Origin of the sequence: Flavobacterium sp. SOK18b (assembly GCF_014156605.1) — a bacterium.
In the GTDB taxonomy this organism is placed as follows: domain Bacteria; phylum Bacteroidota; class Bacteroidia; order Flavobacteriales; family Flavobacteriaceae; genus Flavobacterium; species Flavobacterium tiangeerense.
In genome coordinates this window covers 1-57,671 of the sequence record NZ_QKNZ01000028.1, presented here as the reverse complement: position 1 = coordinate 57,671, position 57,671 = coordinate 1, and the positions used below count along the sequence as shown (strand labels likewise).

The following is a 57,671-nucleotide window of genomic DNA, read 5'->3' as shown; positions in this document are numbered from 1 at the left end:
TGATGGGTGCAAAACTAGGCTTTACATTATGGCAACCGTTGTTCTAGAATATTAATTTTTTTTAACCCTACTATCCCTGGTAGGTTTTCCCTTTTTTTAGGGTCAGGGTCAGTTTATGATTATATACAATGTCACTACAAATATACATGAAAGCGTACACGATCAATGGATGATCTGGATGCAACACAAACACATTCCTGAAATCTTGGCAACTGGATTGTTTTCATCAGCCCGATTGGTTCGCGTATTGGTTGAAGAAGAAATGGGAGGAGTAACCTACTCTGTACAATATGAAACAGAAAGTAAGGAGACCTTGCAGCGTTATTATCAAGAGCATGCACCGGGTTTCCGTGAAGAGGGCGCTCGATTATTTGGAGATAAAATGCTAGCTTTTAGAACTGAACTTGAGTTAATTGGGGATTATAAATAAATAGCGTAATCTTGTAAACACCTAGTATCCAGATTAAAAAACGGATCACAGATACAATATAAACTTTATGCCTTAGTGGCAAAATAAATACATACTGAAATAAGTTCAGCAAAAAAATGGAAAAAGTAACCGCCAAAAAACACTTAGGACAACACTTTCTCAAAGATGAAAGTATAGCTAAGGATATTGCTGACACGCTAAACCTAGAAGGGTATGAGGATGTCTTAGAAATAGGTCCGGGAATGGGAGTTTTGACAAAATATTTATTGGATAAACCTGTAAACACTTACGTTATTGAAATTGATACCGAGTCAGTAACCTATTTGGATGCAAATTATCCAAAATTGAAAGATAAAATTATCTCTAAAGATTTCTTGAAATACAACATCAATGAAATTTTTGAAGGGAAACAGTTTGCTATAATTGGGAACTTCCCGTATAATATTTCAACACAAATTGTTTTTAGAACATTAGAATACAAAGAACAAATACCAGAGTTTGCAGGTATGTTTCAAAAAGAAGTAGCACAACGTATTTGTGAAAAGAAAGGAACAAAGGCCTATGGAATTCTTTCGGTATTAGTACAAGCTTTTTATGATGCAGAGTATTTGTTTACCGTAGACGAAAATGTTTTTAATCCGCCACCCAAAGTAAAATCAGGTGTTTTAAGGTTACGCCGTAAAAAAGATTATAGTTTGCCTTGCGGCGAAAAATTATTTTTCACAGTAGTTAAAACCGCTTTTCAGCAAAGACGTAAAACGTTACGAAACAGCTTAAAGACCTTAAATTTGTCAGATACCTTACGTGAGGATGAAATTTTCAACCTTCGTCCAGAACAATTAGATGTAGAACAATTTATTTCACTCACACAAAAAATAGAAGCCGATGGAGTTTAAAATCAGCAAAGTACTAATTCAGGAATTAGAGCAACTCATTCAAAACAAGAACGACCAGCAACTGGAAGTGTTATTGAATGACATGCACCATGCTGATATTGCCGAAATTCTAGATGAGCTGGACTTTAACGAAGCTACTTACATCTTTAAAGTTTTAGACAGTGAGAAAACCGCCGAAATTCTTCTAGAACTAGAAGATGATTTGCGTGAAAACATATTAAGCAGGCTTTCGCCAAAGGAAATTGCAGAAGAATTAGATGAACTTGAAACCAATGATGCTGCGGATATTATTGCAGAACTTTCGCAAGACTTAAAAGCCGAAGTAATATCAGAGCTTCAGGATGTGGAGCATGCCAAAGATATTGTTGATTTATTGCGCTATGATGAGGACACCGCTGGTGGAATCATGCACAAGGAGTTGGTTAAAGTCAATGAAAACTGGAATGTACTTACGTGCGTGAAAGAAATGCGCATTCAGGCCGAAAATATATCCAGAGTACATTCTATTTACGTGGTAGATGATGAAGACCGTTTAAAAGGGCGTTTGTCACTTAAGGATTTGTTGACTACTTCGTCTAGAACACCTATTAATGATGTTTATATTCGAAAATTAAACTCGGTAAAAGTAGATACAGAGGATGTTGAGGTGGCTCGTATTATGCAGAAGTACGATTTAGAAGCCATTCCAGTTGTGGACGAATTAGGAAGGTTAGTAGGTAGAATTACCATTGATGACATTGTAGATGTAATTAAGGACGAAGCCGATGAAGATTACCAGTTAGCAGCGGGTATATCACAAGACGTAGAAGCTGATGATAGCATATTTGAGCATACAAAAGCGAGGTTACCATGGTTGGTTTTAGCGCTTTTAGGTGGTTTTATTTCGGTAAAAGTGTTGGGACTTTTTGAAGGTGCCATGCTACAACACGGAAACTTATTCTTTTTTACACCACTTATTGCGGCTATGGCGGGGAATGTAGGTGTACAATCTTCGGCTATTATTGTGCAAGGTTTGGCTAATAATACCTTGAGTGGTTCCTTGTTTAATAGGTTGATAAAAGAAGTTTCATTGAGCTTATTAAACGGTGTAATATTGGCTTCTATATTGTTTATAGGAAGTCATTTTTTATTAAATGTTGAGATTATTATTGGGGTTATTGTAACCACTGCACTCATATCAGTAATAATTATTGCATCATTAATTGGAACTTCTATTCCGTTATTGCTAGATAAATTTGGGATTGATCCAGCTTTAGCAACAGGGCCTTTTATTACCACTAGCAACGATATTTGCGGAATTTTAATTTATTTTTCGATAGCAAAAATAATTTTAGGATTCTAAAAAAATATAGTCATTTAACTAACTAACCAACACTTTTCCATGATAATTCCCTTTCTTTTAGAGAGGGTTTGGGAGAGGAAAACCACAACTAGCATGAAAGTACATATTATTGGAGGGGGAAACCTAGGTGTAGCAATTGCACTGGGATTGTCTCAGTTTTCACCAGAAAACAAGATTACCATAACTAGAAGAAATGTATCTTCAATTACGTATCTCGAAAAATTAGGTGCCACTGTTACCAGTAATAATGTACATCAAATAGAAGAGGCGGATGTCATTATTTTGACTATAAAACCTTATCAAGTAGATATGGTATTGACTGAAATTCTGCCTTATGTGTCTCAAAAAATTGTAGCATCAGCTGTAAGTGGATTATCTATAGAGAAATTGCAAGAAAAAATAGGGAATACAAATAGTGCTATTCGGATAATGCCCAATATAGCGGCACAGTTCGGAGCTTCAGCAACCTGTATTGCTTTTCATGAAAAAGATACAATGCAAGCGCAGCAAGTTGTATCGCTATTCCACACATTAGGCACAGCTCCAATTATTGACGAAAAATTGATGGATGCAGCAACGGTTCTTGCAGCCAGCGGAACTGCATTTGCGTTGCGTTATATTCGTGCTTCTATGCAAGCGGGTATCGAAATAGGTTTTGATTGGCAAACCGCCCTCGCTATTTCGGCGCAAACTGTAAAAGGTGCAGCACAAATGCTTTTGGAAGAAAAAATACATCCGGAACAATTAATAGATAGAGTTACTACGCCGCAAGGTTGCACTATTGCGGGGTTGAATGAAATGGAGATGCATGGTTTTAGTTCGTCCTTAATTAAAGGAATAAAAACTTCTTTGAAGCAGATTAAGGGATAAAAGCATCAACTATAACTAAAAAAAACTTGATTATGAATCCAGGGACACTATTAATTAGAACGTCAAAAAGTACTGATATTTACAACAAGTCTTATCATTACAATGTAAAAATTGCAAATGCATTAGATTGTGAAATGAACTATAAAAATAACCGTAAAGAAATAACGCTTGCTCCCGGAAAATATAGTCTGCTAATAGATGACGGCAAAACACAGCAAACGCAAGAAATCAACTTGAAAGCAGGCGAAATACAAACCTTTACTATCAATGCAAGTGTTACTTATCAATTAGGATTGGGTCTTTTGATAGGAATTCAAGTTGCTTTTGGAGCTTTTTTATGCTATCAATTTTTTGTTTTGGATAGATTTTTTTTACCTCAAATTATCATTTTTGTAGCAACAATGTTTTTGTTTACACGAGATAATTTTGGCAATAGTTTTGCCTTGTCTTTTTCTAAAAAACGTTTTTAATACACTAAAAAAACCCTCATTTTTAGTTCAAAAAATGAGGTTTTTTGGTTTTGAAGTATATAGATAATATTATATGGATTTTTTAATTTTTAGGGGTTTCAAATTAAATTTTAGCCATAAAAACCCAATGGTTCCTGCAATAAAAGAGGCTATTAAAATGGCAATTTTTGAATAGGTAATTACTTCTTCACCATCGTTTTTAAAAGCCAGTAAGGTTATAAAAATAGACATGGTAAATCCTATACCTCCTAGCATTCCTGCGCCCAGAATACTACTCCATTTTAAATCCTTTGGCAGTGTACAAATACCCAAACTTACCGCTAGAAATGAGAACAACCATATTCCCAAAGGTTTTCCCACTACAAGTCCTAAAATGATCCCTATCGTGTTGGCATGATTTAAACCTTCTTGCCAGTTAGCACTAATTGCAATTCCTGTATTTGCAACGGCAAACAGGGGAAGTATAAAAAAGGCAACAGGATAATGCAAGAAGTGTTGCAAACGGTAAGAAGATGTCTTTTTACTTCCATCTCCAAACGGGATCACAAAGGCCAATAATACTCCTGTTATGGTAGCATGGACTCCTGAATTTAGCATGAAGTACCACATGGCTGCTCCTCCTATCAAATATGGGTAGAGTTGGTGCACGTTGCGTCTGTTAAAAATGAACAAAATCCCCATAATGGCAAATGCAATTCCTAGATTGATGTAGTCAATACTTTCCGTGTAAAATACAGCAATGACTATTATGGCTCCTAAATCATCAATGACTGCCAATGCGGTTAAGAAAATTTTTAATGAAGTAGGAACTCTTTTGCCTAAAAGCGATAAAATTCCTATTGCAAACGCAATGTCTGTAGCCATAGGAATTCCGGCTCCGTTTTGTGTAAATGTACCAAAGTTTAGTAGTAAAAAAATTCCTGCTGGCACTAGCATTCCTCCCAAAGCCCCAAAAATGGGTAAAGCCGCATCTTTAATACTCGATAATTCTCCTTGATATATTTCTCGTTCTAATTCTAAACCTATCAATAAAAAGAAAATAGTCATTAAACCATCATTAATCCAGTGGGTAATAGAATGGTGTGCAATTTCGGTTTCCCAAAATGCAATATAATTGTCTTGTACGGCTGAGTTAGCCAATGCAATGGATAGTAAAGTCACAAAAAGTAATAAGATACCTCCTGCTTTTTCGCTTTCAAAAAAGGCTTTAAATGTTTTAGTTACTTTCATTATTTATTTTGAGTTTGCTTTGTAGGAGTGTGAAAAATACAAATTACAAATTTACAATTTTAAAGGCTAATGGCATCAGTTTACACCATAAACCGTATTTTTTTTGTTTATTTGAGTAATCAAATTAAAAACAATATGGCTATCAACATCCTTCATATAGACAGTAATCATCCCGTACTTTGGGATCAACTTCAAGCTGCTGGTTTTCATAATCACAGTGATTATATTTCTTCAAAGGAGGAAATTGAATCTAAAATTCAGGATTATCACGGAATCGTGATTAGAAGTCGTTTTAAAATTGACAAAATATTTTTAGACAAGGCAATAAATTTACAGTTTATAGCTCGTGTTGGGGCTGGATTAGAAAGTATTGATTGTGAATATGCTACGCAAAAAGGCATTACGCTTATAGCCGCACCCGAAGGCAATAAGAATGCAGTAGCAGAGCATTCGTTAGGAATGATTCTATCATTGTTCAATAACTTGAATCAAGCCGATCAAGAAATTAGAGCAGGGCAGTGGAACCGTGAAAGTAATAGAGGTCATGAGCTAGATGGTAAAACGGTAGGAATTATTGGCTACGGAAATATGGGGAAATCTTTTGCCAAAAAACTTCGAGGTTTTGATGTAAAAGTACTTTGCTACGACATTCTAGAAAACGTAGGCGATGCCAATGCGAAACAAGTAACACTCGATACTTTTCAGCAAGAAGTTGATGTACTAAGCTTACACGTTCCTTGGACTCCAGAAACAGATAAAATGATCAACGCATCCTTTATCAATCACTTTGCAAAGCCATTTTGGATTATCAACACCTCACGCGGTAACAATTTAGTAACTCAAGATTTGGCAGCAGCTTTACAATCAGGAAGAATTCTAGGCGCAGGTCTTGATGTTTTAGAGTACGAAAAACTATCTTTTGAAACTCTTTTTAGTGACAAAAATACTCCCGAAGCGTTTCAATATTTACTGCAAGCTAAAAATGTCATTTTAACGCCTCATATTGCGGGTTGGACTGTGGAAAGTAAGGAACGATTAGCACAAGTTATTGTAGATAAAATCAAAGCAAAATATTTTGGTCAAGCCAAAGATATCGAGCCAGAAGAGCGTGTAACAGGAATTGGAGGTTTCTTTTTTAAGTCCAATGACCCTAAAGGTTTAGCGGCTTGGTACGAAAAGTATTTGGGTTTAAAAACAGATGAGTACGGAGCTACTTTTTGGTGGAAAGATAAGAACGGCGCGGATTGTTCTACGCAATGGTCGCCATTTGCAGCAGATACTACTTACTTTGAACCAAGCAAAAAAGAGTTCATGCAAAACTTTAGAGTACATGACTTAGAGTTATTATTGAAAAAATTAATACAAGAGGGTGTAACAATTGTGGGTGATATGCAGACTTATGAGTACGGGAAATTTGCTTGGATATTGGATTGCGAAGGAAATAAAATTGAACTCTGGGAACCTATTGACGCTGCTTTTTTATAAATGAGAATACATAAACTACTTAATTAACCAATATTGACTAACAATGGAAAATCAAAAACACGAAACTTGGAATCAACCACAACCTTACCGACAAGACAATAAGAAACTTCCAGCAGGGTTGCTTGCTATACTTTTAGGACCTTTAGCAATTCATAAGTTTTTTTTGGGTTACACCACCGAAGGGATTATATGGTTGTTGATTAGTTTGTTTACTTGTGGAACCGTAACGACTTTGTTAGGACTTATTGAAGGGATTATTTATTTGACAAAATCAGATGAAGAGTTTTATCAAACGTATCAAGTAGGTAAAAAGGCATGGTTTTAAAACATAAAAAATCCCGTCTTATCTTTTTAGGACTAGACGGGATTTATATAATGCTACTGATATTAATCTTCTTTTTCGGCTAATTTTCGTTCTAGTTCGGCCTGAAATTCTTCCATTACAGGTTTCATAGTGCTTTCGGGAATATCAGCTATTCTTATGTACATGAGGCCATCTACCGCATTATTAAATAGTGGATCTACATTAAAGGCTACAACTTTGGCGTTTTGTTTGATGTATTTTTTAATCAAAACAGGTAAGCGCAAACTGCCAGGTTCCAATTCGTCAATTATTTTGTCAAATTTATTCAAATCAGCTTCAGTCTCGTTGAAAATGAAATCTTTATCGGCATCTTTAAGTTTGACTTTATACGCTTTTTTTGGATGAATATATTGAGCAATATACGGATCGTAATAATTTGATTTCATGAACTCAATCATTAAAGATTTCGAAAAATCAGAAAATTGATTGCTAATACTTACCCCGCCCAATAAAAATTTATGCTCTGGATAACGCAATGTAGTATGCATAATTCCTTTCCATAGCAAGAAAAGCGGCATTGGTTTTTGTTGGTATTCTTTGATGATAAACGCGCGACCCATCTCTATGGATTTATGCATCATATCATACAATTCAGGTTCAAATCTAAATAAATCGTTGAGGTAAAAACCATTTATACCGTATTTAGGGTAAATTTCGGCTCCTAATCCCATGCGGTATGCACCTGCAATTTTGTTAGCTTCATTATCCCACAAAAATAAATGATGATAATATTGATCGTGTTTGTCAAGATCTATAGATTCATTGGTACCTTCACCAACTTCTCTAAAAGTAATTTCGCGAAGACGGCCTATTTCATGAAGAATATTTGGAATTTTTGAAGCTCTTGCAAAAAACACTTCGTAGTTTTTGCTTTGCAATAAGCGACAATCCGTTGTACGTAATCCTTCTACTTCCTTGATCATTTTGTCTTGGCTTGCAGCCGTAACAATCGTTTTTGGACTTTTAGGAATTTTTAAGGTAGGAGTAGGTAAAAATGGGCTTTCCTTTTCAAAAGGATTAGCCAGCATATATGTCTTTTTTCTTAAAAACTCAGAGTATTCCTCAAGAGTAGTGTGCTCGTTTTGCTCATTTACAGAGATTGGTTTGCCTATACGAACTTTGATTACTCTACGTTTTTGACTAAAAACTTCAGATGGCAATTTTGCTGTTCTAAAAGTCCCACTAATCTTAGAAAGCAAATAAAACAACCTACTGTTTTTTGCATGAAAATAGATAGGGACAACGGGAACTTGTGCTTTTCTAATGACTTTAATAGCGCCCTCTTCCCAAGGTTTGTCTACCATTAACTTTCCATCTTTATAAGTAGAAACCTCACCTGCAGGAAACATACCTAAAGGTTTGCCATCACTTAAATGACGCAGTGTTTCTTTAATTCCTACCACGCTTGATTTCACATCCTTATGATTTTCAAAAGGATTTACAGGCATGATGTATTTTTTTAACGGAGTTATGCGGTGCAATAAAAAATTAGCGATAATTTTAAAATTTGGCTCGCGTTCTAGCATTAATTTTAATAACAAAACCCCATCAATTCCGCCAAGTGGGTGGTTTGAGATGGTAATATAGGCGCCTTCTTTTGGTAATCTTTTTAAGTCTTCTTCTGGGATTTCGAATTTTATTTTTAAATCATCAAGAACTCCATTCAAAAAAGCGACATCTTCTAGGTGTTTGTTTCTATTGTATACTTTATTCAAGGTAGAGATTTTTAGAACCTTCATTAATATCCAGCCAGAAAACGTACCCAAAACGCCGTACTTGTCTGCATTAATAGCTTTTGCAACTTCTTTTGCGGTAACTAGACCCATGTATTTTTTTTCTTTATTTTAGTGCAAGAAACAAAGATAGCAAAAAACTCCATTTTCTCTATTTTTCTACATCAAACTTCTACTTTTTTGTTACATTTGAAACGTATATTTTTAAACAAGATTTTAAAACTGATACATAAAATTGGGTATTATGGTTCTAAATTAAGCCTGATGATTTTAAATGTTAATTTCAATTTTTTTCCCTGATGAGAATTATTTCATACAATGTAAATGGTATAAGAGCAGCCATTACAAAAGGTTTTCTAGAATGGTTACAGCATGCAAATCCTGATGTTATATGCCTACAAGAAATTAAGGCTACTGAAGATCAAATTCCAGTTGATGCCATTACACAAGCAGGTTATCCCTATCAATATTACTATCCAGCTACAAAAAAGGGGTATAGTGGTGTGGCAATTTTGTCTAAAACAAAACCTAATTCTGTTTTTTATGGTACGGGAATTGAGCATATGGATTTTGAGGGGCGTAATCTTCGAGCTGATTTTGATTCGGTGTCTGTTATGAGTTTATACTTGCCTTCTGGAACAAATATGGATAGATTGGATCATAAATTTATGTTTATGGATGATTTTCAAAACTACATCAACGAACTCAAAAAAGAAATTCCCAATCTAGTAATTTGCGGCGATTATAATATTTGTCATGAAGCAATAGATATTCATGATCCAGTGCGAAATAAAAATGTTTCTGGATTTTTGCCTCAAGAGAGAGCTTGGCTTGATCAGTTTATGAAATCAGGATTTGTAGATAGTTTTAGACATTTTAACAAGGAGCCTCATCAATATTCATGGTGGAGTTACCGTGCTGGAGCAAGAGGAAATAATAAAGGATGGAGGATTGATTACAATCTTGTAAGTGAAAATTTAAAACATAAATTAAAACGAGCTGTAATTTTAGCCGATGCTGTGCACTCAGACCATTGCCCTATTCTGGTTGAAATAGAGTAGAAGGATCAGGAGCTCGTTCCCTTTATTCGCTACAAATATAATTCACTGGACTCCGATGTAAATAAAGGTTGACTGAAGTAATCTTATTGTTTTTAAAAACAACAACAAGGATTTTCACTGCTATTGGGGCTTGAGGAATGCTTCTAGCTTAATGATTTCGGTCTGTTAAACAATTGAATCAACATAAATACTAAAACAAATGATAAAAAAAATTTCAATCGGATTGTTGGTACTCGCATTATCAACATCTTGTGTTTCCAAGAAAATATACAACGATCTAGAAAGTAAATTTACTGATCTAAAAAAAGAAAATAGAACTTTAGCTGATGAAAACGCTACGCTATCGCAAGCTAAAAACCAACTCGAAATAGACCGAGACGCCTTAAAAGCTGATCTTGACAAATCTACAGTTGCTCTTGCCAGAGCAGCAGCAGATTTAGAAGCAAATAAAAACAAGTATAAAATGCTTCAAGATTCCTATTCTGCACTAGAGAAAAACAGTGGTGATGCGTTACAAAGCAACATGAAGAAAAATAGGGATTTGCTGGACCAACTAGATGAAAAAGGGAGAGCACTAACACTAGAGCAAGAGCGTTTGAGTAAAAGTGCACAAAGACTGAAAGAACTTGAAGATTTGATTGCTGCCAAAGAAGCAAGCATGAAAAAACTAAAAGAAACTTTGTCTAAAGCCTTGAATAGTTTTGAAGGAAAAGGCTTGACCGTTGAGCAAAAAAACGGGAAAGTATACGTGTCTATGGAGAATAAACTCCTTTTTAACTCTGGAAGTTGGGCAGTAGGATCTGAAGGTAAAAAAGCGGTTGTAGAACTAGGGAAAGTATTGGGAGATAATCCAGATATTTCCGTGCTGATTGAAGGTCATACAGATGATGATGCCTTTACAGCATCCGGTCCTATTGCAGATAACTGGGACTTGTCTACAAAAAGAGCTACCTCAATTGTTGGTATTTTGAGCGAAAACAAAAAAATAAACAAACAAAATTTAACTGCTGCAGGAAGAGGGGAATTTTCACCATTAGGAAGTAATGCAACTGCTGAGGGTAAAGCCAAAAATCGCAGGATTGAAATTATCTTAACGCCAAGATTAGATGCAATCGCAGAGATGTTGAATGATATAAATTAATTTTTCCATAGTCAAAAGTCATAAAGTCATCAAGTAAAACAATTGACTTTATGACTTTTGACTTTATAACGTTACGACTTTATGAAATACACTACTTTACCCAATACTGATATAAAAGTTAGTAAAATTTGTTTGGGTACAATGACTTTTGGTCAACAAAACACTGAGGCTGAGGGTCACGCCCAAATGGACTATGCACTAGAAAACGGAGTTAATTTTTTTGATACTGCGGAGATGTATTCTATTCCAGCGAATAAAGATACCTATGGAAGTACTGAGAGAATTATAGGGACTTGGCTTAAAAAATCAGGCAAAAGAGAATCGATTGTTTTGGCATCCAAAATCGCGGGTCCTAATCCTAATTTTGGGTATATGAGAGAAAAGTTAGATTTCTCGCCAGCGAGCATCAAGTTTGCTTTAGACGAAAGTCTAAAACGACTGCAAACCGATTATCTTGATGTGTATCAATTGCATTGGCCAGAGCGCAAAACGAATTATTTTGGGCAACGCGGCTACACTGTACAAGAGGATGCTTGGGAAGATAATATTCACACTGTTTTGGAAACTCTGGACAGTTTTGTAAAAGCTGGAAAAATCAAGCATATTGGGTTGTCAAATGAAAATCCATGGGGAATCATGCGTTTTTTGGAAGAAAGCAAATACAACAATCTGCCAAGAGTAAAAACGATTCAAAATCCCTATTCATTGTTGAACCGTCTTTTTGAAAATGGTTCCGCTGAAGTTTGCCTGAGAGAAAATGTAGGTTTATTGGCGTATTCCCCGATGGCATTTGGTATTTTATCTGGAAAATTCCTAACCGGTGAATCACATCCAAAAGCACGCCTTACTTTATTCCCGCAATACTCTAGATACAACAGCGAGCAAAGTACTCAAGCCACTCGTTTGTATCATGAAATTGCAATTAAAAACGGATTGACCTTGACAGAACTGTCTTTGGCATTTATAGAACAACAGCCTTTTGTAACTAGCACGATCATTGGGGCTACAACATTAGAACAGTTAAAAGAAAACATTGATACGATTCAAGTGACACTTTCGGAGGAGGTTTTAAAAGCCATTGATACAGTACAAGCTGCAATTCCGGATCCGGCACCTTAATTTAAAAATAGTATTTTTTTAAGAACTACCCTTTGTATTGATCTTTCCTTAACAAAAACTCCAGCAGAAAATGAATCTTTTCTGCTGGAGTTTTTTAGTTTCTAGGATAGATTTAGAAATCAAATTCAGTCCCTTCGGCAAGTGAATCTACTTTTATTAAGGTTGAATCTAGTACTTTGAACTTTATAAAAGAACGTGCAGGTCCTGAGATAAAAATAGGTATTGAAGTATACAAGGTGTCTTCTGGAGTCAAGAGTCCTCTTCGTAACATTATTTTTGTCAAAAAAACTTCCTGTTTTGTTGCAAAATCTTTCAACAATCCTTGATCGTTAAACTGATACATGAATTTCTTTGGACTCGGAATAATTCGAGCCAAGTATAGGCATTCGTTTAAAGACAACTCTACAGGTGTTTTCTGGAAATAAAACTGACTCGCTTCGCCAATTCCATATACATTTGGACCCCATTCGATAATGTTAAAATACACTTCCAGCATGCGTTCTTTACTCACAATCCTGTTGTTTTCCAAGATGTAAACTAATAAAATTTCTTCAAGCTTTCGCGAAAGCGTTTTTTCTCTGCTCAAAAAAGCATTTTTTACGAGTTGCATACTTATAGTACTAGCACCACGAGCAAACTTTTTGGTTCTAATGTTCTTTACGATGGATTGCTTAAAAGCCTCACTGATAAATCCTCGATGTGAGAAAAACGAAGGGTCTTCAGTAGTTAAAACTGATTTTTGTAAGTAAGGCGAAATTTGATTTAGTGGGGTGTAATTAGGGTTTGCGGTACCCACAAGAACTGGTCTTTGCAAGACGTTATTTATTAAGGCGCGGTATACAAACTCTCCATTGAGCTTAGTCAAGTTGGCGTCGCCATATTTTGTAATTTTTAAGTTTTCTTTCTTTAAAGTACTGTCAAAAACCAAACGGTTGGGTTTGTTTTGATTGAAAGCAAAATCCAATTTATAGGAGAAAGTTCCGCTTGCTTCCATGCCTTTGAAATGCGTAAACAAGCCTTCAGGCAAAGAGGTTATGAAATCCTGAGCCTTCATTTTTGGAATGTTTACCTTGAGTTTGTAGAGCGTGTCAAGAGCAGTGTCATAGGCTAGGTAAGGATGGAATTTTATCTTATTGAGTTGGACAGTTGAGGTACTGTCAATAGAAATAAAATCAGATCCTAATAAAAAACGGTAGTCAAACTTAGCATTTTGCAACACTACATCTTTATTGGCTATTTTAGGATGATTGATTTTCAAATTGGCAATAGCCATAAAACCATCAATGTGAAGCTCATCGCCATCTTTGTCAATGTTTTCAAGATTTAATCGTATGGTGTTGAAACTAGTTTTCAGGTTGAAGCGTTCATCAAAATAGGGGAGTTTAATAGCACCAGTATCAATGTTTACAAACTGAATGTCTGCCTTTTTATTTCTTGGATCTGCAAAACCTTTAAGTTTCCACTGTTGTGAGATGGTGTTGGTTTGTACTTTTATGGATGTCTCCAATTGTTTATTGGCTAAACGTAGTTTTTGGAAATTGATGTTTGTTTTATTGCCATTATCATCTATTTTAAAAGCAAGATTGTCTAGCACCATATCTGTAGGAACTAAATTCAATATTTTGGTGATAAGGGCATAAGCAAATTCGGCGTAATCCCTTTTTTCATTGGTTTGTTCCGCTGAGGGATCTTTTTTCAAGAACGCATCAAAGTTTCTTTTTTTTCCTTTTTTTACTAGTTGGATGTAACCGTTTTGTATGTCTAATGTTCCCAGTTGCACCTCGCCCGAAATTAGTTTCAAGAGGTTCACCGTTGTTTTTATTTTTTCAATTTTAAAAAGAGTATCAGCATCTTTAGGTACGAGCGTAATTCCAGTCATGCTAAGGCCAGATAAACCATCAAATGAGGCTTTTTTAACGGTGAAACTACTGTTGTATTCTACCGTCATTTCATTTGAAATTTTATCTAGAGTTTGTTGTAAAACGGCATCTCTAAACACAAAAAAACCTCCTACAATAAGGCATATTACCACGAGGAGTATCTTAAAAAAAAGACCAATTTTTTGTTTTGTGGTTTTCATGTTTACTGTATTGATTTGGGGTGGCTAAAATAGCAACTTTTCCCTTGTATTGTATACGGTTAACCTAAAGTTTAATAAACCATTAGCATATAGATTGTTTAGGGCTATTTTACTTTTGAAAGCAGTTGTGGCTACAAACTACTTTTTTTGTAATTCCTCTGCTATTTCTAGCAGCAGTAAATCTACATTTTGTTTTTGTGTTCCGTATTTTATTTGGAGTGGAGAGCCTTCGCCCATTCGGTTGTAATATTCCAGTGCTTTATTGGCAAAAAAGCGTTTGTGAAAATGAGAAAGCTCAGGAACTTGCGGATATTGTTCATGAAAAAGCATTTCATAATAAGCCTGCCATTCTCTCTCATTTTTATCATGAATAGTGTTTTCAGGCATTTTTTGTGCCACGTGAATCATCTCATGTAGGAGTAAGTTGAGCATTAAATGAAGCGGATATTCAAAAGTGTTCTCTGGTATCCGAATAATTTGTGGTTCACCCAAAGCACCTTCGGTAGTCATTAGGATGAATTCAGGCTTGGCTTTTTCTCTGAGTTCAAAACCTTTAAAGTTAGGGTGTGTAAGGCCGTATTCTTCCATCAAGAACTGTGCTGCAGCAATAGTTTTTCCCATTTCATGAAAGGAGTTAACAATTTGTAGTTGGTCTTGATAGGTTTTCATTGTAGGGTGGTAGTAAAGTTGTTTTAGTTATGAAATTTAATTGTAAATATATACTTTAAATTGTTTTTACTAAATAGGATGTATCCAAAACGCAGTTTATTTTTATTCCTAGTCTAGTTATTATGACTACAAATAAAACAGCCTAACAAAGCAAACGATTGTTAGGCTGTAATAGTATTTGATTTTGTAGGTTACAGGATCGCTTTGGCTCCAAAGTCAGCTACAAGGTGATCGTCTTCTACGGTGCTTCCGCTTACTCCAATAGCTCCTATTACTTCACCAGCATTGTTTTTGATAACAACACCTCCTGGAAATGTAATCAATCCGCCATTACTGTGCTCAATGTTGTATAGCGGAGCTTCAGGTTTTACTAACGGCGTTAAAGTTGCAGTGTCCATTGTGAACCATGCAGATGTTTTTGCTTTTTTGAATGAAATGTCAATAGATCCAATCCATGCGCCATCCATTCTTGCGAATGCAACTAAATTTGCACCTGCATCTACTACGCAAATGTCCATTTTAGTTCCAATTTCTTCTGATTTGATTTTTGCTGCAGCGATTACTGCTTCTGCTTGTTGTAAGGTAATGTTCATTTTTTATACTTATTTGGTTGTAAATTGGGTAATTAATTCCGTTGGAGTTGCACTTAAAGCTTTGCTGATTGGGCATCCAAGTTTTACCGCTTCGGCTAATTCGTTAAATTGTGTTTCGCTCATACCGCTAACTTCACCCGTTAAATGTAGTTTGATTACTGAGATTTCTAATCCATCACTAACAGCGTCGAGTGCTACTTTGGCCTCAATTTTATTATCTTTTATAGTGTGCTACAATTGTTGCTTTTGCTAGGGTGTTGGCCCATAAGTTGTAACCAACTAACTCTGGGTTTGCAGTAGCGTCTAGTCCTAGTTTGTCTGTTTTTAGTGCGTAAACGGTGAAAATATAGGTGTGTATGCCATGACCTACCGGTGGACATGGACCACCAAAACCAGTTGCCCCAAAGCTTGTAGTACTTTGTACAGTTCCTGCTGGCATTAAATTTAAGGCTGGATTTCCTGCTTTTGAAACAATTTCATTCACATTGGTAGGAATGTTAAAGGCTACCCAATGCCACCATCCTGCTCCTGTAGGTGCATCTGGATCGTAACAAGTAATGGCAAAACTCTTAGTTCCCTCAGGAGTATTTTCCCAACTTAATTGTGGCGATGCATTGTTTCCGTTACAGCCAAATCCATTAAATTCATTTTGAATAGTAAAGGATCCGCCCATATCTTTACTGCTTAGTGTAAATGTTTTTTGAGCAAAAAGCGTACTTGTAAATAGAAGTACTGCTGATAAAAATAAAATTGATTTTTGCATGGTGAATGGTTTTAAATTACAATGCAAAAGTCATTAATATAGAGGTAAACTCTAAAACTAAAAAGTTCAAAAAATGTTGCTAAAAGTTCAAATATTGATTTGTGATTGTTTGGGAGTAGTTCCAAATTTGTTTTTGTAAGCTTGAACAAAACTAGACAAATTTTCAAAGCCTATTTCTTCGTACACATCAGAGGCGCGCATTTTTTTGGTTTGTAGTAAGTAGGCTGCGTGTTCTAATCTTTTTTCTTGGAACCACCGGATTGGGCTCGTTTGAAATTCTTTATCAAAGTTGCGTTTAAAAGTGGAAACACTCATGTTACATAAAAACGAAAGTTCTTGGATGCTTAAATTGTTCAAAGCATTTTTGTGCATCGTATCTACAAATGATTTTGCCGATGGATTTTGGTGATGTACAAAATTCAATAAAAAATCGATTCCCTTCATTTGAACGAGATACAATAATATTTCCTCAAATTTCAACGGCAGCATTTTGTTAATAAAGTCAATAGGTTGCGACTGAAGGTGTACTAAACTTTTAACAATATTTTGAATGACACGATCATATTCAGCTATGATAAATGGATCGTTATTTTGAGTTGTATTGTTTTTATAATCGTATTTTTTTAGAAAGTCTTCAACAGCTTTGTCTGAAAAAAATAGCAACATGCTGCGGTAATTTTGGCTCATAGAAATGCTTTCGCTCATTAAGCAATTACCAGATTTGATAATGACAAATTTATCGTTTTCAATACGTGTTGTATGGTTTTGGGTAATGAGTTCTTTGGTACCATTGAGCAGAAAACTAAAAACATTTTTTGAAAGTTGTACCTTGTTTTTATTGATGCTTTTCGAAATAAAATACTCATACAGTTGTAGTTCACTATCGCTGTTGGTTTCTATTTGCTCAGGTAAATATTGAATTTCCATTTTTAATTTAAATTTTTCTACAATAAATATAGTTATCCAAACAACTCACTTGCTACATCTTCTATTTTAGCGACCATCCTAATTTGTATACCCGTGTTTTTCAAAGTGATTTTATTGTATTTGGATACAAAAATGGTCGAAAATCCTAGTTTTTCAGCTTCCTGAATGCGCTGATCCACTCGGTTTACCGGACGTATTTCGCCCGAAAGTCCCACTTCACCAGCAAAACAAAAATCTTTGTTGACGGGAATGTCTTCATTTGAGGATAATATGGCTGCTACTACGGCTAAGTCAATTGCAGGATCATCTACTGAAATGCCTCCTGTAATATTCAAAAATACATCTTTGGCGCCAAGCCTAAAACCAGCTCTTTTTTCTAATACTGCCAAAATCATGTTGAGCCTTTTTGCATTGTATCCTGTTGTACTTCGTTGCGGCGTTCCGTATACTGCGGTGCTCACGAGTGCTTGAATTTCTATCATTAATGGCCGCATTCCCTCAAGAGTTGAGGCAATTGCGGTTCCTGATAATTGCTCATTTTTGTGTGAAATTAATATCTCTGATGGGTTGGCTACTTCTCGCAAGCCACTTCCAAGCATTTCATAAATTCCTATTTCGGCCGTAGAGCCAAAACGGTTTTTGAGAGAGCGTAAAATTCGATAAACGTGATTGCGGTCTCCTTCAAACTGCAACACCGTGTCTACCATGTGTTCTAGAATTTTAGGACCTGCTATGTTTCCGTCTTTTGTAATATGACCAATTAAAATGACAGGAATGTTGGTTTCTTTGGCAAATTTGATCAATTCGGCGGTAGTTTCCCTAATTTGAGAAATACTCCCTGGAGTCGATTCAATATAATCCGTATGCAAGGTTTGAATGGAATCGATAATTACAATCTCTGGCTGTATAGCTTCAATTTGTTTGAAGATGTTTTGTGTCTTGGTTTCGGTCAAGATGTAGCAATTGTCTCCGCTAGGCGTAATCCTTTCGGCACGCATTTTTATTTGTTTCTGACTTTCTTCGCCGGATACGTATAGTGTTTTGTAGGGTAATTTTAAGGAAATTTGTAGCAAAAGGGTACTTTTTCCAATGCCTGGTTCACCGCCTAATAAAATCAACGAACCCGGAACAATACCACCACCTAAAACGCGATTCAATTCGCCATCAGTAGTATCCATGCGAATCTCTTGCGCCGAGTCAATTTCATTAATGCGCAGGGGTCTTGGTGCTTTGCTAGTAGGAGTGGGCTCACTCTTCCAAGCCACTTTTTCTTGTTTCTGAATTATTTCTTCGGCAATAGTGTTCCATTCTTTGCAGGAGTTGCATTGTCCTTGCCATTTAGCATATTGCGCGCCGCAGTTTTGGCAAAAAAAAGTAGTTTTTACTTTTGACATTATTTTTTTGGTATTTGAGTAGTCATATCCTCGTATTTTTCAAGCATCATCGTTTTAGTCAAATCGCCGATTTCTTCTTGTTGAGATGCTGTTTGATAGTATTTTGCTGCTCTTTTGGGGTCACCTAATTTTTCATACATCAAACCCAGTTCATAATCCGAAAGCATGGATTTTGGATAGTTAACGGTTGCAATTTCGGCGAGTTGTCCCAGTTCAGAATAGGCTTTGTTTTTTAGTATAGCTGCTTCTATGGCTTTAAAATCATTGAGTCTCACTAGTGTTCTTAAACCTAAATTTTCATAAAGAGTGTCATAGCGCGCCACTAAATAATCTACATAACCAGAGGGTAAACTGGCTATTTTTTCACTGAATTCTAATGAAGAAATTGGTTTGTAATATTCAAAGAAATGGTAAAGCGCATTAGGAATTGCTTGAAGTACGACAGCATAGTGAGATGTATTTTTAAAATTATCAAATTTATAGTGTACCAATGGGTTTTTAACCTCCTGCAAGCCAGTATCTAGGTTCTTTATACTATTTTGAATTTTGCGGATGTCACCATCTCCATTTGCTTGGTAATAAAAAATAGATTTTTTGGTTTTTGAAAGTTCATCAGGCAATCTTTCCTGCATACCTTTTGTAAGTTCAGGTGCAAGTGAAATATAGGCTTGAAACAGCGGATTTTCTTTGTACAAAAAATAGTTTAAAAACCCTGCGGTAGTGTCATGTCCAGCAATGATTCTAAACGGTGCTGTGGGATATTTTTTTTCAAGATATGGGATCAATTCTCCTCCTATAAAATTAAAAAATTGGGCACCTTTACCACTGAGTTCATCCTCTATGTCATCATGCATACAGTCATCTATGCGTTCGTTTTTTTGATTTTGATGAATACCTACAATGATAGTTTCAGGAAGATCATCCCAGTAGGCACCATATTGTAACGCTCCATAAAAAGGATCAAATAGATAATCTCCATCTAGAAGTATCAAGATTGGGTATTTTTTATTTGGATTTTTTTCTATTGATTGCGGCAGGCTTATAGTCAGTTCTCTCTTCTCTCCGAGTATTTGAGAATCGAATGTAAAGGATGTTTTTTGAGAAAAAACGGTTACGCTAAACAACAATAATAATAGTGTTTTTTTCATTATAAGGTTAGATTTGGTAGGGTCTTACGTTGTATACAATTTACAAAGCAAGATACTATAATATTTGTTTTTATAGCAGGTGTTCTCTTTTTTTATGTTGTAAGTCTTTATGTGGCTGTGATTTTAGGTTTTTAGTTGGTTAACGTTTCAATTAGGTTTCTATAATATTTTTCACAAAAAAACCACAAACACTGCCTATAACTAAGTTGGGTGTTTGTGGTAGTGTCATTATAACCTACTTGTGCTAGCGGGTTTATGTTAGTGAATTGTCGTTTTCGTTAGGGAAAATAACCCATGGTTTAAATGTTTTTGCTTCCTCAAAGTCCATGCCTGCATACGAAATAATAATAATGATATCATCTTTTTGTACCTTTCTGGCAGCGGGACCGTTTAGTGTAATGATTCCGGAGTTTTTTTCTCCTTTGATGGCGTAGGTTTCAAAACGTTCTCCGTTATTGATGTTTACGATTGAAACTTTCTCACCTTCAATAATATTAGATGCTTCTAACAGGGATTCGTCAATAGTAATAGAGCCGATATAATTTAAATCTGCTCCGGTTACTTTAACGCGGTGAATTTTTGATTTTAAGACTTGGATTTGCATGCTACAAAGGTAAATTAATTTAATGAAATGGTATCAATCAATCTAATATTGTTGACTATTACCGCTATAAAAGCTCTGTATTTTTTAGTTTTATTTTTTCTTGTGCAGGTTAAAAGTGTTGCTTCGTCTGCAATGGTAAAATATTCAAGAGTGAATTGCGTGTTATTTTCAAATGCTTTTTCAACCCATTTAGAAATTGTGAGCGTGCTGTCTTTTGAGAATTTATCTTTTGCAGTTCTCAAAATTTTGTAAATCAGTGAGGCTTGCTCTCGTTCTTGAGGTGTTAAACGTTCATTTCTAGAACTCATAGCTAGATTATTGGCTTCTCTGTGTATGGGACAACCTACAACATTTACTTGAAGTTTATTTTTAGAAACCATTTTTTTTATAATTTGTAATTGTTGGAAATCTTTTTCTCCAAAATAGGCGTTGTTGGGAGTAACAATCTCAAACAAACGTTTTACAATGGTACCTACGCCATTAAAATGACCAGGTCTAAACTTGCCTTCCATTTGGTTTTCTAGTCCATCAAAATCAAATGATTGGGAAGTTGGTTTTCCGTCATAAATATCCTCAACAGTTGGCGCATACAAAATAATGCTGTCGTCAAGAGTTGTAAGTTTATTAACATCTTCGTCCAGCGTTCGGGGATATTTTTCTAGGTCCTCTGGATTGTTAAACTGTGTAGGGTTAACAAAAATACTAACCACTGTAGCGTCATTTTCTTTTAATGATTTTTTCATTAAAGCTAAGTGACCTTCATGCAAAGCGCCCATTGTAGGAACAAATCCAATAGTCTTTTGACTATCTTTAATAGATTTTAAATAGTCCATCAAAGGTGCTTTTCCATAGAAAATTGGCATGGCAGTATTATTAAAATTAAATGCAAACTTACTATTTTAGTTAATAACTGCATAAATTTTTGTAATTTTGCGTGGTTTTTATTGCCAATAAATAAAGTAAATTACAATATGAAAGATAAGAGGATATTATATGTATCATCTGAAGTGGTGCCGTATCTCGCTGAAAACGAGGTCTCTTTAATGTCTTATGACGTTCCAAAAATGATTAATGATCAAGGTGGACAGATAAGAATTTTTATGCCAAGGTATGGAAATATTAACGAGAGAAGACATCAATTGCACGAGGTAATTAGACTTTCGGGGATGAATTTGGTAGTAAATGATTTGGATATGCCCTTAATTATTAAGGTTGCATCGATACCAAAAGAGCGTATACAAGTTTATTTTATTGATAACGATGACTACTTTAAACGAAAAGCAACTTTTGCTGACGAAGAAGGTGTTATGTATCCTGATAATGATGAGCGCGCTATTTTCTTTGCAAAAGGTGTAGTAGAAACAGTAAAAAAACTCAACTGGGTTCCAGACATCATTCACGTTCATGGATGGTTAGCAGCGATGTTGCCTGTTTATATGAAGCATTTTTACAAAAACGAAGCTTTATTTTCAGAAACAAAGATTGTAACATCTGTGTACAGTCAGTCTTTTGATGGTACTCTTGATGTTGAAATGATCAATAAAGTAAAATTTGATGGTGTTCCAGAAGATGCAATAGCTGATCTTGAAATTCCTAACTACGAGAATATTATTAAAACCACCATAAAGCATTCGGATGCAGTGATTATCGCTTCTGATTCACTGACGCCAAGTTTAACAAAATTTATAGAATCTTCAGGAAAACCTTTTTTACCTTTCGCACCGAAAGATGCATTCGCCGAGGCGTATACAAATTTCTACATAAACGAAATGCTTTAAATTAACCCTTTTTAATACATATGATTAATAATTCTTTATTCAAGAAAGTTTTCCTTGGTTTAACTGTGATTTTTATGGCTTCATGCGATAAAGATTTCAATGAAATAGGTGGTGATTTATTAGGAGATAACAATTTTGAACTCAATAAACAATCGTTCGGCGTATCTGGCTACAATCAAAAAACGGGAGTTGTACAGTCTAATAATTTAGATATAAATCCGCTTGGAATATATAACAGTACCAATTTTGGTGAAACTACTGCCAATTTTAATACGCAACTTACATTAGCTGCTGTGGTAACCTCAGTTAGTACAAATCCTTATGTAGAAAGCGTGGTGTTAACGGTTCCTTATTTTGTTGATAATAACCAGACTAAAAATAATACCGATGGTTCTCGCACGTATGTTTTAGATTCTATTTATGGGCCGGAAAAAGCTAAAATGAAGCTAAGTGTTTATGAATCAGGGTTTTTTATGCGTGATGCCGATCCTAGCGGAGGTTTTCAGCAACAACAACGATATTTTTCAGATCAAAATGCAGACTTCGATAACTTTAAAAAACCAAATCGTTTAAACGATAGTTCAGAGAAAGCGCAAAACGATGAGTTTTTCTTTGATGCTACTGCAAAAAAGACCATAACTAAAGACACAGTTACAAAGGTTGAAACAACTACTTATGGTCCGCCTGAAATGCAGTTGAATTTGAATAAAAGTTATTTTAAAACCCGAATTATTGATGCTATAAACTCAGGAAAATTAGCTAATAATGATGTTTTCAAAAATTATTTTAGAGGTTTGTATTTTAAAATTGAAAAAGCAGGAACAAGTCCAGGAAATCTAGCTATGCTTAATTTTAAAAGTGGTAAGATTACCATTAAATACAATGAGGATTTAGTCACTACGACAGGCGGAGTAACCACAACTACTCGTGTTAAAAAGACAATCGAACTTAATATGACGGGTAATACCGTTAGTTTATTGAGTAATGATTTTTCTACTAGTGGTTCTGCTTACAATAATTTGCCTTTTACTGGAAACACTGCTACTGGTGATGATAAACTTTTCTTAAGAGGAGGAGAAGGTTCTCTTGCTGTAGTAGAACTTTTTGATAAAACCGATGTCAAAGGCTACACTGCTGCGGGTGCTCTTACGGGTGCAAACGGAATATCTGATCAGTTAGATGATTTAAGATTTCCTGCTGATGGGAAAAAACTTTTGGTCAATGAAGCTAATTTAGTATTTCACATAGATGCTGCTACAATGGCTAGTGGTGTGGAACCTCAAAGAGTATATTTGTATGATTTTACAAACAACCGAGTGATGTTTGATTATGCTGTAGATGATTCTGGTAATACTTTGGATGCCAAGAAAGGAAAGATTATTTATGGCGGTCAATTAGTTAAAGATGCTACTACAAAAAGAGGTGCTACTTACAAGATTAGAATTACAAACCATATTCGGAATTTAATCAACAACAAAGACTCTACTAATGTGAAACTTGGACTTGTTGTTACTGAGGATATTAATAAATCTACCTCATACAAAGTAAAATCAGCCAATTCATTTGTACGCGAAGTACCAATGGGATCAGTTATGAATCCATTAGGGACTGTTTTGTATGGAGGTAAAAGTTCAGTGCCGGCGGATAAGAGATTGAAATTTGAAATTTATTTTACAAAACCTAATTAAGAAAAAAATATGTGTGGAATCGTTGGATATATTGGATATAGAGAGGCTTACCCTATAGTAATTAAAGGACTAAAAAGACTAGAATATAGAGGTTATGATAGTGCTGGTGTTATGCTTTTTGATGGAGAAAATTTAAAAGTTTCAAAAACAAAAGGTAAAGTAGCAGATCTAGAACAAAAAGCATCTCAAGAAATAACCACCAACGGAAGTATAGGTATAGGGCACACTCGTTGGGCTACACATGGTGTTCCAAATGATGTAAATTCACATCCTCATCTTTCAAATTCAGGAGAATTAGCTATCGTCCACAATGGAATTATTGAAAATTATGCTCCGTTAAAAGCAGAGCTTTCAAAAAGAGGATACGTTTTTCATTCTGATACAGATACAGAAGTTTTAGTAAATTTGATTGAGGAAGTACAGAAAAAAGATAACTTAAAATTAGGAAAAGCAGTTCAAGTTGCTTTAAACCAAGTGGTAGGTGCTTATGCAATTGCTGTATTCGATAAGAAAAACCCAAATGAAATTGTTGCTGCCCGTTTAGGTAGTCCACTTGCTATTGGTGTGGGTGAAGGTGAATTTTTTGTTGCTTCAGATGCATCGCCATTTATAGAATTTACATCGAATGCTATTTATTTAGAAGACGGTGAAATGGCTAATATCAGGTTGCACAAGCCCATGAAAGTTCGTAAAATAAAAGATGATTCACTCGTAAATCCGACTATTCAAGAGCTCCAAATGAATTTAGAGCAAATTGAAAAAGGAGGTTACAATCATTTTATGATGAAAGAAATTTACGAACAGCCAAATGTAATAAAAGATACTTACCGTGGTCGCTTGCATGCTAATGAAGGTTTGATTCAAATGGCAGGTATAGAGGATAACTTAGAAAAATTCTTAAACGCAGATCGTATTATCATCGTTGCATGTGGTACATCTTGGCATGCAGGATTAGTAGCTGAATATATTTTTGAAGAATTTGCAAGAATACCTGTAGAGGTGGAATATGCGTCAGAATTTAGATACAGAAACCCAATTATAAACAAAAAAGATATCGTTATTGCAATTTCACAGTCTGGTGAAACTGCTGATACAATGGCTGCAATAAAATTGGCCAAAGAAAATGGTGCTTTTGTCTTTGGAGTTTGTAATGTAGTGGGTTCTTCTATTTCAAGAGAAACTCACGCAGGTGCTTACACACATGCTGGTCCAGAAATTGGGGTTGCTTCTACCAAAGCGTTTACTACTCAAATTACTGTTTTAACTATGATTGCTTTGAGATTAGCAAAAGCTAAAGGAACATTGTCAAACTCAGCGTTTCACGCATACTTAGAAGAGCTTGAAATTATACCTGAAAAAGTAAAAGAGGCTCTTGAAACGAATGCTAAAGCTCAAGAAATTGCAGCAGTGTTTAAAGATGCACCTAATTGTTTATACCTTGGTCGTGGCTATAATTTTCCAGTTGCACTAGAAGGCGCTTTAAAGTTAAAAGAGATTTCATACATTCATGCTGAAGGGTATCCTGCCGCTGAAATGAAACATGGACCTATCGCATTGATAGATGAATCAATGCCAGTTATTGTTATTGCTCCAAAACAAGGTCACTATGACAAAATTGTAAGTAATATACAGGAAATTAAATCCCGTAGTGGAAGGATTATAGCTGTAGTTACAAAAGGGGATACGCAAGTTAGAGAATTAGCTGATTATGTGATTGAGATACCTGAAACATCAGACGCTTTATCGCCATTAATCACAACTATACCTTTACAATTGCTATCCTATCATATTGCAGTAATGCGAGGTTGTAATGTGGATCAACCAAGAAATTTAGCAAAATCTGTTACTGTTGAATAAATAGTTTTTAATTCAATATAAGTTTAACCCCGAAATTAATTTTTCGGGGTTTTTTTATGGGCAATATTTTTTGTTCTCTGATATGATATAAATTCTTTTAGCACTTGATTTTTCTGGTTTTTTACACTTTTACGAAATAGCTAAAAATTAAGATAATAATTGTGAAATATTCATTTTTTGTATGCATGCATAATGAAAACCTATTTTTAGACTATAAAAATTAACAGAATAATAACAATAACAAAATGTGAATTAATCTTAATTCCATTAAAATATATGCTAAATATGAAATTTATTTGTTACTTTTTTAATAATATCAAAAATATTTGTACTTTGGCTATATAAACCAACAAATTATAGACCAATGAGAGTGTATTTACTTTTTTTGACATTGTTTTTTTGCAGCCTATCTTTTGCGCAAAGCACAATTTCAGGTGTTGTTACAGACAGTAACAGCCAGCCAATTCCTGGAGCCAACATCAAGGTTGTTGGAGAGTCTGCAGGAACCACAAGTGATGTAACAGGTGCATTTACCTTAAAAACAACAAAAAGAGCGCCCTTTGTTATAGAGGTCTCTACTGTTGGTTTCACTTCACAAAGAGTATCTATTACTTCAAGTAGCCAAAAGGTTGCTGTGAAATTACTAGATGAGGAGAACAAGCTTGATGAAATCGTAGTTTCTGCGTCTAGAACTCCGGAGCGCGTTCTTGAATCACCAGTTACTATTGAGAGAATGGGAATCGCTGAAATCAAGAAAACGGCTTCTCCTTCCTTTTACGATGGTTTAGAGAACATGAAAGAAGTTCAAATGAACACTTCAAGTATGTCTTTTAAGTCTATTAACACTAGAGGTTTTGCTACAGTAGCAAATACAAGATTTATGCAGTTAGTAGACGGTATGGATAACTCTTCACCATTATTAAACTTTGTTTTAGGAAACTTAATTGGTGTTTCTGAAATTGATGTGCAATCAGTGGAGTTGTTACCAGGAGCATCTTCTGCATTATATGGTGCCAATGCATTTAATGGTATATTATTCATGACTAGTAAAAGTCCATTTACTAGTGAAGGAATTCGAGCGTATGCTAAATTTGGTCAAACCAGCCAAAAAGCAGCTGGAACAAATGACTATGTAGACTATGGAGTTCGTATGGCTAAAGCTTTTAATAAGTATTTTGCAGCAAAAGCCAACTTTGCTTACATGCGAGGAACAGAATGGCATGCTGTAAATTATGATGATAAAACGCGTAAGGGTGTTGACAGAGGTGCAATTAATTACGATGGTATAAATGTTTATGGTGATGAAGTTGCAACTAATATAAAAAGTGTAGGTCAATCACTTGCTGCTCAGAATTTAATCCCTGCGTCTGCAGTGAATTTATTGCCTAACACAAATGTAAGTAGAACAGGTTATAATGAAACGGATTTAACAGATAATAAGGTTTCTAATACCAAGATAGATTTTTCTTTACACCTACGTCCCCTTGGAGACGAAAGATTAGAGGTTGTTTGGCAAAGTAAATTTGGTTATGGAAATACAGTTTACCAAGGGGCTAACCGTTATTATTTGAATAACTTTTTCATGCAACAGCATAAATTAGAGTTCAAAGGGAAAAATTTCTTTTTGAGAGGATATACAACTACAGAGGATGGAGGTCAATCCTATGATATGCTGTTTACGGGTATTAATGTAAACAGAAAATGGAAAGACGACAGAACATGGTTTGGACAATATGCTGGTGCTTTTGTGTCATCTACTTTGGGAGGATTTACTCCGGAGCAATCACATGCTAGAGCTAGAGCAACTGCAGATACGGGTAGATTTTTGCCAGGAACTCCAGAATTTAAAAATGCTTTTGGGCAAGTTACAAACGAAGCAAGTGTTTTATCAGGATCAAAACTTGTTGATAATTCAAAAATTTACCACTCTGATGTCAATTACAATTTTAAAGATTTAATCAAATTTGCTGAAATTCAGGTTGGTGGTTCATACAGAGAATATCAGTTGAATTCATTTGGTCGTATTTATACGGATGCTAATGGTCCCATAAAATATAATGAATACGGAGCGTACACGCAAGTGATGAAAAAAATGATGGAGGATCGTTTGAAACTAACGGCTTCACTTCGTTATGATAAAGCTCAAAATTTTGATGGGAATTATTCTCCTAGACTTTCTGTTGTCTATTCTGCAGGACAAAACAAAAACCATAATTTTAGAGGGTCTTTTCAAACTGGTTTTAGAAACCCTTCTACTCAAGATCAATATATAGGATTTAATGTTGGTAGTGCAATCTTGTTAGGTTCAGCGCCTGATAACTTAATTCGTTTTACAGAGACATTGCCTATTACAGGAGCAGCAGTTTCAACAGTTGGTGCATCAAGAAATATAAACGGAACAATTGCTTATGATAATTCATATACTGCTACATCTGTAACGGCTTTTAGTGCTGCTGGTAACGCTGCATTATTACAAAAAACAAATGCAGGTTTGGTTAAACCTGAAGAAGTTAAGGCAATTGAATTAGGATACCGTTCTTTTATAAATAGAACTTCAATTGATATAAACGGATACTATAACGTTTATAATAATTTTATTGGAAACTTAAATGTTGTAGCTCCATTGTATGGTACAGCTCAGGATTCACCTACTCCTACTAGTGCTGACTTGTCTATTTTCCCTACTGATCAAGGTAGTAGGTCTGTTCATGCTTTACGAACTGGTAATTCAAGATCTTTTCAATTGTATACAAACACAGCTTTAGAAATAAAATCATTAGGTTTTGGTATAGGATTGTCTAGAAAAGTATACAAAGATTTTGAAGTAGGTGCGAACTATAACTATGCTGAGTTTGATTTTGATCAATCTAAAGATGCTAGTTTTGAAGCAGGTTTCAATACTCCGAAACACAGAGTTAAGGCTTCTGTTGGAAATGAGAAATTATTCAAAAATTTCGGATTTAATGTAAGCGGACGTTGGAACAGTGAATACTTATGGCAATCTTCTTTTGCTGATGGTACCATTGATGCAGCAACAGTTATTGATGCTCAGTTGAACTATAACTTTCCTGCTTTGAAATCTACTCTAAAAGTTGGAGCTTCAAACATAGGTGGTAAAGAATATGGTCAAGTATTAGGTGCGGGACTTATTGGGCAACAATATTTTGCTTCATGGACCATTAACCCGTAAGGATTAAATTAACAGTAAAATCAAAGAAAAATGATAAAAAATTTCAAATGGCTATTATTTGCTTCGCTAGCATTTGTAGCGTGTAATAATGAAGATGAGGTCGTTGCAGAATCAAATTCATCAGATGGTAAGCCTTTAACTTCAGGCTCTGCAACCTTTACGAAATATGTTGCGTTAGGAGATTCTTATGCTGCAGGTTTTAGTGATAATGCCTTATTTATTGAGGCTCAAAAAGGAGCTTACCCTAACATAATTGGTCAACAATTTGCATTAGCGGGTGGAGGAGAATTTAAGACTCCTTTGATGGCTGATAATGTGGGTGGACTTTTGTTAGGTGGTAATGTGATTTTAGGTCAGCGTTTATTTTTTAATGGTGCAGGTCCAGCTCCTGTTGCAGGTCGACCATCTACGGAAGTGACGGCAAAGCTTACAGGTCCTTTTAGTAATTTAGGGGTTCCTGGTGCGAAAAGTTACCATTTAGTAGCGCCAGGATATGGTAATGTTGCAGGAGTTGCTACAGGCCAAGCAAACCCATATTTTGTTAGATTTGCAACATCTGCTACAACTTCTGTTGTTGCTGATGCAGTTGCTCAAGATCCTACCTTTTTCTCTTTGTGGATTGGTGGTAATGATGTACTAGGATACGCTACTTCTGGTGGTTCTGGTAAAAATCAGATAGGTAATTTAGATCCTAAGACTTACGGAGGTAATGATATTACCGATCCTACTGTTTTTGCTGGTGCTTACAACAGCATTGTTAATACTTTAACAGCAAAAGGCGCTAAAGGTGTTGTAGCAAATTTACCTTATGTAACGGCTTTGCCTTTTTTTACAACCGTTCCATTTAATGCAGCTAATTTGACAGCAACTCAAGCTGCTGATTTGAATAGTGCTTATGCGACTTATAATTTGGGACTTTTAGCTGCTAAAAATGCTGGTTTGATAACGGAGGCAGAAAGATTAGCTAGAACAATTAATTTTGCTACTGGCGCAAATGGTGTAATTATGGTTGATGAATACTTAACTACAGTAAATGTGCCTGGATTAGTTTTGCCTTCTTTGAGACAAACAACTTCAGCAGATTACGTAGTTTTATTATCTGGTGGGGTAAGTGCTCAAGCTTTTTTACTTCAAGGAAATGGTACACGATCCCCGTTAGCTGACAATTGGGTTTTATCAAAAGCAGAAGTTGCAGAAGTGAAAGTGGCTACTGATGCATACAATGCTACAATTAAGTCTATTGCAGAAACAAAAGGGTTAGCGTTTGTTGAGTTAAAAAGTGTAACAGATAAATTAGCGAGTGGTGGTATTGTTTACAACGGCTTCAACACCACTTCTGCTTACATTTTTGGAGGAATGTTCTCTTTAGATGGCGTACATCCAAGTCCTAGAGGATATGCAATCATAGCTAATTTGTTTACAGATGCTATAAATGCAAAATTTGGTTCAAATTTTAAAAACAAGGACGTAAGTTTGTATCGTGTTTTATATCCAGCAACATTATAAATTTTTATTTAAAATGATATTTTAAAGACCACTTACGCTTTGTAAGTGGTCTTTCTTTTTTTTGAGAATAATGTTGTCATTTTTCTTTTTTTTAGTTGTTTCTGTGGGATCTACTAAAAATATCCATTTTTTCTAAAAAATAATTGATTTTATATTTTAAAAAATTATCTTTGCACACTGAAAAAAGCATTTAATCGATACGTTTCGATTGGAACTATTTCATAAACCTAAATAGCTATTTAATAAATACATAAGTAATGTCGAAAGTAATAGGAAAAGTTGCCCAGATCATTGGACCAGTAGTTGACGTAGTTTTCAACGGTAAGGATGTTGAACTTCCAAAAATTTATGATTCGTTAGAAATCACAAAAAAAGATGGTACTTTATTAGTACTTGAAGTACAATCTCACATTGGTGAAAACACGGTTCGTACCATTTCGATGGACTCAACAGATGGTTTGAGTAGAGGTTATGAAGTAGTTGGAACAGGAAATCCTATCCAAATGCCAATTGGAGCAGATGTTTACGGACGTTTGTTTAACGTAATTGGTGACGCTATTGACGGTTTGCCAGAATTACCTAAAACAGGTGAAAACGGAATGTCAATTCACCGTCAAGCACCTAAATTCGAAGACTTATCAACTTCTTCTGAAGTTTTATTCACGGGTATTAAAGTAATTGATTTGATTGAGCCTTACTCAAAAGGGGGTAAAATTGGATTGTTTGGTGGAGCTGGTGTTGGTAAAACAGTACTAATTCAGGAGTTGATTAACAATATTGCAAAAGGTCACGGTGGACTTTCAGTATTCGCAGGAGTAGGTGAAAGAACACGTGAAGGGAATGACTTGCTTCGTGAGATGTTAGAGTCAGGAATTATAAAATATGGTGATGAGTTCATGCATTCTATGGAAAATGGAGGATGGGATTTATCAAAAGTAGATTTGCCAGGAATGAGAGAGTCAAAAGCTACTTTCGTTTTCGGACAAATGAATGAGCCTCCAGGAGCTCGTGCTCGTGTGGCACTTTCTGGATTATCTATCGCTGAGTATTTCCGTGATGGAGCAGGAACTGATCAAGGTAAAGATGTATTGTTCTTCGTGGATAATATCTTCCGTTTTACTCAAGCAGGTTCTGAAGTATCGGCACTTTTAGGTCGTATGCCATCTGCGGTAGGATACCAACCAACATTAGCTACAGAAATGGGAGCTATGCAAGAGCGTATCACATCTACTAATAAAGGTTCTATTACATCTGTACAAGCGGTTTACGTTCCTGCGGATGACTTAACTGACCCGGCACCAGCAACTACTTTTGCTCACTTAGATGCAACAACAGTATTGTCTCGTAAAATTGCTGAATTAGGTATTTATCCTGCGGTTGATCCATTGGATTCAACTTCAAGAATCCTTACTCCTCAAATCTTAGGTGATGAGCATTATGACTGCGCACAAAGAGTAAAAGAAATTTTACAAAAATACAAACAATTACAAGATATCATTGCGATCCTTGGTATGGAAGAGTTATCTGAAGAAGATAAGTTAGCCGTTTCAAGAGCGCGTCGTGTACAACGTTTCTTATCTCAACCTTTTCACGTTGCTGAGCAATTTACAGGGTTAAAAGGAGTTTTAGTTGATATCAAAGATACTATCAAAGGTTTTAATATGATTATTGACGGTGAATTAGATCACTTACCAGAATCAGCATTCAACCTTAAAGGTACCATTGAAGAAGCTATAGAAGCTGGAGAAAAAATGTTAGCGGAAGCATAAATTAAGATTCGGTGTTCAGTCTCAGTATTTTGTACTGAGACTGTTAGCTGAGACTGTAAACTAAAAAATATGTTATTAGAAATAGTTTCACCAGAAGCAAAATTGTTCTCAGCAGAGGTTACCTCAGTAACGTTGCCAGGAGTTGACGGTAGTTTTCAAATATTGAATAATCACGCTCCAATAGTTTCTATTTTAGAAAAAGGACTTGTGAAAATTACAGCTTCAAATTTTAAATTTGCAAAAGAAGTTGCGGCTAAATTCACTATGGTAGATGCTCAAAACTATACTTTGGAAATTAACTCGGGTACCATTGAAATGAAAGACAATAAAGTAATTGTTTTAGTTGACTAAAATGATTTCAAAAAAAATAGAAAACCTCGCTACATGCGGGGTTTTTTTATACCCAATCCCAAATCATAATATGCCAAGTAATGTCTTGCTCCTGATATGTTTTTAAGGTTGTAAACCCAACAGCTTGATGCGCATTTAACGATCTCGTATTTATGGACGCTACTTCGGTAATAAGACAGTCATACTGATAACTCAATTCATCTTTGTAAAAATGGTAGAGTTTTTTAAAGATACCTAATCCTCGGTATTCTTTTGCAATACATATTTGCCCCATTATGATATAGTTTTTATAGCGCGGTACTAGGTTTTGAATTTCATCAAACAGTGGCTCTAAGGCTTTGATAGTGTCTTTAAAACTTGGTTTCATTACAAGTGCATAACCTATTACGGTATCATTTGCTTTCGCGATGCAATGCGGACATACATTATTCATTTGTTCTAATAATTCAAAAGTATGCTGAAGAGTAACAAAACCCTCTTTCTTTTTCTCCTCTGCAGATATGTTATTGGATATATTTTGATGTTGTAGGGTGATGATCTCTTGTAATTCTTTTGAAGTTGATGCTCTTTGAAGTTGAATATTTTTCATGGTCTTACGGTTAATACATAGTGCCCATGCAAGTTAAAAATAATGAAGCTTGCTTTTATTTAATTATTTCTTTTTTCTGTAAATCAATTTTAGATGTTTATAGGCAAATGTTTGTTTTATTGGCGTTATCTAAAATTTGCATCAAACAATTAAAATAAAAAAAATCGAAATCATAAAGAGTGGTTTACGATTTCGATTCTATTTTAAGTAGGAGCTTTTGAAAATTACATTATTTTCTTAACTCTCTTTGATCTATCTGCTATGTAGGAAACAAGCCAAGCTATTTGTCCTTCTTTACTGAAATATAATTTTTTATTTTTTACATCTGGAATGTTTTCTAGTAGCGTTATTAAAATATTGTTTCCAGAAATGAGGTGTTTTTGTGAGTACGTATTCAGTACTCTCTCTATTTCTTTATCAGTAGCTGCCATTTGCTTGTATCGGGTGTAATTGTTTTTGATAACTACATCGTAACTAATAACATCATCCATAGTAAACTCGCAAAAATTTTCATCTGTTTTGTTCATGCTTAGAGTAAAGAAAGCCCAAACGGCACCACCAGAAAAATAGACAGAACTTTTGTCCATAGCTTTTGGCTTAGAATTAAACATTGCTGTTGTTTGTGCACGTAACTCAGGCATATATTCAAAAGATTTTGAATTATAATCGCTTATTTCCTCTGATTTTGTTTTTTTGTTTACAATTTCAGTTAGTGTGATAGAACCGTAATTTAAGCTTACAGGGAAAAATACAAATTCTTCCATGGCAGATACATCTACGTAACCTCCTTTTGTATTTCCTCCTCCGATATCTAATACCAATGAGTTTTTGTATTTATTAGGTGGAATTAATCCTTTCATTAACATTTTTCCTTCTTGGCTTGCATCAATAAAATCCAAGTCTTTGCCAGTTTCGGTTTTTATTCTACCTATTAAGTCCTTATGGTTTTTTGCCATTGCAACTCCAGATGAACCTATTAAGAAAACATTTTCGCTTGGTACTTTGAATTCGGTTTCTATTGTTTTTAGGTTTTCTTTAACCACTTTGATTGTTTTAAGAATTTCTTCTTCTCCAAGATTTCCATTAATAGAAATGCCTTTTGCAATACCTACGTTTTCTGTCCAAAACTTTTTTACTTCATAATTCCCTCTCTTGATGTTATCTACATCTAAAACAGAAACTTTTACTCCTTTACTACCAATTTCTATACCTGCATACAAATCTTTGTTGGATTGAGCAATCATGTTGTTTACGAACATGAAAACAACTATGGCAGTTGCTTTTTGTATTTTATTCTTCATAGAAGATATACTGTTAATATTCATTGCTGTTTATTTGAGTTTAATTTTATTTAAATTGTATTGATTTAAAATTTTCTTTTTGAAAATATGGTTTTTGTAATTAATGAATTATTGTGGCAGACAAAATAGTTAACATGACTTTATTTTAACAAAAAATTATAATTCGATGCAAATGTATAGGTTTAAATCTATTGGTGAATAGGTATGGTTAAATACTCGTTGAAGTAAAAAAATACTCGACAAAATACATCCTTAATTGAGCTGTTTGTTAATTATCATTAAGATAGTGTTTTTATTGCAGTAATAATCTTATTTATTAAGCAATGTGTTTAAGTTGATATTTAACTTATTTGCTTCATCGTTTATCAAGAAATTGAGGTTTAGTAAAATAAATGGGCTCAGGATTTTATTTGTCCTTTGTTGTCGTGTATTCAAAAACTGTAGTGGTTTAAATTTATTTTTTTTAATTCAAAAATGTAAATTGAGTTTTATAGTATTGGTGTATTCCATTTGATTTTAAAGCCTGTAGTAGTGAAAAAAAAATATTACTTTTTTTGAGCCGTTTGGTATATGGTAAGTTCATCATTTAGCACATTGTTTATAATAAACTAATTCACTTAAAATGCTTAATTTTGTGTTCTATGAAAAAAATTCCAGAGCATTTATCTCAAAAACTTGAAATTAGAAAGGAGCATAATGCCTTGCGCACATTACCTACGTTGCGAAGAGAAGTTGATTTTTCATCAAATGATTACTTGGGGTTTTCACAATCAGAAATTATTTTTAACGAGACGCATCAGTATTTAATTACCAACGAAATCATTCAAAACGGCGCTACGGGATCAAGATTAATTTCTGGAAATCACAAGCTTTATCAAACTACCGAGGATTTCATTGCTACGTTTCATCAATCAGAAACGGCCTTACTTTTCAATTCTGGTTATGATGCTAATCTTGGTTTTTTTGGTTCGGTACCGCAAAAAGGAGATTTAATTCTATATGATGAGTTGTGTCATGCCTCCATTCGTGATGGGATTCAATTATCAAGAGCCAAGGCCTATAAATTCAATCATAATGATTTTGAAGATTTAGAAAAATTAATTCTACGAAATCCTAATACAGTTATTTATATCGTTACCGAATCGGTTTTTTCTATGGATGGGGATTGTCCTAATCTTGAAGAATTAATTTTGGTTGCAACTAAACACAACTGTTATGTAGTAATTGATGAAGCACATGCGCTTGGCGTTTTTGGAGATAAAGGAGAAGGATATGTGCAAATGCTTGGGTTGCAAGATCATGTTTTTGCAAGAATAATGACTTATGGTAAAGGTTTGGGTTGTCACGGTGCTGCTATTTTAGGATCGCAAAGTTTACGGGATTATTTAGTAAATTTTGCCCGAAGTTTTATTTACACTACAGGACTTTCGCCGCATGCTGTTGCTTCTATCTTAATTGCTTATGGGCATTTAAAACAGGATTCAAATTCAATTTTAAAATTGAGAGAAAATATCGTTTCATTCAATCAACAAAAGAACTTATTAGGATTAAAACCACTCTTTGTTCGCAGTAAATCAGCAATACAATCTGCCATTATTCCTGGCAATGAAAAAGTAAAAGAGATTGCAAGTCAATTGCAAGAAAAAGGTTTTGATGTAAAAGCGATTCTCTCACCTACAGTTCCAGAAGGTCAAGAACGCCTTCGTTTTTGTCTACATAGTTATAATTCTACTCAAGAAATTTCGGCTGTGATGCAGTGTATCTACTCACTTTTATAATTTAGTTTCGTTTTTTTTGTAACGTTTTCTGAATATAATTACTTATTTCATGTAAATAGATAAACAAAAAATAAAATGAAAACTCATTATTATGGGAGATTTCAGGTAACGGAAATACAAAGCCGTCTTATCTTTATGGTACGGTACACATGATTTGCAATGATGATTATTTTCTTACTGATAAAACAAAAAAAGCGTTAAATAATGCCGAAAATTTGTTTCTTGAAATTGATTTGAATGATCCTAATGAAATGGCATTTTTGCAAAAATCGGCAATGGGTTCAGAGCCTTTGAGTAAAAAACTTACAGCTCAACAACTTGCAGATCTGGATTCTATCTTAAAAGAAAAAACAGGTATGACTGTTCAACAGGTAGATAATTTTAGTTTGTTTACGGTGATGAGTTTGATTACCATGAAATCTTTTGGGTGTGCCAATTTGAAATTTTATGAGATGGAACTATCAAGTATTGCTAAAGCGGGGAATAAAAAATTAGGAGGATTAGAAACGGGTGAGGCGCAAATGCAATTCATGGGTAAAGCCTATAATGATGACCAAATGATTGCTATGTTAAAGGAATCAAAACTTGAAGATACCCAGAAAATGGTTCAGTCTTATAAAGATGAAAACTTAGTAGAATTGTACAACCAAATTACAAACCCTAAATTTTTAGATGAAAACTCAAAAAAATGGTTGCTTGAAGAACGCAATACCAATTGGGTTGTGAAAATGCCGAGTCTTATGAAAGAGAAAAGTTCATTCTTTGCAGTAGGAGCAGGGCATTTGTTAGGTGAAAAAGGAGTGATCAACTTGCTAAAAAAAGCAGGATATACTGTTAAACCGATATTGAACTAAAGTTGAATTTAAATCGAATAGTAATTTTTAGATTAGTAAAACAAAAACAATGATTTTCAATTTTTTTGTGTTAATATAAGAGTTGAATGCTTACCGTAAATCGATGATAAGTGTTATAAGATTTAAAAGAATATTAGAAATAAGCCCATCTTTATGATGGGTTTTCTATTTTTGTAAAAATTCATAATCTATGAAACTATTTATAACAGGAATAGGAACCGATGTAGGTAAAACTATTGCAGCAGCTATCATAACAGAGTCGCTTGAGGCTGATTATTGGAAGCCAATTCAAGCCGGAGATTTAGACCATTCAGACAGTCATAAAGTACAATCCTTTTTGTCAAATTCTAAAACAGTACTTCACCCGAATGCTTATGCTTTAAAAACTCCAGCAAGTCCTCATTATGCAGCAGCTTGTGATGGTGTTGTTATTGATTTACAAAAAATAGTAGAGCCACAAACTGAAAATCACCTTGTGGTAGAAGGTGCAGGTGGCGTATTTGTTCCAATAAATGATTCAGATTGTGTGATAGATTTGATTCAACCTGACTATAAAGTTATTCTAGTTTCTAGACATTATCTAGGGAGTATCAATCACACATTGTTAACGATTGAGGCGCTTCAAAACAGGAAAATTGAAGTGGCGGGAATTCTGTTTTCGGGTGATGAGAATAAAGCTACCGAAACCATTATCCTTTCTAAAACGGGTTTAAACTGTATTGGCAGAATTGAACAAGAACCTTATTTTGATCAAAATGTAATTAAAGAATACGCTGATATGTTCAGGGAAAAGCTATTGTGTTTATAACGTTTTTGTAAAACAAGTTGCCTTCTCTATGTATCTTTGTGAAATATATTATTTGAAATGACATTAACTGAAAGAGACCAAAAACATCTTTGGCATCCTTACACACAACATAAAACAGCCGCAGTTCCTATTGCTATTAAAAGAGGAAAAGGAGCGTTACTTTGGGACGAAAATGACAAAGAATACATTGATGCTATAGCCTCATGGTGGGTGAATCCTTATGGACATAGTAATACATTTATTGCCGATGCTATTTACAAGCAATTAACAACTCTTGAACATGTACTTTTTGGAGGTTTTACTCATGAACCTGCCATTGTTTTAGGGGAGAAATTACTTGAGATTTTACCTAAAAACCAACAAAAAGTGTTCTTTTCAGATAACGGTTCTACTGCTGTTGAAGTTGGTATTAAAGTAGCGTTGCAATATTTTTTTAACAAAGGAGAGCAGCGTACTACGATCATTGCATTTGAGAATGCGTTTCATGGTGATACTTTCGCAGCGATGGCAGCCAGCGGAATTTCTTTTTACACCCAAGCATTTGAAGGAATGTTTATTGATGTAGTGAGAATTCCCGTGCCCGTTCTCGGAAAAGAGGAAGAAAGTTACCAAGCATTACGCGAGCAAATAAAAAACAATAAGTGTGCCGCTTTTATCTTTGAACCTTTAGTGCAAGGTGCTGCGGGAATGGTGATGTATGAACCGGAAACACTAGATGTTTTGTTGCAAATTTGTAATGAAAGCCAGGTTTTGACCATTGCTGATGAAGTCATGACTGGTTTTGGAAAAACAGGTAAAAACTTCGCAATGGATTATGTGGTAACAAAACCAGATATCATGTGCTTGTCTAAGGCGCTGACTGGAGGTACCATTCCTATGGCAATAACAACTTTTACACAAGATATCTTCGAAGCTTTTTATGATGATGATATTAATAAGGCATTGTTTCACGGACACACCTTTACAGCAAATCCTACGGGTTGTGCGGCTGCTCTAGCCAGTTTAGAGTTGTTAAATACTCCCGAGATGCAAGCTAATTTGGTTCGGGTAAATCAAAATCATTTGGATTTTCAAAGTAAAATCATGAGACACTCTAAGGTAACAACTACGCGAGTCTTGGGAACTATATTTGCTTTAGAAATCAAAACAGAGGGTGAAGCTAGTTACTATGGATCATTGCGAAACAAACTATATGATTTTTTTATTGAAAATGGTGTGATTTTAAGACCTGTTGGGAATATTGTTTACATATTGCCTCCATACATCATCACTGATGATCAGTTGCAAAAAATTTATCAAGTAGTAGAAGAGGTCTTAGAAATAGTATAAGTTCTTGAAGATTTTTTTTCTTAATTATAAATGAAGTCACAAAAAGCTTCGAAATTGTTATTTAGGCCTAAACCTTAGCAAACTTTGTATAAAACTTTGCGACCTTTGCAATCAAATCAATAGTACCTTGTCACAAATTATATCCATTACAGCTCTGTCGTCAGTTTCTCCATTAGGTAATAATCTTAAAATAGTATGGGAGAATTATCTAAAGGAACAACACTGTTTTGTAAATAAGGTAATTGATAAATCACCAGCTTTTGTAGCGCCTTTGGATAGCGTTTCGGCTGCTAAAGTGGAACAATTAAAACAGTCTGATCCAAAATATAAATTCCTTGACAATTCAGTTTTATATGCTATTGAAGCTTCCCGAGCCGCAATACAGCAAGCGGGCTGGGGTGAAAATGATGTATTCGGAATCAATATTGGTTCATCACGTGGTGCAACTGATTTGTTTGAAAAACATCATCAAGAATACTTAGAAACAGGAAAGGCACAAACACTAGCATCACCAACCACTACTTTGGGCAATATTTCTTCGTGGGTAGCACATGATTTACAAAGTACAGGACCTGAAATTTCGCATTCAATCACTTGCTCTACTGCTTTGCACGCTGTTTTAAATGGTGTAGCATGGCTGAGATCAGGAATGGTTGATAAATTTTTGGTTGGAGGTAGTGAAGCTCCATTGACTGATTTTACAATTGCCCAAATGAAAGCATTAAAGATTTATTCCAGATCTAATGAGTTGTACCCAAACCGCGCTTTAGATTTAGATAAAACACAAAACACCATGATTCTAGGCGAAGGTGCAGGAGTTTGTTGTCTGGAAATGGGTAAAAAAGAAAACGCATTAGCATACATTGAGGGAATTGGCTATGCCACTGAAATTTTAGAGCATAATATTTCCATTTCTGCTGAAGCTGTTTGCTTTCAAAAATCGATGGCAATGGCTTTAAAAGATACTACTTTGTCAGATGTTGATGTAATTGTCATGCATGCGCCAGGAACTATAAAAGGGGATTTGACAGAGTATAAAGCGATCCAAAAAGTCTTTGGCGAAAGCCTGCCATTATTAACTACTAATAAATGGAAAATCGGTCATACTTTTGGTGCATCAGGAATTCTAAGCATGGAGTTTGCCATATTAATGATGCAGCACAATACGTTTGTGGGAGTTCCTTTTGCGAAAGGGCAACAACAAAAAAGACCGATACAAAAAGTTTTAGTGAATGCAGTAGGTTTTGGTGGTAATGCGGTAAGTGTTTTATTGAGCCTCTAATTCTTTTACTTTTTCATAAATCAAGTTGCTTTCAAATCCTTTTCTTAGTAAATAATCACAAAATTTCTTTCTCTTTTTTTGAAGATTGGTTTCTTTGATGCTGTCCCAGTTTCTTATGGCTATTTTTTCAAAAGTATCTAAATATTCTTCATTTGATATTTCTCTTAGCGCGAGATTGATGTTGTATTGACCAATGTTTCGGAATTTGAGCTCATTTACAATTCTGTTTTTACCCCAAAATTTTATGCGATGCTTTCCTCTAGCAAAGCTACAGGCAAACCGACTCTCGTTCAAGAAATTATCCTGTATGAGTTTGACAATGATGGTGTCTATTTCATCAGAATCCATTTTCATTGTTCGCAGTTTTTGAACTACTTCGTCATGGCATCGTTCCTGATAAGCGCAATAATGCTCTATCTTTTTAATAGCTTCTTTTATAGAGAATACTTCTTTCATGATTGAGGTTAATTTGTAAACAAAAATGCAACAATAGTATCTAATAACCTAGCGGAACAGTTTTTGTAAAAAGTAACTTTATGTGATAACCTTACATAAAAAAAGATGTGATTAAGCTATAAATTGTTTAGAAACAGATTTTAATGGCAGCGATTCCATTCTAAATCCGATTGGTAAAATTATTCGTAAATAGGATTAAGTTTAAAACAATTTTCAAGTCATTTTAAGAGATATCGAGGAGCATTTTTTTGCATCAAATTTTAAATTTATTATTTAGATAACCTTAATTAAATGGCGGCTTTGATAAGGCATTACTAATGTTGAATTTAGAGCACTTCATCGTTAAAACAAGTAGTATATCGATTAATTTGTTTTTAATTTAAAACGTGATTGTATATTTCAAAAATTTAGATTTTATTAAATTCTGACCCCTAATATAAAATAAGATTAACCTCTCATAATAATACCACATGAATAAAAAATTACTTTTTTTAATAACAGGTTTAATGTGTTTTTTATCGAGTTATTCACAATGCGCGTATACAGGAACACCGCTTACATCTGTAGGGAGTATAAATACATTTTGTATTGATAATAATAATAATACAATAACAACTCCAAGCGTAAGAGCAGGTCAATTTGTGTTAGTAAACGTTGTGCAAGGTTTTAGATATCGTTTTTTGGTTGGAGATGTATTTACAACTGATAATGAAAATTTAACAATTCTTAATGCTGCAGATAATTCTAATGTAGGAGCAGTAGGATTTGCATCAGGAGCTAGTGGCGCTACAATAGCAGATTGGACTTCAACTATTTCTGGTCAAATTAAAGTGCTTTTATCAAGAGGAGCATGTGTTAATGATAATACAGCGGGTGGGGTGTTAACCTTACAGTTTTTAGGAGGAAGTAACACTTTTGACAGTCAGACTACTTTTGGGACTAATCAGTGGGTTGGTCATGTATACAACCATGTTGATGGTCCACCACCAGGCACTGAAAACTCTCCTACCTCGCCAGCTACAACAACACCGTTTACAGCAGCGAACTATGTTGGTTATTACAATGTTGTAACAGAGGCTTTTAGTGAAGATTTTATTGGAAACACAGCTTGTTTTCCGGTTTCAAGTAACGGAGCAATAAGGACTAATATTTACACAGAATTGTTTAGCGTTAGATATCGAATGAGGTCTACAAAACCAGCAGGTTGTTATATTTTGAATGTAAATGGGGATGATGGGGTGCGAGTTTATGTAGACGGAGTACTAGTTTTTAGTAAATGGAAGCAACAGGGAAATACATCTTATTGTAATAACTTAATAACCCTAAATGGAAATAGCGATATTATTCTAGATTACTACGAACATCAAGGAGGAAATGTTCTTGGTTTTAGTTTAACCCCTTTTGATGGATCAGGTAATGCTATAACAAGCCCGTCAAATGTTAGTGTTTGTTCAAACACTACTGCTAACATTGTAGCTACAGATTTTAGTACTTGTTCAGTAGGTGCTAATGGGGGCACAACAGCGGTATATCAATGGCAATCTTCTGCAGATGGTGCTACTTTTACAAATATTTCAGGTGCTAACGCAAGAAATTACACAGCTCCAGCTGTATCCGTTGCTCCTGGGAATCCAAATAATGTTCGGTATTTTAGGAGGGTATTTAGGCCATCTACCTTAGTTGCTGGATGTGAGTTTTTTTCAAATGTAGTTACAGTAACTACAAGTGGAGATAGGCCTAATGGACCAGGTGCTATTTCAGGTAGTTTATCACAATGTCAGACTACTTCTTCAATTTATAGTATTGCAGCAGTCACAAATGCTACATCTTATACATGGAGTACTACGGCTACCGGCTGGACAATAACTCCAGCAGCTAATGGATTGTCGGTTTCAATTGCTTTTGGGCCAACAGCCACATCAGGAAATCTTATAGTTTTTGCCTCTAATGGATGTGCGCAAAGTTATAGCAGTTCATCTGTCAATATACAGGTGGGAAGTTTGCCTGCAAGTGCTACAATATCTGGAACTACAGCAGTATGTGTTGGTGCACCTGCTCCAGCAATAACAATAACCAATCCACAAACCTATGGAGTTAATGTCACCTACAATATTAATGGTGGTACGAATAATGTAGTTTATGTAGGTCCAAGTTCCTCAATAAATTATATAACAGCATCAACAGCATCAACGGGTGTATTTGTTTATAATTTAGTCAGTGTTGCAAATGGTGTGGGTTTTTCAAATTGCTCAACTAACTTAACTGGGAGTGCAACTGTAACAGTAGGAGCAGTAACTGGCAATCAGGTGTCGTATGGTAATAATTCTTGGATAGGGTATGTTTATCCAGGTACAAATCCACAAAACAGTAATTTTAGTACAAATTATGTGGGTAGTATTTCTCAGACTGAAACATTTGACTTAAATCTTGATAATGCTCCTATTTCTGGGACAGGTATCTGTGGTTCTTATGCTGACAATTATGCTGTCCGTTTTAAAATGAATAGGAATTTACAAGCTGGTTGTTACACTTTTACAGTGGGTGCTGATGATGGGTATCGTTTGAGTTTAGATGGAGGTACAACATGGGTTATACAAGACTGGACTACTCATGCATACGGGGAGAAAACATACGATGCTTACCTAAGTGGAAACACCAACTTTGTTTTAGAGTATTTTGAAGCTGCGGGTCAGGCAAGAGTGCGATTTGCGTCATCTTTTGTATCTCTTGAAAGACCTACTGTAGGAACAAGAGTTCAGCCAAATTGTAACACTCCTACAGGAAGTGTTCAATTAACTGGTTTGCCTTCTGGTTCTTGGACGTTGATAAGAAGTGGTTCCTCAAGCCTGTCAATTGGCGGTACAGGTTCAGAAACTACAATATCCGGTTTAGCACCAGGCACCTATCAATTTGCTGTTAAAAGTGGGAGTTGTACCTCATCTCCTACCGGAAATGTGGTTATTGATCCCGTAACTACTACTACATATACAGGATCTACATGGTCAGTATCACCTACAATTGATATGATAGGTGTTGTCAACTCAAATACGCCAATAACGGCTAATGTTCAGCTTTGTAACTGTACTGTTAACACGGGTATAAATGCAGTTGTGTCAACAGGAGTTAGTTTAATACTTCAGGACAAACTTACCGTTAATGGTACACTAACCTTTCAAAATAACGCTAGTTTAATACAAATAAATGATGTTGCTAATATTGGTAACATAACCTATATAAGAGAGACAACACCGATAAAAAGATTTGATTATACGTATTGGTCATCTCCAGTTCTAGGCCAGAAGTTAATTGATGTTTCACCTAATACTGACCCGGGTAGTTACTATTCATTTGATCCTTCTACGGATAATTATTTTTCTGAAAATCCGCAAAATCAAATGAAAAGGGGAGTGGGTTACATCATTAGAGCTCCAGAGGGCACAGCAATGCCTCCTACACCGCTTGGTTCATTTATAGCATCTTTTATTGGCGTTCCTGATAACGGACCCATATCAGTTAGTGCTGTTGTACCTAATAAACCTTATTTGATAGGCAATCCTTACCCATCAGCGATTGATGCAGATGCGTTCTTAGCAGCAAATTCTAAAGCGCTTTTTGGAACCTTATATTTTTGGACACATAATACTGCTCGTGGCGAGAATGTAAGTAACCCAGGAACAGGTTTTTATGCCTATTCAGCAGATGATTACGCTACTTACAATACCACAGGAGGAGTTGCTGTTGCAAAGAGTGATCCGAATAAAGCAGTAACAAACCCTTATAGGCCAACAGGGAAAATTGCCGCAGGACAGTCTTTTTTTGCTGGTACTCTAGAAAACATGACTAGTTCGACAATTGTTTTTAACAATAGGATGCGCTTAGGTGCCCTCAACGCAATCTTAGATAATAGTCAGTTTTTTAAAATTGCTTCAAAGAAGTCAAATACTGCTTCAAGTTTTGAAAAACACCGTTTATGGTTGAATCTAACCAATACACAAGGTGCTTTCAAGCAAATGCTTGTGGGTTATATTACAGATGCTACAAATAGTTATGATACCACATATGATGGTGTAAGTTATAATGGGAATAGATTTGTAGATTTTTACAGTGTTAATGACAACAAAAAATTAACGATACAAGGAAGAGCTTTGCCTTTTGAGGAAAATGACGAAATTCCGTTAGGGTATAGCTCAACAATTGAGGGCACTTTTTCAATAAGTATAGATCAAGTTGATGGGTTATTGGCTTCTAGAAAAATTTATCTTGAAGATAAAATTAAAAACACAACGCATAATTTAAATCAAGGGCCTTACACTTTTGAAACCGCTAAAGGTGTTTTTAACGAAAGATTTGTATTGCGTTACACTGATAAAACGCTAGGTGTTGATGATGTTGATGTTAAGTCAAATCAAGTTCTTGTTTCAGTAAAGAATAAGGTAATCAAAGTAGACTCGGGAATAGAGTCTATTGATAAGATTTATGTGTACACTGTATCAGGAACTGCTATCTATGAAAAACAAAAAGTAGATGCCTTGACGTTTTCTATATCAAGTTTGCCTGTAGCTCAGCAAGTGTTGATTGTAAAAACAGTTTTACAAAACGGAAATGTAATCACTAATAAAATTGTCTACTAAAAAAATACACATTGAATATTTCATATAAAAAAACTCCATTTCTTAAGAAATGGAGTTTTTTTATGGGTAAAAATAATATGTAACTTGTTACTTTTCTTTTCCAGAAGCTTCAAGGTTTCTTTCTATAGTGTGTCCTGGTCTTGACCATTTAGGTTTTTCTCCAAGAGGTGCATATTGAGAGTCTTCGGCCTCTACTGTTTGAGGTTGTGAAACTTTCGTAAATGGTTTTTGAGGATTTAAACCTAACATTTCAAACATTTTCATATCCTCATTTACATCAGGATTAGGTGTTGTTAATAATTTGTCACCTGCAAAAATAGAATTGGCACCCGCAAAAAAGCACATGGCTTGACCTTCACGGCTCATATTCATTCTACCTGCTGATAGTCGTACTTGAGTTTCTGGCATAATGATTCTGGTAGTGGCTACCATTCGTATCATTTCCCAAATTTCAACTGGTTTTTCTTCCTCCATCGGAGTTCCTTCAACTGCTACTAGCGCATTTATTGGCACCGATTCTGGTTGAGGATTTAATGTAGAAAGCGCGACAAGCATACCAGCTCTGTCTTCAATGCTTTCTCCCATTCCTATAATACCACCGCTACACACTGTAACGTTAGTTTTACGAACGTTTTCAATGGTTTGTATGCGGTCTTCAAAACCACGTGTAGATATTACTTCTTTATAATATTCTTCACTAGTGTCAAGATTGTGATTGTAGGCGTATAATCCTGCTTCAGCAAGGCGTTGGGCTTGATTTTCAGTGATCATACCAAGGGTACAACAAACTTCCATGTCAAGTTTGTTAATTGTACGAACCATTTCAAGAACTTGGTCAAATTCAGGTCCGTCTTTTACATTTCTCCAAGCAGCTCCCATACAAACTCTTGATGAACCACTAGATTTTGCACGTAATGCTTGTGCTTTTACTTGGCTTACAGACATTAAGTCGTTGCCTTCAATCTCAGTGTGGTAGCGGGCTGCTTGTGGGCAATAACCACAATCTTCTGGGCATCCACCAGTTTTTATAGATAATAGTGTAGATACTTGAACTACATTTGGGTCATGATGTTCTCTGTGAATAGTGGCTGCTTCATAAAGCAAATCCATCAAGGGTTTGTTATATATTGCGATTATTTCGTCTTTTGTCCAATTGTGTCTTTTAATGCTCATCGATACATATTTTTGATGCATCAAAAGTAGTTAAATTGTTCTAAAGTAACAATGCTTACCTTTCGAAAAGAGAAAAGCAATTCGTTGACTCAAAATTTGTTTGAAGTTGTTTACAATAAACGTAAAAACATACTAATTTACCTCTCAATTCAGTACTTTGCTGGATTTAAAAAGTTAATCATTACTGTTCCTTTACTTATAAAGAATGTTTTTTATGATTTTGCTCCATGTTTATCGCTGGAGTATCGGGTATCCCAGTACAATAACAGCATAAATGTTACTATGACAGCTGAGCTGATTCCTTCAAATAAAAGTGAAATGGAATACGTCATAACGGTAGGTTCTCCACCAAATAGAAATGTTTTTGATAGTGATCCAATATAGGCTTCTCCCCCTTTTGCATAGCTGTATACAATAAGTGCTGCAATGCTAAGAATAACCCCTGTGAATGCAGTTCCAAAGGCAGATGCAGCATTAGAAACCAAAACTATGTTTCCTTCAGCGTAATTTTCTTTTAAAGTTTTATTGGTGCCATAAAAAATAAAAAGGACATTAAAAACTCTCAATATAGGGTTGTCTGCTAATCCTAGTAGCTCCATCACTAAAAAATAAAGGCCTATTCCTAAAATAATAATCAATCCGTTTAATAATTCTTTTGGAAGTTTCATATTGCAAATTTTTAAATTAATATATCATGTTGATAAACAAAGTGTAACACTCAAATTTAATTAAAAAATGTCAATAAATATGTTAACCTATTATTTTTTAAAATAATTTTTTGCAACTATTTTATCTTTTTGCAATTGTTCTTGTAGTAATTGTATGGAACTAAACTTTTCTTCGTCTCGAACTCGATGTAAAATTGAAATTTTTAATTCTTGATCGTATAAATCAGCCTGAAAGTCTAAAAAATGAATTTCTATTGACTGTTCTTGGCCGCCTACAGTAGGGTTTGTGCCTATGTTCATCATGCCATTTATAATTTGAGAATTGATACTTGCTTGTACAAGATATACTCCGTTTTGTGGTATCAGCTTATAGTTCTCTTCTATTTTGATATTAGCGGTAGGAAAACCTATAGTGCGTCCTAGTTGTTTTCCTTGTACGACAGTCCCCGTAATAAAATAGGAATAGCCAAGATAGTCGTTGGCAAGTTGTATCTTCCCATTAAGAATTGCGTTGCGAATTTTTGTTGAACTTACTGAAATTTCATTGAGTTCTTGTACAGATATTTGAGCTACGTCAAAACCATATTCTTTTCCAAAATCTATTAAATCATCAATATTAGCGGTCCTGTTTCTCCCAAAACGATGGTCATGTCCAATGATAATTTTTTTAATATGAAATTTTTCTACCAGTACTGTTTTTACAAATTCCTCGGCGGTTAATTGTGAAAATGCTTCGTCAAATGGGTGAATGACTAGGTTTTCTATCCCAATTTCTTCCAGTAATTCTTGTTTTTCCTGAATCGTATTGAGTAGTTTAATGTTGGAGTCTTCTTGTAAAACCATTCTTGGATGGGGAAAGAAAGTAAGAACAACACTTTCATACTCTTCATTAGGCGTATTTTGCGTGAGCTTTTGCAGGATTTTTTTATGACCTATGTGTACACCGTCAAACGTGCCAAGTGTTAGAATTGTTTTTTTGGTAATCAGGAAGTCGTTTATAGAATGAAAAATCTTCAAAGCAAGTGTTTTATAATCGTGCAAATTTAAGGTATCTTATTTAAAAGAAGCGGTATGACTAATTGAATTATATATAATTTTTTATTAAAATATAAAAAATGGGATTTATAACAGTAAACGGCTTAATTTTCTATTATTTTACTTAAATTATTAAATATTTTGAAGCAACCATTACCATAAATGCTTTAATTTTGAAGCTTAAAATCACGATATTATGAAAAAAATTATACTATTTTTTATAATTATTTTTTCCAATACTGCAATCTATGCACAAGATGGCTCTTTTTGGAAAAGAATTGTTCAAGAGAAAGTTACATCTTATGATAGAATTAATGATAAACCGTTTGCTGAAAAGCAGTTGTTGTTTAATTTAAACGAAGTTGCAATAAAAAAATCTTTAGAAACACTTCAGAATAAGACTTCAAAACAGAGCAGAATTGAAATTACGATACCCAACATGAAAGGTGAGTTAGAAAAATTTTGGGTTTGGGAATCTTCTAATTTTGAACCCGAATTGCAAGCACAGAATCCAGATATAAGAGCTTACAACGGAATTGGGATTACTGATCGAAAAGCTTCGTTGTATTTTAGTTTGTCACCAAAAGGTATTCAAACTATGATTCTTAGAGGGGAAAGCGGCTCTGAATTTATAGAGCCTTATTCGAAAGATCATACTGTTTATGTTCTATTTGATTCTAAAAGTAGAGTTCGCGGAAGTTTGCCTTTCACTTGCAAAACAGAAGATGTAGCTTTGAATAAAGAACTTTTAAACAAAACAGGTAAAATAGCTGCAAATAATAAAGTTTTCAAAACGTTTAGATTAGCGTTGTCTTGTACTGGCGAGTATACCGCATTTCATGGAGGGACTGTTGCAAATGCTTTGGATGCCATGAATGCTACCATGACAAGGGTTAATGGTATTTTCAATAAAGATTTAGCCATAAAACTGAGTATTATTGCCAATAACAATCTTATAATTTACACGGATGCCGCTACAGATCCGTATTCAGCTTCCACAGAAGGAGCAGCGGGTACATGGAACTTGGAATTGCAAGAAAATTTAACCGCTACAATAACAAATGCTGGTTATGATATAGGTCATTTGTTTGGGGCAAATGGTGGTGGAGGAAATGCTGGTTGTATAGGTTGTGTGTGTGTAAATCCTAATAATGTTGTTCCTGAGGGAAAAGGAAGTGCTTTTACTTCGCCAAGTGATGGTATACCTCAAGGAGATACTTTTGATATTGATTTTGTAGCCCATGAAATGGGACATCAATTAGGAGCAAACCATACGTTTTCTTTCGATATTGAGGATACTGGTGTTAATGTGGAGCCAGGAAGTGGTTCTACCATTATGGGGTATGCAGGAATTACATCGGGTTATAATGTCCAAAATAATTCAGATGATTATTTTGCTTATGCAAGCATAAAGCAAATACAAGATAATTTATCGTCTAAAACCTGTCCTGTAAGTACCCTTCTTACTAATAGTCCACCAACAATCAATGCAGGTATAGATTACACTATTCCTAAAGGGACAGCATTTATCTTAAAAGGTTCTGGTTCTGATTTGAATGGTGATGTGATTACTTATTGTTGGGAGCAAAATGATACGGCTATAAATACAGTAGACCCTGCGGTAAACGAAGATGGTAATTTCAGTTTTGCATCACCTACAAAACGCTTTGGGCCAAACTTTAGATCTTTTTATCCAAGTAGTTCACCGGTTCGATACATGCCTGCTTTAAGTTCGGTTTTGGCTAATGAATTAACAACGACTTGGGAATCCGTTTCTACAATTGAAAGAGCCTTAGCTTTTACTTTAACGGGAAGGGATAATGCAGCTCTTGGGACAGCACAAACAAATACAGATATGATGATGGTAAACGTAAGTGGAGCAGCTGGTCCATTTGAAGTGACATCACAAAATACTGAAAATTCAAGTTGGTTGCAGGGATCAACGCAAACAATTACATGGAACGTAAATAATTCTAATACTTTAACCGGTTCTGCGAATGTGAATATCAAACTTTCAACGGATGGTGGATTAAATTTCAATACCGTTTTGGCTGCAAATACTCCGAATGACGGCTCGCAAACAATTATGGTTCCAAATGTAACGGCTAGAGATTGCAGAATCTTAATTGAGCCTACGGCAAATATTTATTATGCAGTAAACAGTACATCTTTTGCAATTGGGTATTCTGTTGTTTCATCTTGTAATACGTATGCTTTTGCTACACCGTTTTCCATACCGGAATCTGCAACATATCGTTCTGTAACAACGGCCGTTCCAGCTACAACTGAAGTGATTTCTGACGTGAATTTAGCTATTGCTTTTACTCATACTTATTTGAGTGATGTGCAAATAGAAGTGCTAAATCCACAAGGGACTGTTGTGAAATTATTTGAAAGAAGTTGTGGGTCAACAAGCAATAGTTTGATATTGAGCTATGATGATTTGGGAGTTGCTCTTGATTGTTCAGTAAAAACAGCCCAAACCGTAGCGCCATTTGAATTATTGTCTAAATTTAATGGGCTGAGTCCGCAAGGAAATTGGACGTTGCGTGTACGTGATTTAGATTCCGGTGACTTTGGTACAATAGATTCAGCATCAATAACAATTTGCACAAAAACATACACCTTAGCAACACCGGATTTTGAACTCAATGATTTTGTTGTTTTTCCTAATCCAAATAAAGGGAATTTTAATATTCAATTCACCACCAAATCCGATGCAGAAGTAAAGGTGATGGTTTATGATTTATTAGGAAGAAAGCTTTTTGAAAATGACTTTAAAAGCAAGTCAAATTTTAATGAAAATATACAATTGAAAAATCTTTATCCAGGAGTTTATATGTTAACAGTTATTGACGGAGATCGAAAACAAGTCAGAAAGATTGTAATTGAATAAGTAAAATAGAATTACTAAAAAAGGGAAGTGTTTTTACAAACATTTCCCTTTTTTTATTTTCCGTTAAAGGAAGTCATGGTGTTTTCTAATCCTGCAGTACCAAAAGATTTTATAATCTCTGATCCTATTTCTAATCGTTCCGGAAGTGCAGTTTTTTCAGTATCGTCCCAGTCACCAAGGACATAATCAACTTGTTTTCCTTTTTTGAATTCATCGCTTATGCCAAAACGGAATCTTGCGTAGTTTTGTGTGTTTAGCACCAAGTTAATATTCTTAAGTCCATTGTGTCCACCGTCACTTCCTTTTTGTCTAATGCGAATGGCTCCAAACGGCAGATTTAAATCATCTGTAATGACTAGAATGTTTTCAAGCGGAATATTCTCCTTTTCCATCCAATATTGAACCGCTTTCCCGCTTAAATTCATATAAGTGTTGGGTTTCAAAAGTAAAAAGGTTCTTCCTTTAAATTTGTATTCAGCTAGTGCGCCAAGTTTTACGGTTTCGAAAGAAACTCCTTCTTTGCGGGCTAGAAAATCTACGATTTTAAACCCGATGTTATGTCTTGTGTTTACGTACTCAGCCCCGATGTTGCCTAGTCCGACTATTAAAAATTTCTTCATGATGGTGCTACTGTGCTCTGATTTTGTGGTTGCGAATAGGTTTGAAATCCATTTTATCATGGTACAAAAGTAAGCTTAATTCAATAAAATGACTATGCTGTAGCTAATATTTTAAGGGTTTATGTGGCTCATGTCTAAGATGCAAAAAATAGTGTGTAATAGCCCCGATTGTAGTGAAAATCCTTTTTGTACGCTTCTTTTGCGTACAAAAAGATTGCAACGGAAAGCGGGACAAAATAGGTGTAGGAGTATTTTAGCTGCTTCTTATATATAAAAAAAATAAAGGCAAAAAAAAGCGCCAGTTGTGTAACTGACGCTTTCTTGAATTTTGATTGAAAAAAATTATTTTTTCTTTCCTTTTGCAGGAGCTTTTGCTGCTTTTGCTGCTTCTTGAGCTGCTTTCATAGCTGCACGAGAAATCTTCACTTGACAAATAACAGTGTTGTCTGGGTGCATGATTTTGAAGTTTTCAGCTGGTACTTTAGTAACATATAATTTGTTACCCATATCAAGTGGAGTAATATCAGCTTCAACAAAATCAGGAAGATTTTTAGGAAGCGCTCTTACTTTTAATTTACGGTTGTTCATACGTAAATCACCACCTGCCATAACACCTTTAGATTTTCCAACAATTTTTACAGGAACTTCAATAGTAATTTCTTTGTCTTCAAAGATTTGAAAGAAGTCAATGTGTAAAATTTTGTCAGATACTGGGTGTACTTGAATGTCTTGAAGTACAGCGTTGTATGATTTTCCGTTACCAAGATCGATCTCAACTGTGTGAGCGTTTGGAGTGTAAATCAAGTTTTTGAAAGCCATAACTTCTGCTGAGAAATGAACTGCTTGATTTCCTCCGTATAATACGCAAGGAACCAATCCAGCATTACGTAAGGCTTTAGTAGCTACTTTGCCCACGCTTTCTCTTTCTGATCCTTTAATTGTAATCGATTTCATTGTAAAAAAAATATAGTTATTAAATAATATTATTATTTATTTGGCGTCAAGCTTTTGGCTTTCAGCACTCGTTATAATATATGGCATTTGACTCAGCGCCTAGTGCATTACATTATAAATTTTCCGCTTATTGAGTTGTTGTGGTGAACCATGTGCATTACCTCAGCAAATAGAGGTGCACAACTCAATACGCGTATTTTGCTTGATGTTTTCTTTAACGGAATTGAATCTGTTACGATCAACTCACTTAATTTTGAGTTTTCTATTTTTTCATAAGCATCGCCTGATAATATAGCGTGCGTACAAATAGCTCTTACACTCAAAGCTCCTTTTTCAATCATCAAATCTGCGGCTTTCGCCAATGTTCCTCCGGTGTCAATCATGTCATCTACCAAAATCACATTACGACCTTTAACCTCACCAATTAATTCCATGGTATCGATTACGTTTGCAACTTTACGCTGCTTGTAACAAATAACCACATCTGATTCTAAAAATTTAGAATACGCATAAGCTCTTTTTGAACCTCCCATATCAGGTGAAGCAATCGTTAAATTGTCCAGTCCTAAGCTTTTTACGTATGGTAAAAAGATAGTTGAGGCAAAAAGGTGATCTACAGGTTTTTCAAAGAAACCCTGAATTTGATCTGCGTGCAAATCCATGGTCATTACTCTTGTTGCGCCTGCAGCATCTAGTAAGTTTGCTACAAGTTTAGCTCCTATCGGAACTCTTGGCTTGTCTTTTCTATCTTGTCTTGCCCATCCAAAATAAGGAATCACAGCTGTTATATGTCTAGCTGATGCACGCTTTGCAGCGTCAATCATTAACAGTAATTCCATCAAGTTATCAGCAGTAGGAAATGTTGAGCATACTATGAATACGCGCAATCCTCTTATAGATTCCTCATAAGAAGGCTGAAATTCCCCGTCACTATATTTTGATGTAGTGATTTTACCTAGTGGTATCCCGTATTCTTTTGCAATTTTTTCAGCAAGATAAACACTTTGTGAACAAGCAAAAATTTTAGCTTCTGGCTCTAGGTGTGACATTATTGTGTGTTGTTTTTATCTTTGGTTGCAAGATAGTTTTGACTTAAGCGGTTGCTTAAACTCAAAACAAATCTATTTGCCTAAGATGTAGTTAGTTGTGTGTTTCGTTTTTTAACGAGGTGCAAATTTATAAAATATATTTAACACTGAAAGGAAAAAATTAAGTATTTTTAGTTGAACATTTAATTAATTTTTTTACATTTGCACCGTGTTAAAGGAAAAGATAGTTAGATACCACTAAATATCTCTTTATTGCGTGAAGCGACTGTTGTCGTTTCTGTCTGCTAAGCCCGGATGGCGGAATTGGTAGACGCGCTGGTCTCAAACACCTGTGGGAAACCGTGCCGGTTCGACTCCGGCTCCGGGTACTTAAAAGCCTCTTAATCGATTGATTAAGAGGCTTTTTGATTTTTAAGGGTGGCTAAAAGGGTGGCCAGATTTTTCTCAAAGTTTATCAACTTTATTTATATGTTCTTTTTGTTTTATTCAATATTCATTTTTTAAAAATTGATTTAAATGGATTTAAAAAGTGAGAAATCGTCATAAGTGAACGTTTTACTTTCTAATTCAGGCGTAATTCCTAGCTCCTGACCTCTTCTAATGGTCCTACTTATTTCACTAATAAGATGTAATTTTGTCTTTGCTCTTTAGCAAATTACATGCATCAACTTATTTGAAGTATCTGTTACATTTCCTGAATATATTTCATTCCAATGAGGAATATACCTAGATAATAAACCATAAACTTCGATGGTTACTAATACTTCCACTTTAATTCCAAAACAGTTGTCAATGATTGCACCAGTATCTCTCTGTAAATACTTTAAAGGCTGCAATATCATTTGGAATATTAATTCGGGATCATTTAATCGTTCTTCGATATTTAAAAAAAATAATTCTTTGTTTTCAACTTATTCGGGAAACCTACTGCAATCTATTTCAACGGCTTCTAAAAATTGGGAAAAACAATCAATTAAATAATCAATTCCTTCTGATTATACTGATTTGATTTAGTTAATAAGTCTTAATAGATTTCTTGGCTAAATATTTCTCTTAAAATTGAGTACTTGTATGATTTCTAAAAAGGTTAATTAGTTCAGAAGCCCATCGATATCTTGTTGCGTGTATTTTAGTATTGGGCTGTGTTAGAAATAAACGAGAGAGTTTATACTATATCTTTTCTTAATTCTTAGATTTTGGTGGAAGTCCTGAGTCATCAAAATGGACATGTGGTTAAAAGGCTCTTTGTTTGTCGGATATACAATTTATTAGCCACCATTATTGAACAAGGACTTAAATCTTATCCTCTGGAATAACTTAATCAAAATAATACCAAATCAATATCTGCCAACAAGCTGTCTAACTTCATAAAAGACGAACAGTTTAATCAAAATCTTTCTAATAGGTCTTGATGATTTTGCCAACAAAAAATTAAGGTTAAAAAGACCTGATAAAGCCTATACCCAATTGTTTGCCGTTGTAAAAAGGTGCAATAGCTGATATACTATTTTTTTCTTTGGATTTGAAAATCTTTTCCTGTATCCATGGATTGATCCAATAAGCAATTTTTGTACTTAAAATTCCAATTCCCGCACCAGCAAGAACATCAGTTAACCAATGCCTGTCATTATAAATTCTAAAAGCTCCGGTTCCTGTTGCTATAATATATCCCGATATCCCGTACAAAATTGAAACATCTTTGTATTCTTGCCAAAGGAATTCTGCTCCTGCAAATGCTGTAGCTGTATGTCCGGATGGGAAAGAGTTGAATGCGGAACCGTCAGGGCGTTCTACTTTTGTAATTGATTTTAAACTTAGTACAGAAGCTGACATAATTATGTAGGAAGTACCTAATATAATCGTTCTATCTTTAAAATTATGCTTTCCTTTCACACCAAATGCGTTTAAACCATAAACTGAAGTTGCTGGGAGATATTGTGTAAAATCATCAATGGTAATTTTGCGGTCAATATTTTCATTTACCTCTTCTTTTATTTGTGTGTTAAAGAGTTTTAACTGATCACTTTCAATACCAACTATTCCATAAGCAATTAAAAGAGATGGAATAATTACTTTTTTGTAGTTTAAACTTAATTGCTGGTTGGTCATTGGAGTTTTAATACTATCTGTATCAATTTTTTGAGCATTAATGATATTCGTTAAAAAAACAAAAACGCAGGCTATTTTCATTAAATTATTCATATTGAAATTAAATTTTAAACTATTATTTCTAATCCACTTTTTATTATCATAACTTCTATTTTATTAGTTTTAAAATTGTGGAATTCTCCATCAATTTGAATGTCTAAAAAGATTTTATCTGGCATTTCAATACTTATCCTTTCTATTAATTTGTGTTGCGCTTTTTTGAATTTTTCAATTTTATTTGATACAACACGCATGCCTAAAATTAGTTTATCAATAAAATTTAGCTTAGAAACTATAACTAGATCTAACTGACCATCATTTAAATTCGCTTTTGGTGTTAGACTCATTCCATAACCCATTTCATTTGAATTGGAAATAAAAAGCATGAAAGCCTTTGTATTTATAATTTGATTATTAAAAGAAATTATCGTTTGCATCGGTTTAAACTGAATGCTTGAGGCTATTGACGCCCGAATATAAGACATCAAAGTTCTCTTACTGTAACTCTTATGTTTTTTTATAATCAGTGCATCAATACCAACTCCCACGTTGCTAAAAAAATAATGGTCATTTACTTTACCAACATCAATGAACTGTGTTTTCCCCTTGCGTATAATTTCTGTTGCTTTCTCTAATGCTTTTGGTATACTTAGATTAGAAGCTAAACCATTTCCAGAACCAACAGGAATAATTCCTAATTTTATTTTGGTATTAATTAAACATGATGCTACTTCATTTATGGTTCCATCACCTCCACATGCAACGATACAGTCAGGATTATTAACAATTGCATTTTGAGTAAGTGTAATTGCGTGTGTTTTATAGTTTGAATACTCTACTTCAATCTTATAAATGTCCTTTGGAAAATACTTTTCTAATTCGGTTTTACCAATATTATGTTTTCCACTACCTGATATTGGATTGACAATAAAATGAATGTACTTCATTATTTAAGCAATTTGTTGGTAAATAAATAATCGGCAGTTTGATACCAAGATATTGTTTCGTCAAGAAATGTCTTGTTCATTTGTAATGGTTTCAAACTATTATCTACTTTATTCCATTTATAGAATGCTTGTTTTTTCTGGTCGGATAAAATCATTACCTGGTCTTTTTTCATTAGGACTAATTTTCTGTAGGTTCCTAACAAAGCTCTTTCTTCAAAGTTTGATTGTAAAACATCTTTTCCAAAGAAATCACTTTGATAACTCCAATTCATCAATGTGAAAAATGTTGGAAAAACATCTATTTGAGAACATAGCTTATTCACTTTTTGGTTACTATCTTCGGGAAAATTTACTATAAACGCCGGAATATGATAATTGGCAACATCTATTTCATCTTTACCTGCACTACTAGCGCAATGGTCAGCAATAATTATAAAAACAGTATTCTTGAACCAAGGTTTGTTTTTGGCTTTTTCAAACATTTTCTTGATGGCATAATCAGTATATTTTACTGCACCTTCACGACCAGTTCCTGATGGAATATCAATCGCATTATCGGGATAAGTATAGGGTCTGTGGTTGGAAGTTGTCATTACAAAATTGAAAAATGGTTTGTTGTTTTTGTAATGTTCATCAGCCACTTTTAGCATTTTAGAGTAAATGTCATCATCGCAAATTCCCCAAGCATTTTCAAA

The 57,671-nt window shown here is 34.7% G+C and carries 47 protein-coding genes, 1 tRNA gene and 1 pseudogene; 25 read left to right on the top strand and 24 right to left on the bottom strand.

Features of this window, described 5'->3' with window-relative positions; all coding sequences use genetic code 11:
* The first annotated feature begins 115 nt into the window (after positions 1-115).
* The 5 genes from DNC80_RS06240 to DNC80_RS06220 all read left to right on the top strand — a co-directional run bounded on the left by DNC80_RS06240 (position 116) and on the right by DNC80_RS06220 (position 4,008).
* Positions 116-430, top strand: coding sequence for a DUF4286 family protein (locus tag DNC80_RS06240; protein ID WP_182650150.1), 315 nt, complete (start codon positions 116-118; stop codon positions 428-430).
* A 116-nt stretch (positions 431-546) separates the two neighbouring features.
* Complete coding sequence (gene rsmA / locus DNC80_RS06235; protein ID WP_182650148.1) at positions 547-1,326, top strand: 16S rRNA (adenine(1518)-N(6)/adenine(1519)-N(6))-dimethyltransferase RsmA; 780 nt, start codon at positions 547-549, stop codon at positions 1,324-1,326.
* Positions 1,316-2,668, top strand: coding sequence for a magnesium transporter (mgtE, locus tag DNC80_RS06230; RefSeq protein ID WP_182650145.1), 1,353 nt, complete (start codon positions 1,316-1,318; stop codon positions 2,666-2,668). The genes rsmA and mgtE overlap by 11 nt, the downstream gene beginning before the upstream one ends.
* A 93-nt stretch (positions 2,669-2,761) precedes the next feature.
* Positions 2,762-3,538, top strand: coding sequence for a pyrroline-5-carboxylate reductase (gene proC / locus DNC80_RS06225; RefSeq protein ID WP_182650142.1), 777 nt, complete (start codon positions 2,762-2,764; stop codon positions 3,536-3,538).
* A 32-nt stretch (positions 3,539-3,570) separates the two neighbouring features.
* Positions 3,571-4,008: a hypothetical protein gene (locus DNC80_RS06220; RefSeq protein WP_182650140.1), complete on the top strand. Its 438-nt coding sequence runs from the start codon at positions 3,571-3,573 to the stop codon at positions 4,006-4,008.
* A 69-nt stretch (positions 4,009-4,077) separates the two neighbouring features.
* Here the strand turns inward: DNC80_RS06220 and nhaA are convergent, their stop codons facing one another.
* The gene (nhaA, locus tag DNC80_RS06215) at positions 4,078-5,238 is read right to left on the bottom strand and encodes a Na+/H+ antiporter NhaA (RefSeq protein WP_182650138.1); all 1,161 of its coding nucleotides are present in this window, start codon (positions 5,236-5,238) and stop codon (positions 4,078-4,080) included.
* 135 nt (positions 5,239-5,373) lie between these two features.
* Between nhaA and DNC80_RS06210 the strand changes: the two are divergent.
* Positions 5,374-6,312, top strand: a pseudogene (locus tag DNC80_RS06210) (2-hydroxyacid dehydrogenase); the annotation flags it as partial.
* A 454-nt stretch (positions 6,313-6,766) separates the two neighbouring features.
* The gene (locus DNC80_RS06205; RefSeq protein WP_182650136.1) at positions 6,767-7,048 is read left to right on the top strand and encodes a TM2 domain-containing protein; all 282 of its coding nucleotides are present in this window, start codon (positions 6,767-6,769) and stop codon (positions 7,046-7,048) included.
* Positions 7,049-7,110: 62 nt separating this feature from the next.
* Here the strand turns inward: DNC80_RS06205 and DNC80_RS06200 are convergent, their stop codons facing one another.
* A complete protein-coding gene (locus DNC80_RS06200) occupies positions 7,111-8,913 on the bottom strand; it encodes a lysophospholipid acyltransferase family protein (protein ID WP_086453085.1) in 1,803 nt (600 codons plus the stop codon).
* 206 nt (positions 8,914-9,119) lie between these two features.
* On the opposite strand from DNC80_RS06200, the gene DNC80_RS06195 reads away from it, so the two are divergent.
* The 3 genes from DNC80_RS06195 to DNC80_RS06185 all read left to right on the top strand — a co-directional run bounded on the left by DNC80_RS06195 (position 9,120) and on the right by DNC80_RS06185 (position 12,141).
* The gene (locus DNC80_RS06195; protein WP_144893436.1) at positions 9,120-9,881 is read left to right on the top strand and encodes an exodeoxyribonuclease III; all 762 of its coding nucleotides are present in this window, start codon (positions 9,120-9,122) and stop codon (positions 9,879-9,881) included.
* Between the two features lie 199 nt (positions 9,882-10,080).
* Complete coding sequence (locus DNC80_RS06190) at positions 10,081-11,022, top strand: OmpA family protein (RefSeq protein ID WP_182650134.1); 942 nt, start codon at positions 10,081-10,083, stop codon at positions 11,020-11,022.
* Between the two features lie 81 nt (positions 11,023-11,103).
* Entirely contained in the window at positions 11,104-12,141 is a 1,038-nt protein-coding gene (locus DNC80_RS06185) for an aldo/keto reductase (RefSeq protein ID WP_182650132.1), read from the top strand.
* Positions 12,142-12,253: 112 nt separating this feature from the next.
* On the opposite strand, the gene DNC80_RS06180 is transcribed toward DNC80_RS06185, so the two are convergent.
* The 9 genes from DNC80_RS06180 to panC all read right to left on the bottom strand — a co-directional run bounded on the left by DNC80_RS06180 (position 12,254) and on the right by panC (position 21,182).
* The gene (locus DNC80_RS06180; RefSeq protein WP_182650130.1) at positions 12,254-14,221 is read right to left on the bottom strand and encodes a transglycosylase domain-containing protein; all 1,968 of its coding nucleotides are present in this window, start codon (positions 14,219-14,221) and stop codon (positions 12,254-12,256) included.
* A gap of 138 nt (positions 14,222-14,359) precedes the next feature.
* On the bottom strand, positions 14,360-14,890 hold the full coding sequence (locus DNC80_RS06175; RefSeq protein WP_182650129.1) for a hypothetical protein: 531 nt from the start codon (positions 14,888-14,890) through the stop codon (positions 14,360-14,362).
* Between the two features lie 191 nt (positions 14,891-15,081).
* Complete coding sequence (locus DNC80_RS06170; RefSeq protein WP_144893426.1) at positions 15,082-15,483, bottom strand: heme-binding protein; 402 nt, start codon at positions 15,481-15,483, stop codon at positions 15,082-15,084.
* 214 nt (positions 15,484-15,697) lie between these two features.
* The gene (locus DNC80_RS06160; protein WP_182650127.1) at positions 15,698-16,246 is read right to left on the bottom strand and encodes a YbhB/YbcL family Raf kinase inhibitor-like protein; all 549 of its coding nucleotides are present in this window, start codon (positions 16,244-16,246) and stop codon (positions 15,698-15,700) included.
* A gap of 87 nt (positions 16,247-16,333) precedes the next feature.
* A complete protein-coding gene (locus tag DNC80_RS06155) occupies positions 16,334-17,173 on the bottom strand; it encodes an AraC family transcriptional regulator (RefSeq protein WP_182650125.1) in 840 nt (279 codons plus the stop codon).
* Between the two features lie 32 nt (positions 17,174-17,205).
* The gene (gene radA, locus DNC80_RS06150; protein WP_182650123.1) at positions 17,206-18,567 is read right to left on the bottom strand and encodes a DNA repair protein RadA; all 1,362 of its coding nucleotides are present in this window, start codon (positions 18,565-18,567) and stop codon (positions 17,206-17,208) included.
* A complete protein-coding gene (locus DNC80_RS06145; RefSeq protein ID WP_182650121.1) occupies positions 18,567-19,715 on the bottom strand; it encodes an alpha/beta hydrolase-fold protein in 1,149 nt (382 codons plus the stop codon). Before DNC80_RS06145 ends, radA begins: the two co-directional genes overlap by 1 nt.
* Positions 19,716-19,968: 253 nt before the next feature.
* Entirely contained in the window at positions 19,969-20,319 is a 351-nt protein-coding gene (gene panD, locus DNC80_RS06140) for an aspartate 1-decarboxylase (protein ID WP_182650119.1), read from the bottom strand.
* A gap of 14 nt (positions 20,320-20,333) precedes the next feature.
* Positions 20,334-21,182, bottom strand: coding sequence for a pantoate--beta-alanine ligase (gene panC / locus DNC80_RS06135; protein ID WP_182650117.1), 849 nt, complete (start codon positions 21,180-21,182; stop codon positions 20,334-20,336).
* 108 nt (positions 21,183-21,290) lie between these two features.
* On the opposite strand from panC, the gene DNC80_RS06130 reads away from it, so the two are divergent.
* The 7 genes from DNC80_RS06130 (at position 21,291) to DNC80_RS06100 (ending at position 32,458) form a co-directional block, all read left to right on the top strand.
* Positions 21,291-22,097: a glycogen/starch synthase gene (locus DNC80_RS06130; RefSeq protein WP_086453098.1), complete on the top strand. Its 807-nt coding sequence runs from the start codon at positions 21,291-21,293 to the stop codon at positions 22,095-22,097.
* A 74-nt stretch (positions 22,098-22,171) separates the two neighbouring features.
* On the top strand, positions 22,172-23,785 hold the full coding sequence (locus DNC80_RS06125) for a DUF4270 domain-containing protein (RefSeq protein WP_255493178.1): 1,614 nt from the start codon (positions 22,172-22,174) through the stop codon (positions 23,783-23,785).
* Positions 23,786-23,794: 9 nt separating this feature from the next.
* Positions 23,795-25,642 (top strand): glutamine--fructose-6-phosphate transaminase (isomerizing), encoded by a 1,848-nt coding sequence (glmS, locus tag DNC80_RS06120; protein WP_182650113.1) that lies wholly within the window; start codon positions 23,795-23,797, stop codon positions 25,640-25,642.
* Between the two features lie 364 nt (positions 25,643-26,006).
* The gene (locus DNC80_RS06115; protein WP_182650111.1) at positions 26,007-28,832 is read left to right on the top strand and encodes a TonB-dependent receptor domain-containing protein; all 2,826 of its coding nucleotides are present in this window, start codon (positions 26,007-26,009) and stop codon (positions 28,830-28,832) included.
* 30 nt (positions 28,833-28,862) lie between these two features.
* Positions 28,863-30,338, top strand: coding sequence for a G-D-S-L family lipolytic protein (locus DNC80_RS06110; protein ID WP_182650110.1), 1,476 nt, complete (start codon positions 28,863-28,865; stop codon positions 30,336-30,338).
* A 257-nt stretch (positions 30,339-30,595) separates the two neighbouring features.
* Positions 30,596-32,107, top strand: a complete 1,512-nt coding sequence (atpD, locus tag DNC80_RS06105) for a F0F1 ATP synthase subunit beta (protein WP_086454109.1) — start codon at positions 30,596-30,598, stop codon at positions 32,105-32,107.
* 69 nt (positions 32,108-32,176) lie between these two features.
* The gene (locus tag DNC80_RS06100) at positions 32,177-32,458 is read left to right on the top strand and encodes a F0F1 ATP synthase subunit epsilon (RefSeq protein ID WP_144893406.1); all 282 of its coding nucleotides are present in this window, start codon (positions 32,177-32,179) and stop codon (positions 32,456-32,458) included.
* Positions 32,459-32,504: 46 nt separating this feature from the next.
* On the opposite strand, the gene DNC80_RS06095 is transcribed toward DNC80_RS06100, so the two are convergent.
* Both DNC80_RS06095 and DNC80_RS06090 read right to left on the bottom strand, forming a co-directional pair.
* Positions 32,505-33,047 (bottom strand): GNAT family N-acetyltransferase, encoded by a 543-nt coding sequence (locus DNC80_RS06095; protein WP_182650108.1) that lies wholly within the window; start codon positions 33,045-33,047, stop codon positions 32,505-32,507.
* Between the two features lie 224 nt (positions 33,048-33,271).
* Entirely contained in the window at positions 33,272-34,348 is a 1,077-nt protein-coding gene (locus DNC80_RS06090; RefSeq protein ID WP_182650106.1) for an exopolyphosphatase, read from the bottom strand.
* Positions 34,349-34,989: 641 nt separating this feature from the next.
* On the opposite strand from DNC80_RS06090, the gene DNC80_RS06085 reads away from it, so the two are divergent.
* The 5 genes from DNC80_RS06085 to DNC80_RS06065 all read left to right on the top strand — a co-directional run bounded on the left by DNC80_RS06085 (position 34,990) and on the right by DNC80_RS06065 (position 40,399).
* Positions 34,990-36,126: an 8-amino-7-oxononanoate synthase gene (locus DNC80_RS06085; RefSeq protein ID WP_182650105.1), complete on the top strand. Its 1,137-nt coding sequence runs from the start codon at positions 34,990-34,992 to the stop codon at positions 36,124-36,126.
* A gap of 98 nt (positions 36,127-36,224) precedes the next feature.
* Positions 36,225-36,980, top strand: coding sequence for a TraB/GumN family protein (locus DNC80_RS06080; RefSeq protein WP_182650166.1), 756 nt, complete (start codon positions 36,225-36,227; stop codon positions 36,978-36,980).
* 190 nt (positions 36,981-37,170) lie between these two features.
* On the top strand, positions 37,171-37,788 hold the full coding sequence (gene bioD, locus DNC80_RS06075) for a dethiobiotin synthase (protein WP_182650103.1): 618 nt from the start codon (positions 37,171-37,173) through the stop codon (positions 37,786-37,788).
* Positions 37,789-37,845: 57 nt separating this feature from the next.
* The gene (gene bioA, locus DNC80_RS06070) at positions 37,846-39,117 is read left to right on the top strand and encodes an adenosylmethionine--8-amino-7-oxononanoate transaminase (protein ID WP_182650101.1); all 1,272 of its coding nucleotides are present in this window, start codon (positions 37,846-37,848) and stop codon (positions 39,115-39,117) included.
* Positions 39,118-39,244: 127 nt separating this feature from the next.
* Entirely contained in the window at positions 39,245-40,399 is a 1,155-nt protein-coding gene (locus DNC80_RS06065; protein WP_182650099.1) for a beta-ketoacyl synthase N-terminal-like domain-containing protein, read from the top strand.
* Here DNC80_RS06065 and DNC80_RS06060 read toward each other — a convergent pair.
* A complete protein-coding gene (locus DNC80_RS06060) occupies positions 40,385-40,855 on the bottom strand; it encodes a regulatory protein RecX (protein WP_182650097.1) in 471 nt (156 codons plus the stop codon). The genes DNC80_RS06065 and DNC80_RS06060 overlap by 15 nt on opposite strands.
* Positions 40,856-41,325: 470 nt before the next feature.
* Between DNC80_RS06060 and DNC80_RS06055 the strand changes: the two genes are divergently transcribed.
* Positions 41,326-45,486 carry a hypothetical protein gene (locus DNC80_RS06055; RefSeq protein ID WP_182650095.1) on the top strand — a complete coding sequence of 1,387 codons (4,161 nt, stop codon included), beginning with the start codon at positions 41,326-41,328 and terminating at the stop codon, positions 45,484-45,486.
* Between the two features lie 87 nt (positions 45,487-45,573).
* Here the strand turns inward: DNC80_RS06055 and bioB are convergent, their stop codons facing one another.
* From bioB to DNC80_RS06040, 3 genes are all read right to left on the bottom strand, one after another.
* On the bottom strand, positions 45,574-46,659 hold the full coding sequence (gene bioB, locus DNC80_RS06050) for a biotin synthase BioB (RefSeq protein WP_144893386.1): 1,086 nt from the start codon (positions 46,657-46,659) through the stop codon (positions 45,574-45,576).
* Positions 46,660-46,871: 212 nt separating this feature from the next.
* Complete coding sequence (locus DNC80_RS06045; RefSeq protein ID WP_144893384.1) at positions 46,872-47,327, bottom strand: hypothetical protein; 456 nt, start codon at positions 47,325-47,327, stop codon at positions 46,872-46,874.
* A 90-nt stretch (positions 47,328-47,417) separates the two neighbouring features.
* On the bottom strand, positions 47,418-48,344 hold the full coding sequence (locus tag DNC80_RS06040; RefSeq protein WP_182650092.1) for a bifunctional riboflavin kinase/FAD synthetase: 927 nt from the start codon (positions 48,342-48,344) through the stop codon (positions 47,418-47,420).
* Between the two features lie 214 nt (positions 48,345-48,558).
* On the opposite strand from DNC80_RS06040, the gene DNC80_RS06035 reads away from it, so the two are divergent.
* A complete protein-coding gene (locus tag DNC80_RS06035) occupies positions 48,559-51,258 on the top strand; it encodes a reprolysin-like metallopeptidase (protein WP_182650090.1) in 2,700 nt (899 codons plus the stop codon).
* A 53-nt stretch (positions 51,259-51,311) separates the two neighbouring features.
* Here the strand turns inward: DNC80_RS06035 and pth are convergent, their stop codons facing one another.
* The 3 genes from pth to DNC80_RS06020 all read right to left on the bottom strand — a co-directional run bounded on the left by pth (position 51,312) and on the right by DNC80_RS06020 (position 53,881).
* Positions 51,312-51,938: an aminoacyl-tRNA hydrolase gene (pth, locus tag DNC80_RS06030; protein ID WP_144893380.1), complete on the bottom strand. Its 627-nt coding sequence runs from the start codon at positions 51,936-51,938 to the stop codon at positions 51,312-51,314.
* Positions 51,939-52,220: 282 nt separating this feature from the next.
* Complete coding sequence (locus tag DNC80_RS06025) at positions 52,221-52,832, bottom strand: 50S ribosomal protein L25/general stress protein Ctc (RefSeq protein ID WP_182650088.1); 612 nt, start codon at positions 52,830-52,832, stop codon at positions 52,221-52,223.
* 107 nt (positions 52,833-52,939) lie between these two features.
* Entirely contained in the window at positions 52,940-53,881 is a 942-nt protein-coding gene (locus tag DNC80_RS06020; protein ID WP_144893376.1) for a ribose-phosphate pyrophosphokinase, read from the bottom strand.
* 288 nt (positions 53,882-54,169) lie between these two features.
* Between DNC80_RS06020 and DNC80_RS06015 the strand changes: the two genes are divergently transcribed.
* Positions 54,170-54,249: transfer RNA gene (locus tag DNC80_RS06015), tRNA-Leu, on the top strand.
* A gap of 279 nt (positions 54,250-54,528) precedes the next feature.
* On the opposite strand, the gene DNC80_RS06010 is transcribed toward DNC80_RS06015, so the two are convergent.
* The 4 genes from DNC80_RS06010 to DNC80_RS05995 form a co-directional block, all read right to left on the bottom strand.
* Positions 54,529-54,723, bottom strand: a complete 195-nt coding sequence (locus tag DNC80_RS06010) for a hypothetical protein (protein WP_182650086.1) — start codon at positions 54,721-54,723, stop codon at positions 54,529-54,531.
* A gap of 595 nt (positions 54,724-55,318) precedes the next feature.
* Positions 55,319-56,083 carry a phosphatase PAP2 family protein gene (locus DNC80_RS06005; protein ID WP_255493177.1) on the bottom strand — a complete coding sequence of 255 codons (765 nt, stop codon included), beginning with the start codon at positions 56,081-56,083 and terminating at the stop codon, positions 55,319-55,321.
* Between the two features lie 14 nt (positions 56,084-56,097).
* The gene (locus tag DNC80_RS06000; RefSeq protein ID WP_182650085.1) at positions 56,098-56,976 is read right to left on the bottom strand and encodes a diacylglycerol kinase family protein; all 879 of its coding nucleotides are present in this window, start codon (positions 56,974-56,976) and stop codon (positions 56,098-56,100) included.
* On the bottom strand, positions 56,976-57,671 hold a 696-nt coding region (locus DNC80_RS05995), incomplete at its 5' end, for an LTA synthase family protein (protein ID WP_182650082.1). The genes DNC80_RS05995 and DNC80_RS06000, both read right to left, overlap by 1 nt.

Coding starts and splice junctions, on each gene's coding strand:
- DNC80_RS06240 (WP_182650150.1), top strand. CDS start 116: ATGATTATATACAATGTCACTACAAATATACATGAAAGCGTACACGAT.
- rsmA (WP_182650148.1), top strand. CDS start 547: ATGGAAAAAGTAACCGCCAAAAAACACTTAGGACAACACTTTCTCAAA.
- mgtE (WP_182650145.1), top strand. CDS start 1,316: ATGGAGTTTAAAATCAGCAAAGTACTAATTCAGGAATTAGAGCAACTC.
- proC (WP_182650142.1), top strand. CDS start 2,762: ATGAAAGTACATATTATTGGAGGGGGAAACCTAGGTGTAGCAATTGCA.
- DNC80_RS06220 (WP_182650140.1), top strand. CDS start 3,571: ATGAATCCAGGGACACTATTAATTAGAACGTCAAAAAGTACTGATATT.
- nhaA (WP_182650138.1), bottom strand. CDS start 5,238: ATGAAAGTAACTAAAACATTTAAAGCCTTTTTTGAAAGCGAAAAAGCA.
- DNC80_RS06205 (WP_182650136.1), top strand. CDS start 6,767: ATGGAAAATCAAAAACACGAAACTTGGAATCAACCACAACCTTACCGA.
- DNC80_RS06200 (WP_086453085.1), bottom strand. CDS start 8,913: ATGGGTCTAGTTACCGCAAAAGAAGTTGCAAAAGCTATTAATGCAGAC.
- DNC80_RS06195 (WP_144893436.1), top strand. CDS start 9,120: ATGAGAATTATTTCATACAATGTAAATGGTATAAGAGCAGCCATTACA.
- DNC80_RS06190 (WP_182650134.1), top strand. CDS start 10,081: ATGATAAAAAAAATTTCAATCGGATTGTTGGTACTCGCATTATCAACA.
- DNC80_RS06185 (WP_182650132.1), top strand. CDS start 11,104: ATGAAATACACTACTTTACCCAATACTGATATAAAAGTTAGTAAAATT.
- DNC80_RS06180 (WP_182650130.1), bottom strand. CDS start 14,221: ATGAAAACCACAAAACAAAAAATTGGTCTTTTTTTTAAGATACTCCTC.
- DNC80_RS06175 (WP_182650129.1), bottom strand. CDS start 14,890: ATGAAAACCTATCAAGACCAACTACAAATTGTTAACTCCTTTCATGAA.
- DNC80_RS06170 (WP_144893426.1), bottom strand. CDS start 15,483: ATGAACATTACCTTACAACAAGCAGAAGCAGTAATCGCTGCAGCAAAA.
- DNC80_RS06160 (WP_182650127.1), bottom strand. CDS start 16,246: ATGCAAAAATCAATTTTATTTTTATCAGCAGTACTTCTATTTACAAGT.
- DNC80_RS06155 (WP_182650125.1), bottom strand. CDS start 17,173: ATGGAAATTCAATATTTACCTGAGCAAATAGAAACCAACAGCGATAGT.
- radA (WP_182650123.1), bottom strand. CDS start 18,567: ATGTCAAAAGTAAAAACTACTTTTTTTTGCCAAAACTGCGGCGCGCAA.
- DNC80_RS06145 (WP_182650121.1), bottom strand. CDS start 19,715: ATGAAAAAAACACTATTATTATTGTTGTTTAGCGTAACCGTTTTTTCT.
- panD (WP_182650119.1), bottom strand. CDS start 20,319: ATGCAAATCCAAGTCTTAAAATCAAAAATTCACCGCGTTAAAGTAACC.
- panC (WP_182650117.1), bottom strand. CDS start 21,182: ATGCCAATTTTCTATGGAAAAGCACCTTTGATGGACTATTTAAAATCT.
- DNC80_RS06130 (WP_086453098.1), top strand. CDS start 21,291: ATGAAAGATAAGAGGATATTATATGTATCATCTGAAGTGGTGCCGTAT.
- DNC80_RS06125 (WP_255493178.1), top strand. CDS start 22,172: ATGGCTTCATGCGATAAAGATTTCAATGAAATAGGTGGTGATTTATTA.
- glmS (WP_182650113.1), top strand. CDS start 23,795: ATGTGTGGAATCGTTGGATATATTGGATATAGAGAGGCTTACCCTATA.
- DNC80_RS06115 (WP_182650111.1), top strand. CDS start 26,007: ATGAGAGTGTATTTACTTTTTTTGACATTGTTTTTTTGCAGCCTATCT.
- DNC80_RS06110 (WP_182650110.1), top strand. CDS start 28,863: ATGATAAAAAATTTCAAATGGCTATTATTTGCTTCGCTAGCATTTGTA.
- atpD (WP_086454109.1), top strand. CDS start 30,596: ATGTCGAAAGTAATAGGAAAAGTTGCCCAGATCATTGGACCAGTAGTT.
- DNC80_RS06100 (WP_144893406.1), top strand. CDS start 32,177: ATGTTATTAGAAATAGTTTCACCAGAAGCAAAATTGTTCTCAGCAGAG.
- DNC80_RS06095 (WP_182650108.1), bottom strand. CDS start 33,047: ATGAAAAATATTCAACTTCAAAGAGCATCAACTTCAAAAGAATTACAA.
- DNC80_RS06090 (WP_182650106.1), bottom strand. CDS start 34,348: ATGAAGAATAAAATACAAAAAGCAACTGCCATAGTTGTTTTCATGTTC.
- DNC80_RS06085 (WP_182650105.1), top strand. CDS start 34,990: ATGAAAAAAATTCCAGAGCATTTATCTCAAAAACTTGAAATTAGAAAG.
- bioD (WP_182650103.1), top strand. CDS start 37,171: ATGAAACTATTTATAACAGGAATAGGAACCGATGTAGGTAAAACTATT.
- bioA (WP_182650101.1), top strand. CDS start 37,846: ATGACATTAACTGAAAGAGACCAAAAACATCTTTGGCATCCTTACACA.
- DNC80_RS06060 (WP_182650097.1), bottom strand. CDS start 40,855: ATGAAAGAAGTATTCTCTATAAAAGAAGCTATTAAAAAGATAGAGCAT.
- DNC80_RS06055 (WP_182650095.1), top strand. CDS start 41,326: ATGAATAAAAAATTACTTTTTTTAATAACAGGTTTAATGTGTTTTTTA.
- bioB (WP_144893386.1), bottom strand. CDS start 46,659: ATGAGCATTAAAAGACACAATTGGACAAAAGACGAAATAATCGCAATA.
- DNC80_RS06045 (WP_144893384.1), bottom strand. CDS start 47,327: ATGAAACTTCCAAAAGAATTATTAAACGGATTGATTATTATTTTAGGA.
- DNC80_RS06035 (WP_182650090.1), top strand. CDS start 48,559: ATGAAAAAAATTATACTATTTTTTATAATTATTTTTTCCAATACTGCA.
- pth (WP_144893380.1), bottom strand. CDS start 51,938: ATGATAAAATGGATTTCAAACCTATTCGCAACCACAAAATCAGAGCAC.
- DNC80_RS06025 (WP_182650088.1), bottom strand. CDS start 52,832: ATGAAATCGATTACAATTAAAGGATCAGAAAGAGAAAGCGTGGGCAAA.
- DNC80_RS06020 (WP_144893376.1), bottom strand. CDS start 53,881: ATGTCACACCTAGAGCCAGAAGCTAAAATTTTTGCTTGTTCACAAAGT.
- DNC80_RS06010 (WP_182650086.1), bottom strand. CDS start 54,723: ATGATATTGCAGCCTTTAAAGTATTTACAGAGAGATACTGGTGCAATC.
- DNC80_RS06005 (WP_255493177.1), bottom strand. CDS start 56,083: ATGAATAATTTAATGAAAATAGCCTGCGTTTTTGTTTTTTTAACGAAT.
- DNC80_RS06000 (WP_182650085.1), bottom strand. CDS start 56,976: ATGAAGTACATTCATTTTATTGTCAATCCAATATCAGGTAGTGGAAAA.